Here is a 57,671-nt window from a genome sequence, read left to right as displayed (position 1 = left end):
AATAAGTATTATTATTTGCTTATTAAACTTATCACACCATATTCCTATAAATATTGAGAATATTACTCCCATAGCTGTAAATCCAACAAGTGCATAACTTATATCTGTACTTGAGAATCCATTTACCTGTGTATAATAAGGAATCCAAAATGGCATTATAAATCCATATCCTATATAGAAGAAAAATGCACACATAAATAATTTCATAGCACTTTTATTTTTTAAGAAATCAAAACTTATTTTTGTAGGTTTTAATTTTTCTGTAGTATCTTCTTTCACGAAAAAAGTTACTATAAGTATTGGTACCATTACAGCAATTATAACTGCTAAAAATGGAAGAGATTTTGATATATCAAATAAATCAACTCCTAAGAAGAATACTAAAACTCCTCCTAATCCAAAGAATAATTTTCCAATCCCATTAACCATACCAATTTTATCTGGTGTAACTGCCTCTGGCATCCATGAATAATATGCACCTTGTGCAAAATTCAAAGCTCCATAGAAAATAAATGCAAATATAAACATTAATATATATTCTGTTGAGAAGCCTAGTAAAAACAATGCAATTGATCCAATTATGCCTCCAAGTAAAACCCAAGGTTTTCTCTTACCAAACTTACAATTAGTCCTATCACTTATTGCTCCTCCCAAATATGGAAATAACATTCCTGTTACAGGAGCCATAGCTACTAAAATTGCTAGTTTAAAAGCTGATGGTGTTGCTGTCTTTACTAATAATGGCACTACTGTACTATTCATATTCCAAGCAATTCCTAATCCTATACTAGGTAATGCTATTAAAAATGGTGTTAATATCCCCTTATTTTTCACAATTTTTCTCTCCTTTATTGTGTTAATGTTTAATTTTAATTAACTAAAATACAACTCCTGATTTTAGAATAATATTAGCATATGGTGTTTGCTCTCCTGTTCTTATAACTGCTCTACAATCTTTTAAGCTTGTCTTTAATTCTTCATGAGATATAAAAGTTATTTTTGTATCCCCTATTTCTTTTTTTATTTCCTCAAAAAGACTTGGACTAACTTCTTTTGTTTCAGTTGCAATTAAAACTTCTTCTATTTGCAGTTCTAAAAGAACAGCCTTTAATGTATCTATGAATCTTGGTAAATTTTTTATTAATGCTAAATCAATTCTTTGAACTCCCATTGGTATAGGTAATCCGCAATCCCCTATTGCTAAAGAATCTGTGTGACCCATTTGTGATATTACTGTTCCAATTTCATTGTTTAATAATTGTGTTTTTCTCATTATAATTTACTCCTCTCCATATATCTTTATTACTTCTTCTAAAGTTGGTATTGAAGGTTGTGCTCCTTCTCTTTGAACTGCTATTGATGAAACTTTATTTCCAAAAGTAACAGCTTTAATTAAATTTTCAAAGTTTAAATCATTTATATTAAGTTTTGAACTTAATCCTCCTATAAAACTATCACCTGCAGCTGTAGTATCTACTGCATTAACTTTAAATGCTTTTACTAATTCAGCTCTTTCATTGCTTATTATTGCAGCACCTTTTTCTCCTAATGTTATAATTGCAAATTTAACTCCAGACTCTAATAATTTTTTTCCTGCTAATTTAGCTGTATCTAAATTATTTACTTTTATTCCAGTTAAAAGCTCTGCTTCTGTTTCATTTGGAATTATTATATCTGTAACTTTTAATAATTCTTTTTTTATTTCTTTTGCTGGTGCTGGATTTAATATTGTTATTTTTCCATTTTCCTTTGCTATATTAAATGCTTTAATTGTCATATCTTCTGGTGTTTCGAATTGAGAAATTAATATATCACTATTTTTTATCTTTTCTCTTGATTTTTCTATTTCACTTTCATTTATCTTCATATTTGAACCTGAAATAACTATTATTGAATTATCACTATTTTCATTAACAGTTATCATTGCCATTCCTGTTGGATTTTTTTCATCTTCAAATATTAAGCTTGTATCTATTTCATCATCTTCTAATAATCTTTTTAAGGCTTTTCCATTATCATCTAACCCTATCTTTCCAATCATTGAAACTTCATTACCACATCTTTTAGCTGCTACAGCTTGGTTCGCACCTTTACCACCAGCTATTTTTTCAAAAGATTTAGAAAGAATAGTTTCTCCAACTTTTGGCATATCTTTAACTTTTATAACTAAATCCATATTAATGCTTCCTAAAACACATACTTTATTCATAATATTCCTCCGATTTCTTTAATATAAATTTTAGTAAACCGTTTTACTTTGTTTATAAACTTATATTACATCTTATGAAAACGTTTTTCAAGTATTTTTTGTAAATATTTTGTAAATAACATTTTTTTAATTTTCATATAACTAAAATACAAAATGATTTATATATATTGATAAAATACTTTTTTTAATTTTTATATTAAACTTATTTCTATATGTAATTTTCATATAAATATCTATTAAGTATAGTCTATTTTTAATTAAAAAATATTATCTTTATTTATATTTTTTCTGATTATTTTTTATTCAATCCTATTTCAATCTTATGAATACGTTTTCTTAAAATTCATTATTTTAGCCTATTTTTTTACTTATATAATTCTTTTAATTTTTCTTTTTTTATTGTAATATTAAAATAAAAATATATACTAACATCTTCCATATTAAGTAAAAAGTAATCGATTAAATAAAATTTTTTAGATCTCATTTATTCTATTTTCAAATCTATTTTTTCACTTACAAAATCAAGAATTTATAAGTATTTAATCCTTTTATGTAATTATATTTATTATATTAAATTTATTACCTGTAAATATTTACTTTTAGAATTTTTCAATCTAGACAACTCTTAATCTACCTCATTTCCATAGTATTCTTTTATAGGAATTTTAAAATTTTTCTTCTATTTTTTACGCTTACTTTTATTGAAATTTTATTAATTTTATAAATAAAATTTAAATATTGTCATTTTAGTGATTGCAAGTTTTAATTCTTAGTATATACTTTATTTCAGAAAGATTATTACGTTTACAAAAATGAATGTATAGATTTACAGAAATATATTTATATTATTATTAGAGGAGGAATTATATATGGGAACTAAAAAGAAAAGTGCTCTTATTCCATTTCTTATTGCTTTACCAAGTATAGGTCTTGGATTAGCATGGAATATGAATAGTACAGTTGTACCTTTATTAGTAAAAACTGTAACACCTTCAGCATTTAAACTTGCTGTACTTGTTACAATGGCTCCTGTTACAGGAATTATATTCCCTTACATAGCTGGAGCATTAAGTGATAGAACAAACATGAAGCTTGGAAAGAGAAAACCTTGGGTTTTAATAGGTGGTATTATAGGTGCCGTTGCCTTGTTCTTATTAGGTTTCTCTACAACTTATATAGAAATGTTTATTTTTGCATTTATCGTATATGCATCTTTAAACTTCTATCAAGGAGCTTATTATTCATGGATGCCTGAAGCAGTTGAAGCAAACCAAATTGGTCTTGTTACAGGTCTTGGAAAATTATTCTTCTCTTTAGGTGGAGTTATAGTTTTCTTTACAGGAGTTAGTCTTTTTGATAAGTCTAAATCACTTCCATTCATAGTTGTTCTAATTGTTGTATTAATACCAATTATACTTGCAACATTATTTGTTAAAGAAGATACTAGCAAATTTAATAAGCCATCAAAACTTAGCTTAGAAGTATTAAAAAATGCTAGTGCTATGAAAGTATTTATGTGTGCTTTCTTCTTCTATATTGGTTATGGATTAATAATGCCATTCTGGCTTCCATACTACTCAAACTTAGGAATTTCAGATGCTAACATCAGTTATGCATTAGTTGGATTTACTGCAATAGGACTTATCTTATCATTATTCGTTGGAATGTGGTGTGATAGATTCAATAAGCAAATAATATTCCTTATATCTTGTATAATATTTGGAGCATCATTTATTATTGGATGGTGGGCTCACACAGTTACTGGTCTTTGGATATTTACAATAGTATATGGTATTGGATTCGGTATCATGAATGTTGTATTCTATGCATTAATACCAGTTGTTTCACCAAAAGAAAAGCTTGGAGAATATATGGGAATAAATAATGTATTCTTATGTATACCTCAAATAGTTGGTAACTTAATAGGTGGAGCATTAATTTCAAATGGACATGGTTGGATGTTATTCCCAATTTCAATTATAGCTTTAGTTATAGCATGTATAATAATTGGAGCTGGAAAAATCAAACCTTTAAATCCAGATATAAAACTTTAAAAAATAAGCTATTTCAAGTATTACTTGAAATAGCTTTTCTTTTTTATTTTAATAAACTTTTTTAATTAACAAATATATTTTATTTATGGTTTCTTTAATCAATTATAATGACTATATACTGTCTAATACTTTCATTAACTTCTTAATATATATTATGAAAACTTCCCTATATTGTGATAACTAATTCATACTTTATGTGAATTTTATTTAATAAAAAAACTCTTTTTTTACTAAATCTAAAAGTACTACTATAGCTAATATATCTGCACTTCCTCCTGGACTAATATTTTTCTTTATAAATTCATTATTTAATTCATTTAAAACTTCTATACTATCTGCTCTATACATTCCACCAAATTTTAAGACTTCTTTAGCTTTGTTTTTAACATAATTTAAAGTTTTAAAATTATGTCTGTGTAATATAGTTGAATCATCACACTTACTCATTATCACTAATAATGTATTTATTAACCTTTTTTGATTATCTAGATCTTTAAATTTTTCATAATGTGATAACCCTAAATCAAATGCAAGTGGAATTCCATTTTCTGCTTCTCCTCTAACTCCTGTTATACCGTATTCTAAATATAATTTTTCTCCATGAGATAAATTTCTAGAATTTTTTTCTACTTTCAGAAGTTCATCTGTTAAGCCTTTACACATACTTTTTATAGCATTCTTTATATATTTAAATTCGTTATTATTAGATATTGTATATGAAATAGCTGCTAAAGTTATTCCCATAAGAAATATCATTCCTTTATGAGTATTTATTCCTTTAGTTTTATTAAACATTTCAGTCTCTGCTTTTATTCCTATTTCTCTTAACTTAGAAAATAATATTTTTAAATCCTTTTCTCTAAAACCTTCTAAAGCAAATTCAAACATATATTTATTTAAAGCTGATGTACTATCAATAAAAGTATAGAAATTCATATCTTTATGAGAGCCATTAGATATTGGTGAAACTAATCCAGGTGATGGAAAACATGAAACTTCATATAGCATAGCTTGTATAGCAAATTCTGATAATTTAAATGAAATATCAAACATTAGTGTTCTCCTCAACAAATTTATCTATTAATATATCTATAGCTCTTATAACTTCTTCTATACTATGAGCTCTCTCTCTTGAACAAACCACTGCATCTTTTTCACAAACTAAACATTTTCTTTTTCCTATATTAAAATTTGCTCTACTTAAAAGTTCTCCGTTTTTATCAAATACATCTATATCAAATAATCTACCTAGTAAAGAAACATATTCTATATTAATCATATGTTTCTTTATTTCTTTAGCTGGTGAATCTACTAAGCAAAAAAATTCATATCCTGATTCTCTTTCTATTTTCTCAGAATATATAACTTTTATATTTTCATTTTTTAAAGTTTTTTCTATAAGATTAATACCTTCATTAAAAACTAATTTATATTTATCACTTAACTTATAAATTCCAGGTATATTCAAAGTAAAAGAAATTAACGTATTTTTATATGTTTCTAAAAGCTCTCTTTGTCTTAACGCTCTTTTTTCTTTTCCTTCTAAAATTTTAAATATTAATTCATCAGCATTCATAGTATTCACCACTTTCTATTATGTAAAATTAGGAGATACCTTTATAAACTAAAATTTAATCTAATAGCTTTATTTAAGATACCTCCTTATATAATTATTATTTAACTTTTCTTATAACATCTATAATAGAACCATCTCTATATTCTACAACAGCTACAACTTTATCTTCAAATTCAATAGCTTTTGGTTTTCCAGTTAATTTATAAGCTTTTTCTTTTAATTCTTCTATTGTAAACATAGGTATACTTGTCTTTGATAATCTTTCTATTAAATCAGTTCTCTTTGGATTTACTGCAATTCCTCTATCTGTAACCACTACATCTATACTCTCTCCTGGAGTAATTGTAGTAATAACATTATCAACAATTGTTGGGATTCTTCCTCTAACTAATGGGCAAACTATCATAGAAAGCTTTGCTCCTGCTGCTGTATCACAATGTCCACCTGATGCTCCTCTTAAAACTCCATCAGAACCTGTAATAACATTTACGTTAAAATTAGTATCAACTTCTAATGCACTTAATATTACAAAATCTAAAAGATTTACTGCACATCCTTTATTATGTGGATTTGCATAGAATGATGCATCAATTTCATAGTGATTTGGATTTTTTCCAATTGATTTAGCTGCTCTTAAATCAAAACTTTGTGTATCAAAAAGCTTTCCCACTAATCCTTCCTCATGCATTTCTACAAATTGTCCAGTTATCCCACCTAAAGCAAAACTAGCTTTTATATCTTCTTCAATCATTTTATCTTTTAAAAATCTAGCAACAGCTAATGAAGCTCCACCAGTTCCACATTGCATTGAAAATCCATCTTTAAAATATCCTGATGCAAACATAACTTGAGAAGCATATTTTGCAATTAATAATTCTCTTGGATCTTTTGTATATCTAGTTGCTCCTGAAACTATTCCAGATGGATTACCAATTTGATCTATTTTAACTACATAATCAACATCAACTTGCTCAATACTTGCTGGTACATTTGGATATGGAACTAAATTATCAGTTATTAATACAACTTTATCAGCAAATTTAGCATCTACTTTTGCATATCCTAATGAACCACAAAAAGATTCTCCTTCATATCCATTAGCATTACCATAATTATCACAACAAGGCACTCCTAAAAAGGCAACATCAATTTTTATTTCTCCACTTTCAATTGCTCTTGCTCTTCCACCATGTGATCTAATAATTATTGGATTTTCCATTAATCCATTAGATATTTCATTTGCTAATTCTCCTCTAATTCCACTTGTAGAAATATTATTTACTACTCCATTTTTAATATGTTCTATTAAAGGTGAATGCACTCCATTTAATGAACTTGGAGCTATAGTGATATTTTTAATCCCCATTTTAGCAATTATATCCATAACTCTATTTAGAATATAATCTCCTTCTCTAAAATGATGGTGAAATGATATTGTCATTCCATCTTTTAATCCAACTTTTTTAATAGCTTCTTCTATACTATCTAATAATTTTCCTTCTCCTGGCTCTATTTTACTTATAGTTCTTCCCCTTAATCTTCCTGTTGGTTCTAAAGCAAATTCACCATTAAATACTTTTTTATCATTTAATTCTTTTAAATTATCTGGTATTTCTCTTCCGATTTTATTTATCATTATTTTCACCTCCAAAATCTATAACAACTCCAGCAGCTTGTGCAAGCATTATAGCTCTTTGTGCTCTAGCTATAATTGGTTTATCAACCATTTTACCATTTAATGATACAACTCCTGAACCACGTTTCTTAGCCTCTTCACTTGCTTTTATTATTTTAATAGATTTATCTATTTCTTTTTGTGATGGAGTGTAAATCTTATGAACTGGATCTATTTGTCTTGGATTTATAACTGATTTTCCATCAAAACCTAATTGTTTTATTAATGTTGTTTCTTTTATGAATCCTTCTTCATCATTAACATCTGAGAATACAGTATCAAATGCATATATTCCAGCAGCTCTTGCAGCTAAAAGAACTTGGCTTCTTGCAGTTAATAATTCTATTCCTTCTAGAGAACGAGTAGTTTTCATATCAGTAACAAAGTCTTCTGCCCCAATTGCTATTCCCATTAATCTCTTACTTGAAGTTGCAATTTCATAAGCATTTATAACACCTAATGCACTTTCAACAGCTGCCATCATTCCAGTTGTTCCAACAGGAATTCCTGCTTCTTTTTCTATTCTTTCAATTTCTCTTTCAACATCTATAACATCTTGAGCAGTTTCTGTCTTTGGAAGTCTTATAATATCTGGCTGTGCTCTAACTATAGCCTCTAAATCTTCCATTCCATATGGAGTGTCAAGTCCATTTATTCTTACAACAGTTTCTACTCCTTCATAATCTAAACTTTTTAAGGCATTAAATACTAACAGTCTTGAAGTATCTTTTTCATTTATTGAAACAGAATCTTCTAAATCAAACATTATTGAATCTGCACCATAAATATGAGCATCTTTAATCATTCCTGGATTACTTCCTGGAACATACATCATTGTTCTTCTTAATTTATACATTATTTAACACCTCCGAAATCAAATTTTCCACTTTCTGTACCACGAGCAACTGCTGCTTGAACTCTTGCTTTTATTACGCAATCTAAAGCTCCTTTATCAGTTGCTCTAACAATTACATTAGAAACATTAAGTTCTTTTAAAGTTTCTAATATAACTTTTCTTATTTGATCTCCAAATTGTTTTTCTACTGTACTATTTAACTCTAATTCAATACCTGAGTTTCCAGGTTGAATTGTTATAAGAATATCACTTGATTCAATTGTTCCTGCTGATGCAGCTTTTACTATATTCATATTATTTCCTCCTTTGTATACTGACAATTATATTTTCTTTATTTTATCCACAATTTCTATTCCATCTTCAGAATTTAAGAAATCATATGTACTTTGAGGAATAAAATTCCTCAATTCATCAAATTTATCTTCTTTTATAAATTCTCTAACTTTTGAAGCACTAATTACCTCATTATTAAAAGTTTTTCTTTCTACTTCTATTAATTCTATATCATTCTCTGGTAAAATTTCTTTTAAAACTTTATTATATTCTGATGTCACTTTACAAATTGGCTCAGTTCCTACATATCTTTTATTTATGTTAAGACTTTTTGCTATATATTTTGCAAAAATTTTAGCATCAAGTTCTGCTTGAGACTTTAAAATATCATTTTCATTCTTTAAAAAATATGTTGGAAAAGTTGCACTTGAAATAATGTAATCCTTAGCTTTATGTAATATTACATTATTTAATCTACCTATTCCTTTTTCCACTAAATCATATCTAACCTTTGATGGAAATATAGATTTATCTTCATCTAATATAAATAAATGTACCAAATCATTTTCATTTGAAGCTTTTTCTATTAAATATTTATGCCCTAATGTAAATGGATTACAATTCATAACTATTGAAGCTATATTTTTATAATTTTTTGAATTTATATCTTTATATAAACTTTCATTTATAAGTTTATTACAATATCTTTCGATTCCGTGTTTATCATTTTCTAATATAATGGCTTTTTCAGCTCTCTCTAACGTGTAAAAACCTAATTGATTAAATAAATTTTCATTATTAGGTTTAGTAAAAACAAATAATCTTGAGTTTCCTATCCTATACTCTTCATTTATAAGTTCAGAGGCAATAATATTTGAAACTCCATAACCTCTAAACTCTTTATCAATAGCCATACATTTTATAACATTTCCTCCAAAAGAACCTGTTCCAATTATTTGTCCATTATTTTCTAAAGTTACTGTATAATCAATATTATTATCTAATTCTAAACCTTGAATTTTCAAAAAATCTTCTACTTTTTTAAGTTTAGATTTATTTGGCTGGTAAAATATATTTTTTTCAAAATCATAAAATCCCATATTTTATTGCCTCCTTTCTAAAATTTATTTTAAGTTATTTATAATGAGCAAACTATTTAAGTAGTGAATTAGCTACTACATCTACCACTTCTTTATTAAATACACTAGGTATTATATTATCTTCATTTAAATCTTTGCTACTTATTAAACTAGCAATTCCTTTTGCTGCATTTATCTTCATTTCATCAGTTATATTAGTAACTCTTCCTTTTAATGCTCCTTTAAATATTCCTGGAAATACTAAAAGATTATTTACTTGATTTTTAAAATCTCCTCTACCTGTTGATACTATTCTAGCACCACCTTTCTTGGCTTCACTAGGTAAAATTTCAGGTATTGGATTTGCTAAAGCAAATATTATGCTATCTTTATTCATAGTTTGTATCATTTCTTTAGTAACTATATTTCCTACTGATACTCCTATAAATACATCTTTATTTTTAATTATTTCTTCAAGTTTTCCGACTTCTCTTTCTTTATTAGTCATAGCTGCAATTTCTTTTTGTGGTTCATTTAAAGAATTATCTCCTGCAACTAAGGCTCCATTTATATCAGCTAACACTATATTTTTTGCCCCTGCTGCTATTAAAAGTTTTGCAATTGCTATTCCTGAAGCTCCTGCTCCATTTATTAATATTTTAATATCCTCTATTTTCTTATCCACAATTTTTAGTGAATTAAGAAGTCCTGCTAAAACTGCTATTGAAGTTCCATGTTGATCATCATGATATACAGGTATATCTAATTCTTTTATTAGTCTTTCTTCTATTTTAAAACATTCTGGAGCTTTTATATCTTCCAAATGTATTCCTCCAAATCCTGGTGCAATAGATTTACATATTTCAACTATTTTATCTGGATCGTTTTCATTTAATGCTATTGGAAAAGCATCAACTCCAGCAAATTCTTTATGAAGCAAAGCTTTTGCTTCTACAACAGGTAGTCCCCCTTCTGGTCCTATATCCCCTAAACCAAGTACAGCTGTTCCATTAGTTATTACCGCAATTGTTCTACCTTTAAGTGTATAATCATATACTTTTTCTTTATCAGCTGCAATTTCTAAACAAGGAGCAGCAACTCCTGGAGTATAAACTATAGATAAATCTTCTTTATTTTCAACATTAAATTTACCTGTAATTTCAATTTCACCCATCTTTTCTTTATGTAATCTTAAAGACTCTTGTTTAACATCCATAATTACACTTCCTCTTCTTAAGTTTTCACTTGATTTTATACTTAGATGATATCACCATAAAAATCTTCTGTCAAAACATTTGTGTTATTATTAAACAAATGTTAAAAATATTTCTGTAAAAATATTTTATTTTTATAAATGTTATTTAAGCAACAAAAAAAAGGGTTTACCTATATTAAATAAATAGTACAAACCCTTTTTAATTAGTTTTTTAAACCTGATTTTAAACTTAGTACTTTAGTTGCAGTTTCAGCATCTGTTATTAATACATTTATGAAATTTCCGTTTAAAGCTCCTAGTATAGCTTCGGCTTTTAATTTACCTGAAGACACTCCAATTCTATACTCTATATTTTTTATTATATTTATATCTACTCCTATAACTTTTTGATTTATAGAAGATTCAGTTATATTACCATAAATATCATATACATGCCCATACATGCACCCTACAGCATTTCTTCTATTTATATCATCATCTAAATAATCTTTCCAAAGAGATGAAGCAAACACTGCGTTTACAGTTCCAACTCCAGTTAATGCAATTTTAGATTTACTAGCAGAAAATATTAAATCATTTATTACAGGTTCTTGCAAAAATGATTTTCTAGCATAGTCATTATCCATATATAAAGGAGCATATAAATATTTATATTTTCCACTATATACATTAGCTAGTCTTCTAATAAGCTCGGGTGAATCTATTAATAAATTATCTTTTGCAGCTGATCCCACTAATTGAACTACAGTAATTGGCATCTTATTAGTTGGTTTCATATGTTTAATAACATTTGATATTGTTTTTCCCCATAAAACACCTACAGTATCATTTTCAACTATTATCTTTTGAAGATATTCTGCTCCAAATTTTCCAAGCGCATATATTATTTCATCATAAGGTAAAGTCTGATTATCTATTATAATGGCATCTTTAAGTTCAAATTTTTGTACTAATTCTTTTTCTAAAGTCTTTAGCCTTTGTCTAGGATAATTTATATTTATTTCTACAACTCCTTTATCTCTCGCTTCCTGAAGATACTTAGAAACTTTAAATCTAGTAGTTTCTAATTCATTTGCAATTTCAGATTGAGTCATAGATTTATCATAATACATACTAGATAATTTAGCTAAAAAATCCTGTTTTTCGGTTTGATTCATTTTTTCATAATCTTTCATAATCACTACCTCAAATCATATATTATTTTTTAAAATCTTTTTTTATTATATTCTAACTTATGTTAACTTTCAATCATACATATTTTCTAAATAAAATACTTAAATTAACTTTTTAATAATAAATAAAAAAAAATAAAATAAATCTATTTTTAAACATTTGATTAAAAACTAAACAAATGTTTTGACTTTGGAATTTTTATTTGTTATTCTTAACTTAAGAATTAAAAACTTCCAAATTATATTTATCAAATTTTATTTAGTAAATTTTATTTTTAAAATTTCAACTAATAAACTAATGTAAAAATATTCAGTAGTAATTCACACGCCTTATGATAAGGTTTACAGATATATGAATATACTTTATTATTTTTACTAATAAATTTTAAATTAAATAAAAAGGGGGCTTTTATATATGGGGCTATATAAAAAACTAAAAACTTAAGCTTGTAAATTGAAGTGGAATTTTCAGAAAATTTCATATAATCACTTTATTCTGTAACTTTAAAACAAAAGAGGAAGGAAGAGATCTACTATGTCAAAATACAAAGGTTATATATTTATATTTTTAACTGCATTATGCTTTAGTACTCAAGAAATAAGCGGTAAATATTTAGCAATGGACAAGCTTAATGCTTATCAAATCAATTCAATTGCATTTTTAATTGGAGCTACAATTTTATTACCATTTGCAATAAAAGATATGAGAAAACTTCATATAAAACTTGGAACTAAAGATTGGTTGTACTTTTTACTATTAGGTGTTATACAAGTTTCTATAGGAATGTCTTTATTACAAGAAGCTTTAGTATTTACTACTCCTGCCATAGTTGCAATTCTTGTTTGTTCAAATGCAATAATGACAGTTCCATTAGCAAGAGTAGTATGTAAAGAAAAATTTGACTCTCGTTGTTGGATTGCTATAATACTAGCTGCTATAGGAATTGTTGTTATATTCAATCCATTTACAGGTGCTTCAGGAAAAGATGCTGAACAACATTTAATTGGTGTTACTTTAGCCTTATTAGGTGCTGTTTCAATCGCTTTATTTAATGTTCTTGCAACAAAAACAATCAGAAAATACGGAAAAGCTGTAACTAATAGTTTTTCATTCTATCTTGGTGTTTTAGTTATGTTTATATTTATGCTAATATTGCATATTCCTATAATTAAAGGTATTAATGCTCATAGCTTTAGTTTATTACTATATGTTGGTATTGTTGTAAAAGGTTTAGGTTTCTTCTTCTTCTTAGGAGCTATGAAAGAAACTTCTGCTATAACTGCAACAAGTGTATTCTATATAAAACCAATTTTAGTTCCAATTTTAATGCTTTTAATTATGGGAGAAATGATAACTACAAATGTATTAATAGGAACAATAATAATAATAATTGCTTCATTAATAATTTTCCAAATAAAGAGAATAAATGCACGACAAAACTCTCTAGCCGCCCATTAAGGATTTAATAATTTAATTACTAATAAAGGCATACTTTTAATTTTTATAAAAATAAAACCTTTAGAAAACTATTATTTAAAATTAGCTTTCTAAAGGTTTACTTTTTTATCATTTATTTCCATAATATTTAACTGACCATTCTTCTATCAATTTCATTGCTTCCCCAAGTTCTCTTCCCTTTTCAGATAACTTATATTCTACTCTTGGAGGAACTTCTGCATATACTATTCTCTCTATTATCCCCTCTTCTTCAAGCTCCTTAAGCTTTTCAGTTAAAACTTTCTGACTTACTCCTGATGTTTCTCTTTGTAACTCTAAAAATCTTTTTTGCCCTCTATATAAATGACATATTATTATACTTTTCCATTTTCCTCTAATAGTTTCAAATCCTAAATCTAACAAACAAACATATTTTTTATTTTTATATTCTATCACTTTATTCACCTCATTGGTTAATTAATATATTTATATAACTATATCTATTTATCTCTACTCATATTTTATTATATAGTTTTATTGAAGACATTATAAGAGAAAGTTTTAATAGAAGTATTACTATTCTTATAATATTATATATTTTAAGTTTATAAAATTTGAAAATTTATTCCATTAGTGGTATACTCCTCAAAAAGTAATATATTAAATTTTAAAATTAAACTTTTAATTAAGAGGTATACAAATGAAAAAATTAATAGTAAATAATACAATTCTGTTTGCATGTATTATGGCATATATATTTCTTTTTAAATTTATATTTGGAAATGATAATATTTTAGTTGCTGTAATGTCTATAACCGGTATTCTAATGTTTATGGGAAAAGATTTGACTGGAGAACCAATAAAAAATACTTTTGGACTAGTTTTCTTCTATTTATTAATAGGAATAGGAACTTTTTTTGCTGCAAGTAATATGTGGGTAGCCATTCCTATAAATTTTATAATAGTATTTTTCATAAGTTATTCTTTTGGCCACATTTTAAAAACTCCAATGTATATTCCATTTACTTTTCTATATTTATTTTTATTAGCATATCCAGTACCATTATCAGCCCTTCCTTTAAGATTAATTTCTTTAGTAGTGGGAGCATTAAGTATAATGGCCCCACAATTTTTAATTAATAAAAATAAAATTGAAAAAGCAAGTGAAAAAATATTTATAGGACTATTAGAAATCCTTAATCGCAAAATACAATTTATTAATTCAAATAAGTCTACTGAAGAATTAGATATTAAAATAAATTCTATGATTCAAAATTTAAAAGATATAATTCATGATAAAAAAGAAAAAAATTTTTATATTGTAAAAGAAGGTAGAGATAGTTTAGATATTTTAGTTTCTATAGAAAAAATAAACCTTTTAATATCAAATATAAATCCAAAAGAAAATATTCTAAATGATGTATCTAAGTTTTTCTCTATTTTCAAAGAATTTTTAATAAATAAAAATCCAGAAGAACTTGATAAATACATACTAAATTTAAATAATAAATATAGTAATTCTGTAAGTAATTTAGAAATACAAATTCTAGGCTCTATTATATTTTTAAGAAATTCAACTAATAGAGTTTCTATTATAAATAAAGAAAGTAATAAAACTAAAATAACAAACAATATTCAAGATGATATTTATGGATTAAAAAATATTAAATTTAACTCAATAAAATTTACTTATGCTTTTCATGTAGCTATTGAAGTTTCAATAGCATGTTTTATAATGGATTATTTTAATTTACATCAAGGTAGATGGATTATGTATACTGTTTTATCTCTTACAAACCCAATTTTCGAAGCTACAAAGTCAAAAGCTAAAGATAGAATTATAGCTACTACTATAGGTGCAATTTTTATAGGTATCACTTTTACTATATTTAAAGATAATGCAATTAGAAGCTTTATAATCATTGGAGCTGGATATGGAAACATATATTGCAAAACTTATAGACAAAAAATTATTTTTGTTACAATGTCTGCAATAGGAGCTGCTGTAATGGTTAATGCAACTGAAGCTTTAAATAGTACAAGCCATATTGTATCTAATCCAATTTTATTAAGCTTACAAAGAATTATATTTATTTTAATTGGTGCTTTAATTGCATTATTAATAAATAAATTTATATTTAAATATGATTCTGAAAAATCTAATAATAATTTAAATAATATCTCTAATGAATTAATAAAAGATTTATTAAATAACTTAGATAAATTATTTGAAAAAGATAAATTAGATCATTATATAAATAATGTATATATTTTAATTTCTCAAATAAATGATACTATTAAAAACAATATTAATATATCTAAGAAGAAAGATATTTATGATAACTATAAAATTTTAAATAATCATAAGTTGCTATTTGTATCAACTATTTATGAACTAAATAAATTTGTGCATAATTTATCTTTAACTAATGAATCAAAAGATAATCTTAAAATACTTACCTCTAAACTTAATAATGTTAATTCAATTTTAAATGAAAAAGATGAATCTTTTGAACTATCAAATTTTAAAGATTTAAACGAAAAAATAATAGCTAGTTCTTTAATAGAAATAAAAAATAATTATATTATTTTAAATAACTTAATAGATATAAATGATAATATTGAAATTTTATCTCCTGCTTAAAGCTTAATAAAAAAATAGTATCTCAAATAATTGAGATACTATTTTCTATTATAAAAGAAGCTCCATTAAATCATATTGCTCTTTTTTAATATCTTTTTCTTTATTAACATCTTTAATATCTACGCTTATCATTTCATTATTGCGTACACCAACAGCTTTACCTGATACTCCTTTTTTAAGAAGTTCTACAGCATGTGCTCCCATTCTTGAAGCTAGAATTCTATCTGCTGCAGATGGATTACCACCTCTTTGAATAAATCCAAGTACAGTACTTCTTACACCAATACCAAGATTATCTTCTAAATATTTTTGAACTTCTTCAATATCATACATTCTTTCAGTTATTATTATGATGCTATCTTTCTTTCCTTTTTCTATATTCTTCTTAAGGGCAGTTTTTATCTGTTCAAGACTTAACTTTCTCTCTGGAGTTGAAATTATTTCTCCTCCACCAGCTATTGCTGAGTAAAGAGCTAAATCTCCACAATATCTTCCCATAACTTCTACAATTGTAGCTTTTTCATGAGAAGCATCAGTATCTTTTATTTTTCTTATACAATCTAAAACTGTATTTAGAGTTGTATCAAATCCTATACAATAATCTGTATATTTTAAATCGTTATCAATAGTTCCAGGAACACCTATAACCTTTACATTTAAATCATGAAGCTTTTGTGCTCCTTGAAAAGAACCATCTCCTCCAATTACAACTACAGCATCTATTCCATATTTTTTTAAATTATCTAAACCTTTTAATCTTCCTTCTTCTGTAGTAAATTCTGGACATCTAGAAGTTTTTAATATAGTTCCACCTGATTCTGAAATATAATCTACATCAGATTCAGTTAATTTGTATATTTCTTCATTAAGAAGTCCTGTATATCCCCTTTTTATTCCAAAAGTTTCTATACCGTATTTAGTTGAAACTTTTACTATAGCCCTTATAACTGCATTCATTCCTGGTGCATCTCCACCACTTGTTAAAATTCCTATTTTCATGGTTTTCTCCTTCGCAATTCAAATTATAATTTATTCTATGTTGTAAGCTTAAAATTATAATCTTATTACTTCAATTTGATATCCATCTGGATCAGTTACAAAATAGTATTTTGGTGGTTCTCCTGGTAATCCTTTTAAATCAGTTACTTTATATCCTAATTCTATATGCTTTTCTCTAAACTCTTCTAAATTTTCTACTCCAATTGCTGTATGACTAAATCCATTTCCTAATTCATAAGGCTTTTCTACATCATAGTTATAAGTAAGTTCTATTTCATATCCACCTTTTTCATTTGATAAATAAACAAGTGTAAATTTATATTCAGGAAAATCCTTTCTGCTTGTTTCGATTAATCCTAAAGCTTCTTTATAGAACTTTAAAGATTCCTCTAAATTTTTTACTCTAATGCATGTATGTAGCATTTTAACTGCCATAGTTATCACTCCTTAAATAATTTTTTTAATCACAATATTTTTTATATTCCCCTTTTTATCATATCATTTTTTTAACTTTTAAATAAACTGATTCATCTAAAAATAAAATAATATTAATAATAATTTTTTTTAAGAATATGGTTAATACTAAATAAAGTATTATATAATTCATTATTTTTATAATTGTATATATTATTTTATTTATACTCTTTATTAGTTGATGCTAATACAAAAGTATATTATAGAGGTGAAATTTATGGATATAAGTCATAAGAACCATTATGAGGAAATTGGTACATTTATAATGTGCTATCCTTCTAATTTTAAATTAGTTCATTTTTCCCTATTTAAAAAATTAAATAGAAATAAAATGTTTAAGCAATATAATGATTTTATAAATCTTCTTATAAATCAAGGTTCTAAAGTTCAGTTTTTAGAACCTATTTATGGAGCTAATCAAGTTTTTACTAGAGATGTTGGCTTTGTAATTGATGATATTCTCTTTATTTCTAAAATGGCAAATAAAAATAGAGCTAAAGAAATACTTGCTCTTGAAGAATATATTAAAGACAAACATAAAAAAATATATAAAATGAAAAATTCTATTGAAGGTGGAGATGTTCTTATATACAATGATTATATTTTTGTTGGGATGAGTAATAGAACAAGTATGTCTGGCGCACTTGAACTTGGAAATTATCTAAAATCATTAAATAAAAATTATACTATAATTCCTATTAATTTTAATAAAGATAAATTGTTGCATCTTGATTGTGTTTTTAATATTTTAGATGATAACCATGCTGTAATTTCAAATTATGTTTATGATAAAGCTATAATTCAAAAAATAATAAAAAACTTATATTACTTAGATAATAAAACTACTTGCGAACTAGGAACAAACTTTATTAATTTAGGAAAAAAAAGAATTGTGACATCTCATAAAAAAGTAAAAACACTCCTAGAAAAATTAGGATATAAAGTTTTCTATCTAGATTATTCAGAAATACTAAAAGCTGGTGGAGGATTTGCTTGTAGCACACTTCCTGTTTTTAGAAAATAAAAAAAGATTCAATATAAAATATTGAATCTCTTTTTTTAAGCATCACATTCTAAATTTTCATCTTTTCTTAACTCTACATCTAACTTTTTCTCATTTCTAAGAAGTATTGTTAGTGAGGCTATAAATCCTCCCCACAATACAGTTGCTCCAATTATGAAAAATAATATTGATGTTCCTGTCATTTTTATTATCTCCCTTTTATTATTTATTGATTTCTTCTAATATTAATCTATCTTCTTCATCATTTTCGTCCTCTTCATAGTCTTCAATCTTTTTATCTTTCCATGGTTTCTTAGATAAAATTAATGAAACTATTATTCCAAAGCCAATAACACTCCATCCATAAGCAATAAGATTAGATAAATCATATCCACCATAATGTGCACTTATTTCATTAATAACATTTTGTAATATCATATAAATTAAAATTGCTGGAGTAATAAACTTTATTGATATATCCCACCATTTTCCGACTTTAATATATGATATTTTATTTGAATGCTCTCTTAAACTTTTTGGCGTAACTATCCATCCAATTAATATAACTTCTAAAAGTCCTACAACTACTATTCCATAATTATTTATAAAAGCATCCATAATATCTAAAAGATATAATCCTGCATTAGTTGCAAAAGCTGTACTCATACAAGCTCCAATTATACACATACAAGTAACAACCTTTTTTCTACTCCAACCAAATTTCTCCTTAAAAGGTGCTGAAACTGTTTCTGTTAGTGAAACTGAAGATGTTATACCAGCAAATATTAAACATAGGAAAAATAAAGGTCCTAAAAAACTTCCTATTGGTCCCATAGCAGAAAATATTTGTGGAAAAGCTACAAATGCTAGTCCTACACCACTTGAAACTACTTCAGATATAGGAACACCTTGAGCTGTTGCCATATAGCCTAATATTGAAAAAACAGCTATAGCTGATAAAAATTCAAAACCACAGTTTGCAAATGCAGTTACAAACGCACTATTATTAATATCTGATTTTTTAGGAAGATAACTTGAATAAGTCATCATTATTCCAATTGCTATACTTAATGAGTAAAAAACTTGTCCATAAGCTGAAATCCAAACAGATGGTTTTAAAACCATTGACCAATCTGGAGTAAGAAGTGTATTAAGTCCTTCAGATGCTCCATTTAAAGTTACAGCTCTAATTGCAATTATTATCATTATTATTACTAACATTGGTAATAAAATTTTATTTATTTTTTCAATTCCTTTTTTCACACCTTTATAGCAAACAATCCAATTAATAATTCAAATTGCTATTACTCCTAAAAATATATACCATACAACTCCTCCTAATTCAAAAGGTGAATTGCTTAAATTTAAAAAATCATTATGGAAGAAAATATTTGAATCACTTCCCCAACCTTGCTTAAAACTAAGAACGAAATAATTCATAGCCCAACTTATAATAACTGAATAATATGCCACTATAAATGCTGAGGTTATAGTTGGCCACCATCCAATCCATTCCCATTTTTTTGAAGCTCTAGCTATAGCAAGAGGAGTTGATCCTCTATATTTATGTCCCATAGAGTACTCTAAAATAAGTAATGGAATTCCTGCAGTAAATATTGCAAAGAAATACGGTATTAAAAATGCTCCTCCTCCATTTTCATATGCTATATATGGAAATCTCCATATGTTTCCTAGCCCTACTGCTGAACCTATTGCTGCAAGAATAAAACCTATTTTTGACCCCCATTCTTCTCTATTTTCCATAAAGCCCCTCCTTCTCTCAATATTATAATTTATTAATAAAATGCATTATTTTTTAAAAATGAATTTATATTATCGTTTAATTATTATTAATATATTTATTATAATACATCTATTTTGAATTTTTGTCATTATTTAACTCAAACTTGTACATTTATCAAAACTTGTTTCAATGTAAACATTTAACTTTTTTTATGTTAAATTATTATGTTAAAATAAATTTATATTTTTTATGAAAAGAGGTTTAAAAATGGATTGGTATTGCTTAGTATTTAATAGTGGTGAAATAAATGGTGCTGGTTCTGCTCAATATTTATACGAAAAAATTTGTGAAGGTGATTTTTCACTAGTAGGTGATATTGATATAATTGATAATCTTTATAATGAATTAATGGAAAAAAACTTTAATATAACTGCTGATAAAGGTCCAGGTTTTATTGTAATTGGTTGTTCTTTAGAGGATGCAGATTTTATAGATAATTTTGTAAGTGAGCTTTGTAAAAAGCATAAACTTTCATACTATGAACCTCAAAATATGAGATATCAATTTTAAAAAGAGATGAATTAATTTCATCTCTTAATTTATTTAAATTTATAATATTTTTAATAAAAAGATCATAGTAAATTTAATAAAAAAATTATTTAAAATATAAAATTAATAACAAATTAAAAGGCTCTCATAAATGAGAGCCTAATATATAGGGGTATAAATTATAACTATTAAGACGAAATTTATTTTTGAACTAAAACTAAAGCAGTTCTTCCTAGAAGCTCTATTTTAGCTTCATTTATATTTTTAATTCCAAGTTCGTTTACTTCTTTCCCATTAACAACTAATGTCCAAGTTCCACTTGGAAGTTCTAACTCTACATCTTCTTTATTTCCATTAAATAAAACTAATACTTTTTTAAATTCATCTAAGCCTTCACTATTTATTGTGTAGCCTACTAAATTCTTTTCTTCAAATTCCATAAATTCTATTCTTTCATTTATATCCTTTGAACTATTCATCCTAAATGCTTTATGATTTTTTCTAAGTTTTATTAATCCTTTATAGTAATTAAATATATCTATATATTTTTCTTTTCTTGTCCAATCTAATTTATTTACTAAGTCGCTTGATTTAAAGCTATTTTCTATTAGCTTTCCATTTTCATCGCATTTTGTTCTAAGAAGTTCTTCTCCTGCATGAATAAATGAAATTCCTTGTGAAGTTAAAACAATTGCCGCTACTAATTTATTCATTTTTATTTTTTCTTCTTCACTTTCATCAGTAGCACTTATTTGAAGCTTATCCCATAAAGTGTAGTTATCATGAGCTGAAGCATATGTTACAGTTTGGTATGGCTCATTTGCCCAAAATTTATCTGAATAAATTACATCTTTATAATTAACTTCACTATGGTTTGTTGAAGCAACTATTCCGCATTTTATTGATTCTTCAAATCCTTGTCCGCCATTTACAAATCCAGGTTTCTCATCTATAAATACATCACCTTTTATTGCATCTCTTATATCATCACTAAAAGCTGCTATTTGAAGTTCTCCATATTGAACTGTATTTTTCTTTAAAGCCCTATCTTCCTCTTTTAATGGGCTATCTCCTCCAGTCCATCCTTCTCCATAAATTATTATTGAATCATCTACTTCATCAAGAGCTTTTCTTATAAGCTTCATTGTTTCTATATCATGAATCCCCATAAGATCAAATCTAAATCCATCTATATGATATTCTTTAGCCCAATAAACAAGAGAATCTATCATAAATTTTCTAAACATACTTCTATCTGAAGCAGTCTCATTTCCACAAGCTGAAGCATCTGAAAAATCTCCATTTTCATCTTCTCTATAATAATAGTACGGCACTACTTTATTAAATAATGAATTTTCTGCTTCATAAGTATGATTGTAAACTACATCCATAACAACTCTTAAGCCTTCTTTATGAAGATTATAAACCATTTCCTTAAATTCTTTTATTCTCACATCTCCATCAAAAGGATTTGTTGAATATGAACCTTCAGGACAATTATAATTTTCTGGATCATAGCCCCAATTATATTGTGGAACATTTAAATTCTTTTCATCTACTGATTTATAATCAAAAGTTGGAAGTAAATGAAGATGAGTTACACCAAGATCTTTTACATGATCTAAGCATGTCTTAAATCCATTTTTAGTTCTTGTGCCCTTTTCTGTAACTCCTTTATATTTTCCTTTAAATTCTGCTCCTGAATTTTCATCTATAGTAAAATCTCTTATATGCATTTCATATATTATTGCATCAGTATAATCTTTAAATTCTGGTTTAACATCATTTCCCCAATTTTCTGGATTTGTTTTCTCTAAATTTACTACCATGCTATATTCACCATTAGCACTAACAGCTTTGGAATTAGGGTCTATTACCTCATTTTGTTTATCATCAATTTTCACTTTAAATCTATAATAACTTTTATCTAAATCACCTTTCTTTTCAGCAACCCAAACTCCATTATTATCTTCACTCATATTTATTTCTTCAATTTTTGTGAAATTATCCTTTTCTTTTGAAAATAATACTAGCTTAACTTCACTAGCAACTGGTGTCCATAATCTAAATATTGTGCTTTCTTTTGAATATATTGCTCCTAATTCTAAATCAGAAGTATATCTTTCTTCAAACTCACTTGAATTAAATATCTCTCTTATTTTTTTCTTATCTTTATAAATATCTTTTATATTCATTTTAAAGCTTCCTCTCCTAAACAAATTTTAATTTTAAAAATTTCTATAGGTTAGAAAGTAAATTTTCTAACCTATAAAACTATTAAATTTATTAGTCAAATATGTGATTATGTGCTTTTTCTAAATTCTTAATATTCCCTCTTACGCATTCATAATAAACTCTTAAAATTTCACCTACACCCCAAGCTTGGTTATAACATCCTCTTCCGTGATGTGGTGCATCTCCATCAAATATTTCTGCTATTCCACCTAAGCATCCATCTTCAATATGTGATTCCATTTCCTTTAAAGCATCATCAATAAATTCTCTTGCTTCTTCTGAATATTCATTAACTTTAAAATATCCACTTAAAAATGCTCCAAGTGGGAAAGACCATACAGTTCCTTGATGATATGCCATATCTCTATCTGTAAGTTCTCCAACGTAAACTTTTTTATAATCTTCATTTCCTCTATCTAAGCTTCTTAACCCAAATGGAGTATATAATTCATCATAAATTTTTTCTATTACTTTTTCTTCTTTTTCCCTAGGAAGCATTGTAAATGGTAATGAAATTGCGTAAGCCTGATTTGGTCTTATAGCATTATCACTTTCTTCATCATTTACAACATCATAAAGACATTGGTCTTTTTCATTCCAAAACTTCTCATTAAAAGATATTTTAACTTTTTCAGCTAATTCTTCATATTCTTCGTAATCTTTATCTCCAAATTTCTTTGCTAATAAAGCAGAAATTTTTAAGGCATTATACCATAAAGCATTAATTTCAACTGGCTTCCCATGTCTTGGTGTAACAACTATTCCATTTGCTCTTACATCCATCCAAGTAACTTGGTCTAATCCATTTCCTGCACTTATCAAATAGTCTTTATCCATTTTTATAGAAAAATCAGTTCCTTCTTTATAAGCCTTTATTATATTTTTAATTGTTTTATACAATTCTTTTTTTACAAAATTTAATTCTTCTATATCATCCTTATATAAAAGATACATATATATAGCATGAATATACCAAAGTGAAGCATCCACAGTATTATAAAATGGATCTTGTCCAAAGTCTGGGAACATATTTGGAATAAGACCATTCTTTTCATATAAACTAAAGCTTCTTAAAATATCTTTTGTATCATCTAACCTATCAGTTGACATAGAAACTCCAGTTAAAGCTATCATAGTATCTCTTCCCCAATCTAAAAACCAAGGATATCCTGCAAGAACTGTTTTGCTATTTATAGAATCTCTATCAACTATAAACTGGTCAGTTGCTATTGGAAGCAATTTTGCTATTGTTCTATTATCATCTTTAAATATATTTCTTAATTCTTTTATTCTCTTTTCTTCTTTAAAAACTATTTCTTCTGGATTTATTTCTCCATCTTCAATAGTACAAACGAAGTATACTTTCTTTTCTTCATAAGGATTTATATCTATTGTTAATTTACCTGGTATATAATATCTTTCTAAATAATCATCTCCAGTGCTTTTATCAACATCATAATATACTTCTTTAGTTATACTTTCATTTTTTGATGATACTCTTCCACCTACAGTAAAAATTTTAATATTTATTTCTTCTTTAAGAGTTGGATTTAATTTAAATCCATTTATAATATTTTTTTTCTTAAAATTTAAATTTTCAGCTTCTGAAACATCTCCAGGATTTCTAAATGCCATATATGGAATAAGTTTAATTTCTCCTCCATTTTTATTTCCTTTTATTAAATATTCTATAACTGCTGTATTTTTTCCCTTTTCTAAAAAAACTCTCTTTCTAATAGTTGTACCATTTATAAAATATTTATATTCTGGAATACCATCATAGCTGAAGCTTTGAAGGTTTTTAAAACCTTCAATAACTTCATCATTAAATTTAGTAGTTGTTAGAGGATATTCTATTTTGTTTGATATAAATTTTTCCTCTACTTTTGGAAGAATCATATATCTTTCATCAGGTGATTTTAATGCTGCTATTAATAATGCATGATATTTTCTACTATTTGATCCTATCATAGTGCTTCCTGAAAATGCACTTCTTCCATTTGCTAGCATCCATTCTTTTTCTATACCTTTTTCATAGCTTGTAAAATTATTTTTTCCAAACCTCATAACACTATCTCCTAACTTTAAAATTATAAAGTATTTTTAGTTTGCTTAATGTTCCATATTTCTTTACTATATTCTAATATTGTTCTATCTGAAGAGAACATTCCTGCATTACACATATTTTTAAATGCCATCTTAGCCCATCTTTTTTCATCTTTATAAGCTTCAAAAACTCTATCTTCAGCCTTTTTAAAGCTTTCAAAGTCAGCTAATAATAAATATCCATCTCCCTCTTCTATTAATGAGTTATATAAATCTTCAAATAAACCTGTATTTCCATCATCAAAAGTTCCATCTATTAAAGAATCCACTACTCTCTTTATTGAAGAATTATTTTCATAATATTCTTTACTATTGTAGTTTCCTCTCATTTCTTCTATTTCTTCAACAGTTAATCCAAAGATAAAGTTATTTTCCTCACCACTTTCTCTTACTATTTCAACATTAGCTCCATCCATAGTTCCAAAAGTAGGTGCTCCATTTAACATAAACTTCATATTACCTGTTCCTGATGCTTCTTTTCCTGATGTTGATATTTGTTTTGAAAGGTCAGCAGCTGGGAATAATTTTTCAGCATATGAAACTCTATAGTTTTCCACAAATACAACCTTTATTTTCCCATCTATTTCTTTATCATTGTTGATAAGTTTTGCAACTTCATTAGTAAACTTAACTATTGCTTTTGCTCTTCTATAACCAGGGAACGCTTTTGCCCCATATATAAATGTTGTTTTAGGAATATCTAAATTTTTATCTTCTTTTAATCTAAAATAAAGGTCTAAAACATATAAAGTATTTAATAATTGTCTCTTATACTCATGTAATCTCTTTATTTGGATATCAAAAATTGAACTTGGATCTAATTCCACTCCTTCAGTTTCTTTTATATATTTTGCAAGTTGTTCTTTTTTAGTATGCTTTATCATCATAAATTTCTTTAGAATCTCTTCTTCATTAATAAACTTTTCTAATTCTTTAAGCTTACTTAAATCCTTAACCCAACTTTCATCTCCTAAAAGTTCTGTTATAAAATCTGATAATTCTCTATTACATAATCTAAGCCATCTTCTTGGAGTTATTCCATTAGTTTTATTTTGGAATTTTTCTGGATATAGTTTATACCAATTATTAAGTTCAATATCCTTTAAAATATCTGTATGAAGTTTAGCTACTCCATTAACTGCAAAGCCTACTGCTATTGCAAGGTTTGCCATTCTTGATACTCCATTCTTAACTATTCTAAATTCTTCAATTTCTTCTTTAGAATATCCTTTTCTCTTTAATTCATTTATAAATCTTGTATCAATCATTTTAATTATTTGCATTATTCTTGGGAATAAAGCTACAATTAATTTGTTATCCCATTTTTCAAGAGCCTCTGCAAGAATAGTGTGGTTTGTATAAGCAAATACCCCTTTAGCAATCTTTAATGCATTATCAAATTTTAATTTATAATCATCTACTAAAATTCTTATAAGCTCTGGTATAGCTAAAACTGGATGAGTATCATTTAATTGAATTGCATGATATTCAGATAAATTTTCAAAGTTTTCTCCATGTAATTTTACATGGCTTCTTATTATATCTTGAACAGATGCACTTACTAAGAAGTATTGTTGTTTAAGTCTTAATAATTTTCCTTGTCTCATATCATCATTTGGATATAAAACTCTTGATATATCATCAGCTTTATTTTTTAATTCTACTGCTTTTGCATATTTACCCGAATTAAAGGCATGGAAGTCAAAGCTTTCTAAGGCTTCACATTTCCAAAGTCTTAATGTATTTATATTTTTACTATCATATCCTATTATTGGTGTATCATATGGAACTGCTTTTACTTCCATATCTTTAAATTTAACTTTAACTGTTTCTCTTTCACGTCTTATACTCCATGGATCTCCATAAGTTAACCAATTATCAGCACATTCTTCTTGGAATCCATCTTTGAAGTATTGTTTAAATAATCCATTTGAATATCTTATTCCGTATCCTCTTAATGGCACTTCCATAGCTGCTGCTGAATCCATAAAACAAGCTGCAAGTCTTCCTAATCCACCATTACCTAATGCTGCATCTTCTTCTGCCTCTTCTATTTCATTTATATCAATATTTAATTCTTTTAATAAATCTGAAACTTCTTCATAAAGACCTAAATTTATCAAATTATTTCCAAGAGCTCTTCCCATTAAATATTCAGCTGATAAATAATAAGCTTGTTTTCCTTTTGAATAAATCTTATTTGTGTTATTCCAATTATCTATTATAGTTTCCATTAAAGCTGATGAAAGACTACTAAAAATTTCTCCTTTTGAAGCTTCTTCTATAGAAACTCCATATTTTATTTTTAATTGTCTTTCCATAGATACCTTTAATTCATTTTTCATAATTTAAATCCTCCAATACTTCCTTATCCTAAATCATTAGATTCCCTATCTACTTAAATTTAAGATTAAATTCTTCCATATAATTTAGTTAAATCTTTTAATTTTTTTGCTAATTCATCTGTTAATTGATCTTTTTTTATTCTCCATTGCCAATTTCCACCTAAAACTGATGGAATATTCATTCTTGCTTCACTACCTAGATTCAATAAATCTTGCATAGTCGCAATTGCTAAAAAACTAACAGAACCCCAAATTGCTCTTATAAAATCATAACTATCATCTAAATTTTTAACATTTAAATAAGCTAATGCTTTTTCTTTTTCTTCTTTAGTTGCCATAGTATTTACCCATCCCATAATAGTTTCATTATCATGAGTTCCTGTATAAGCAATTGAATTTTTTATATAGTTATGTGGTAAATCTGTACTATCTTCTCCTCCAAAACCAAATTGAAGAACTTTCATTCCTGGAAAACCTGTTTCATCTCTAAATTCTATAACTTCATCTGTCATAAATCCTAAATCTTCAGCAATAATATTTAAGTCTCCAAGTTCTTTTTTTATAGCATTAAAAAGTTTTATTCCTGGTCCTTTTACCCACTTTCCATTTACAGCTGTTTCATCTCCATATGGAATTTCCCAATATGATTCAAAACCTCTAAAATGATCTATTCTTATCATGTCATATAGTTTAAAACTTTCTCTTATTCTTGAAATCCACCATTTATAATTATCTTTGTCCATAGCTTCCCAATCATATATTGGATTCCCCCAAAGCTGACCTGTTATTGCAAATGCATCTGGTGGACATCCTGCTACAACTTTTGGTTTATTGTTTTCATCAACTTTAAACATTTTAGGATTGCTCCACATATCTGCACTATCCTCTGCAACATATATAGGTAAATCACCTATTATTTCTATCCCATTATAATTTGCATAATCTTTTAATTCTTTCCATTGTTTAAAGAATAGGAATTGAATAAATTTATAATATTCAATTTCATCTTTAAGCTCTTTTCTGTATTTTCTTAAAGCCTTTTCTTCCCTATTTCTTATATCCTCATCCCATTCTTTCCAAGAAACTAAATCAAAAGTTTCTTTTATAGCCATATAATCACTATAATCATCTAACCAAAAACTATTTTCATTTTTAAATTTTTCATATTCAAATGCTTCATGTCTATTTAGTTTTTTATTTTTAAAATTTTTATAAGCAGTTTTTAAAATCTTATTTCTTTTCTCAAATATTAATCCATAATCTACTTTTTCTTCTGATGCTCCAAAATCTTCATTTATATAATCTTTAATGCTCAACAATTCATCATCAACAAGGATATCTAAGTCTATAAAATGTGGATTTCCTGCAAATGCAGAAAAACATTGATATGGTGAATCTCCATAACTTGTATGTCCCAAAGGTAGTATTTGCCAATACTTTTGTCCTGCTTTAACTAAGAAATCTACAAACTTGTATGCTTCTTCACCAATGGAACCGATACCAAACTTTCCTTCCAAAGATGATATATGCATTAATACCCCACTACTTCTTTTTTTCATAAAACCAATCCCCTTTTAACCTTTTATATATAATATACTTTTTTTACCTCTTTTGAACCTTTAGAAATTATAGTTATATTTAATTTTTTATCTTTTATATTTCCATCTATGTTTATATTAAATTCTTCTTTATCTTTTATTATTTCTATGCGAAGTTTATCAAAAATTCCATTTAAATAATCTTTTGATATTCCATCATCATCATATAATTCATATATTGCTTTATCTTCTACAAATGCTATAATGTTTAACTCTTTATTTTTTATACTTTGAACATTTTTAGCACTTTCTCCTAAAAGTATCATCTTATCTTTTCTTACAAAGAAAATAAATTCTTCAAGTTCTACATTTATATAATGATGTCCTTTAGAAAAGACTTCATAACTAATATCATTTAATCCTTTTGCTCTTACCATTAACATATCTTCTGGTAAATAAACATATCTTCCTCTAGCATTCTGCTTTATTATTGGAGTTAACATTAATGAATCTCCCATTAATATTTGATCTTCTATTTCCCCTGAAGTTACATCATTATATTCAAAGCTTAATGGTTTAAACATAATATCATTATTTATTGCTGCTTTCATATATTCACTATAAATATATGGTACTAATCCATATCTAAACTCTATAAGATTTTTTAATATTTTTTCTGATTTTTCTCCAAAAGAGAAAGGTTCTTGGTTTCTTGTTCCCATTGCTGAGTGATTTCTAAATAAAGGTGTAAAAATACTAAATTGGAACCATCTTATCATTAAATCTGGAGTACAATTTCCTCCAAATCCGCCTGTATCAGCACCTGTATAAAGGTATCCACACATATTTAAATTTGGCATCATTTTAACATTCATTTCTAAATGTTCCCATAAAGATGTATTATCTCCTGTCCATATACCACCATATCTATGCATTCCTATTGATGAAGCTCTTGAAAATAATAAAAATCTTTTATCTTTATCAATTGAATCTAATCCTTCAGCAGCTGCTCTCGTCATATTATGACCAAAAAGATTATGAACATCATTATGTTTTATAATATTTCCATCCATATTATGATAAAAACTATTATAATCGGAAGAACTATTACTTAACCCCATAAAGGCATCTTTTAAAGCAAAAAAGCTATAAATATCTAAATTTTTATTTTTACTTTCCTCTACTATTTCATAAGCTTTATTTAATCCCTCTTCAGAATAGAAAATAGCTGGCTCATTCATATCATTCCAAAATCCATCTATTCCTTTATCAACTAAAAATTTATATTTCTTTCCAAACCAAAGTCTAGCTTCACTATTTAAGAAATCTGGAAAATGAACTTTTCCTGGCCATACTGCTGCCACAAAAGGTTTTCCTTCTTTATCTAAACAGTAATATCCTTTTTTAATTCCTTCTTCATAAACATCATATCCATTTTCTATTTTGCATCCAGCATCTATTATAGGAATTAATCTTATTCCATCCTCTTTCATCTCTTTAACCATCTGGTCAAAGTTTGGAAACGATTCATAATTAATTGTGAAATTTTTAAACTTTTCCATATAATCTATATCTAAATAAATACAATCTATAGGAATATTTTTTTCTCTAAATTTCCTTCCTATTTCTCTTACTTCTTTTTCTGTTGCATAACTCCATCTGCTTTGTTGATATCCAAATGCCCACTTAGGTGGTACATAACTTTTTCCAATAAGTTCTCTGAATTCTTTTGAAATTTCATTTAAATTAGTTCCTTCAATAATATATAAATCATAATTATTTTCTTCTACTTCTATTGATAATGTATCTATTTCTGAATATCCTATATCAAATTTAACCTTTGATGGTGTATCTATAAAAACACCAAAACTTCTATTTTCTCCATGTATTATTATAAAATTATGTGCTCCATAAAGTGATTTTTTATCTTGAGCATGATTTGGATCATCTGAACAATAACTTTCAAATATCCATCCCCTTTTATTTATTCCTCTTACATTTTCTCCAAGTCCATAAACTAAATCTTCTTTTTCTAATTTAAAACTTAAAACAGAATCTTTTTCTAAAAAATAAGGAACTTGTCCATTTTCCTTTTCTATTTCTTTTACTACTGAATTACAATCAATTATTTTTCCAAATGAAAATCTTTTAATACTCACAATTATCACATCCTTATATTTTAATTATGTATATATAGGAATATGCTTTATTTTTTTACAGAATCTCTTTCTATAAGCTTAGTATCTAATACTATATGCCTATTTTCCCCTTTATTTTTTATAATATCTAAAAGTACAGCTATACTATGTTCAGCCATTTCTTCTCTTGGCTGAGCTATAGTTGTTATAGAAGGATTATAAAATTCTGAAATTTCCATACCATCAAATCCAATTATTGATATATCTTTCCCTACTTTAATCCCCATGTCTTCTAGAGCTTTTGTAGCTCCAACAGCCATAATATCAGATATACAAAATATAGAATCTAGATTTTTATTTTTGGCTATAAGTCTTTTTGCAGCATCATATGCTCCTCTTGTACTATAACCTCCATACTCAATAAATTCTTCTTTTATATCAATATTACTTTTTATTAAAGCCTCCTTATACCCTTGAAGTCTTTCAGATGCAAGTCCAATATCTTCTTTAATTCCAAGAATTATTCCAATATTTTTATGATTTCTTTCTATAAGATATTTAGTTGCAATAAAGGCAGATTCTATTTGCTTTATTCCTACATACGAGAAATTATTAACCTCAGTATTATATGTGCTATTAGTTGATGCTAAAACTAGTGGAATTTCAATATTTTCAAAAGTTGTATTATCTATTTCTTTTAAATCACAACCTAAATATATTATGCCTTGAAGTTTTACTTCCTTTTGAAATTCTATTAAATTTCTTATTTCATCTGCTCCTCTAGCAGAATAATCTGTATGTCTTAAAAGCATAGTATAATCATTTTGACTTATTCTTTTCCCTATTATATCTACCATCTCAGATAAAAATGGGTTGAATACACCTCTAATTAATACTCCTATAGTATTAGAGCTTAATTTCTTTAGATTTCTTGCACTATTATTAGGAATATAGTTGTTTTCTTTTATTATTTTTTGTACTTTTTCTCTTGTTTCATCCTTTACATCCGGATGATTATTAATAACTCTCGAAACGGTTCCAAGACCTACTCCTGCAAGACGTGCAATATCTTTTATATTCATAACCCATAAACTCCCTTTGATTATATTTCATTGTATATATTTTTTGTCTTAAATAAAAATACTAATTCTATATAATTATATTAGACATTTTTCAATGAAATCCTTTAAATTTTTATAATTTAAAAAATTATTTTTATTTTATATATTTATTCTCTTAAATATTTTATTTCTTTATTTAATATAAAGGGCATATTTACAATTAATGTAACTTCAATTTATTCTTTAACTGCTCCTGCAACTAATCCTTTTGATACAAATTTTTGTATTGATACAAAAAGTATTGCAAGTGGAATAGTAGCCATTACAGATGCAGCTGCATAAGCTGTCCAATTTGTAGAAACTCCACTATCCATAAATGATTTTAATCCTATAACTAATGTTTTTAGACTTGGATCTTTAAGTAATGCTGCTGAAAGTACGAATTCTCCAAAAGTCCCAATAAATGAGAAGAAAAATATTACAACAAGCATTGGCTTACATAATGGGAATATTATTTTCCTAAATATTTGATTATGATTTGCTCCATCAACTAAAGCTGACTCATCTAATTCTTTTGGAAGTCCATCTATAAATCCTTTCATTAACCAAATATTATATGCACTTGCTCCACACATTACTAAAATTAAGAAGAAATGATTGTCCATACCATTTAATCTATATGAAATTGATAGTATTGCTGGTAATGCCATTGAAGCTGGGAACATTTGAAGTATTAAAAGTGACATAAGCCCATATTTTTTTCCAGTAAATCTTAATCTACTAAATGTATATGCTGCAGGTAAAGTCATTAAAACTTGTGCTGCTGCAACAAAGAAACAAACTTTAAATGAGTTCCATACCCATAGTAAGAAATCAGTTTCTTTTAGCACATAAATATAGTTATCAAAAGTAATTTCTGAAGGAATAAGTTCTTTTTGAATAAAGCTTGAACCTGTTGAAAGTGAAGCTGTTACTATTGCAAGAACTGGAAATAATATTATAAGTATGCTTGCCCATATAAAAATTCTGCTTAACCAAAGTGTTACTTTTTCCGGTTTAGTCATTTTTCTTTTATACTTATATTTTTTCTTTTTTCCTTTTTTATTACTTACATTAATGCTCTTTGGTTCTATAGAATTTATTTTATTAGTCTTTAATTCCATTTATCTATTCCCCCTTAAACTGCCCTGATGCTCTCATTTGGAAGAATGCAATTGTTCCAACTATGAAGAATAATATAATTGAAAGTGCTGCTCCTAAATCAAATCTACCAAATTGAGTTGTCATTTTATAAGCTGCTGAACCAAGTACATCAGTATATCCAGCAAATGGTGAATCTGGTCTTACAGGTCCTCCTCCTAATAAAAGAAAAGCTGCTGTAAAACTACCGAAATTAAATGACCATGAACCTATTAATAATGGAAATGCTGTATTTGCAAGTGATGGAAGAGTTATTTTAAAGAATTTTTGAAAAGCTGATGCTCCATCAATACTTGCTGCTTCATAATAAGTTTCTGGAATTGCTGATAATGCTCCAATACAAACATTCATCATATATGGGAAACCAAGCCAAATACTAATTGCTAATACTGCTAATCTAGCTGGTCCTGGTTCTGTAAGCCACATTATTGGTTCAGATATTAAATTTAAATTCATTAATATTCCATTTATAGCACCATATTGACTATTTAAAAGTCCTGTAAAAGATATAGTAATAATAGCTGCTGGAAGAGCCCATGGTATTACTAAAAATCCTTTATAAATTGAAGATTCTTTCATATTTTTATTTGATAAAACTAAAGCATATATTAATCCTACAATAAATCCACCTAAAGTAATTATTGTAGCTGAAATTATCGTCCAAGTGAAAACTGGTAAAAATACTTCTTTTAAAGGCCCAAATAAAACATCTTTAAAATTCTTTAGTCCAACAAATCCCCAGCCTTTATTTAAAGTTTTTATATTATAATTAGTAAAAGCTATTATTACTGTAAATATTATAGGAAATACAGTTAATATAAGCATACTTATCAAAGCTGGTGATAGAAATTTAATAGCTCTTAAGTTGTCTTTTACTGTTACTTTTTTCTTGCTCATAATACCCCTCTCTCATTTTAACTTAAAAGAATGGAGGAAAATTTCCCTCCATCCTCCTTAGTTTTATTTATATTATTGTTGTGTTTCTATCCCCTTTTTAACTGCACTAACAATGTCTTCTGCAACTTTTTTAGCATCTTCACCTTTGTAAACTCTAGTTATTTGAGAAGTTGCATTCCATACAGCTTGCATTTCTAAAATATTTGGCATTGGAACAGCTACTTTTGATTGATCAACAAATCCTTGTAAGTATTTATTTTCTTTTATTGCATCACTTGCTAAAACATCATTTAATACTGGAATTCTATTTCCTACTTTAAATAATTCTTCACTCTTGTTATCAATTAACTCTGATAAGAAATCAAATGCTAGATCTTTATTTTCTGATTTTGCACTTACGAAAGCTGTTTGTACACCTAAGAATGACTTGTAGTCTTTACCATCTATTGTTGGAACTGGAGCTACTCCGAAATTTAATTTAGCTTGCTCAAATTGTTCAACATCCCATGGTCCTGAAATATAGAAAGTTGATTTTCCTTCTTTAAAGTTTGTTGAAGCTATATCTCCTGTTATATCTTCTGGCATAAGCTTATGCTTTTTAACTAAATCTGCTAAGAATTGATATCCTTTAATTGAACCATCATTTGCAAGACCTATATCATCTGCTTTTAACGCGCCTTGCTCACCACCAAAGATATATCCTCCTAAAGTTTGTACTATTCCTCCTGTAATATAGAAGTTTCCTAAATCAATTTGGAATCCATCCCCATCTTTTTTTGCGATTTCTATTAATTCTTCCATAGTTTTAGGAGCCTCTTTAACTTTATCTTTATTATAGAAAAGTGCTACTGTTTCTTGTGCTAATGGAATTGCATAATTTTTTCCTTCAAAAGATGTTGCATTCCATACACTTTCACTACTATATTTACTCTTGTCAAATTTACCATCTGGAATTTCTTCTAATAATCCAGCTTCGTAGAATGAAGCTAAGTTATCATGTGGCATACCAATATATATATCTGGCCCTTTACTTGAATTAGCTGCTTGTAAATAATCTTGGAATCCTCCTTCATCATTAACAACTTTTACAGTATTTCCAGTTTTCTCTCCCCAAGCCTTTGCTTGTTCTTCTATTGTTTTCATTTCACCATCTTTAACTTTAGTCCAGATAGTTATTTCTTTTCCTCCTTTAGAATCTGATCCTGATGCTCCCCCACATCCTACAAATAATGATCCTGCTACTAGTGTTGCCATAAGACAAGCTAGTATTCTCTTTTTAGCCATATAAATTCCCCTCCATAAATTCAAAGTTTTATTTTAATTAAATTTTAAACACCCTTATAATTATAAAATTGTAACTTGAGTTTCCTCATCGAAAACATGAATATCGTTTACATCAATAGCAAAATCTATTTTTTCTCCTATTTCTTTATTACCACTACCCTTTGTTTTTATTATTATTGCTTTTGTTCCTAGTTTTGTATGAACATAAATTTCTGACCCTAAATTTTCTGTAAGTTCTACTTCACTACTAAACTTAAATTTTGATTTTCCTTCTAATTCATCAATATTATAAAGTATTTTTTCTGGTCTAATTCCTAATATAACATCTTCATTTAATGAATTAAATTTGTTTATCTTATCAACTTTCTCTTTATCTAACTCTACTTTATTACCTTCAATTTCAATAAACATTTTTTTATCTTCTTTTATCAATTTTCCATATAAGAAATTCATTTGAGGACTTCCTATAAATCCTGCCACAAACATATTTACTGGATTATTATATATTTCATTTGGAGTTGCAACTTGTTGTATTACTCCATCCTTCATAACAACTATTCTTGTTCCTAAAGTCATTGCCTCTGTTTGATCATGAGTTACATAAATAAATGTAGTATCTAATTCTTTATATAATTTAGATATCTCTATTCTCATTTGAACTCTTAATTTAGCATCTAGATTTGATAAAGGCTCGTCCATTAAGAAAACTTTTGGATTTCTTACAATTGCTCTTCCCATTGCAACCCTTTGTCTTTGTCCTCCAGATAAAGCTTTTGGCTTTCTATCTAAAAGATGTTCAATATCTAAAATTTTTGCTGCATTTTTTACTTTACTTTCAATTTCATCTTTAGGAACTTTTCTTAATTTAAGTCCAAATGCCATATTCTCAAATACAGTCATATGCGGATATAAAGCATAATTTTGGAACACCATTGCTATATCTCTATCTTTAGGTGCTTTATCATTTACTAATTGATCTCCTATATAAAGCTCTCCTTCACTTATTTCCTCAAGCCCTGCAACCATTCTTAATGTTGTTGACTTTCCACATCCTGATGGCCCAACAAAAACTATAAACTCTCTGTCTTTTATTTCTAGATTAAAATCTTTTACAGCTTCAAACCCATTTTCATAAATTTTGTATAGATTTTTAAAAACTAATCCTGCCATATTAACCCTCCCATTTAATTCTGTAGCATATTACGGAAACCTTTCCAAAAAATTCAAAATAAATCTATTGTTTTACTTTATAATTATTTTTCATTTAAAGTAACAATATAAATTAAATATATCCTTATTTTTCTATTTAATTTATATTTAAAAACATTACCAAAGATTCCTAAATATTTTATTCAATTATATTTTTCGGAAACCTTTCCAAGTATAGAACTCTTCTCCCATATATTTTATCAGGAAACGTTTTCTGTAAATTTATTTTATCACCATTTTTTAACAACTTCAATAGTTTTTGTTAAATTTGTTACTATTTTTTTAATACAATATTTTTGATATTTTTATTAAATAAATCATTAATCACCATCAATATAGTTATATTTTTTTAAATATAACTTATATATAACTTTTAAAATATTAATTTAAACATATTTTATTAATATTTTATATTTTAATTTTTGAAAATTTATATCTACTTTATCTTTTTTATATTAATATTTATAAAAAATAAAAGAGGTTGAAAAACAACCTCTTTATTTATGCGATTCTTTTTTATTATGTATCCTAGTTAAAGCTTATTATTAAATAAGACTATCCTACAAATTTTATAGTATAGTCTTATCAAAGAATTTAAATTATTCTTCTATTGATACAACATCAAATCCAAAATCTTCAATAGCTTCTTTTAAATCTGCATTATTTGCTGTACCTTCAACAATTGCTTTTCCAACAGTAACTTCCATTGAGTCAACTCCATCAACAGTATTTAATGCTTTTTTAACTCCTTCAACACATTTTTGACATGACATTCCTTCGATTATTATTGTTTTCATTTTTCATTTCTCCTTTTATTTTATATTCTCAACAAGATACAATGCCTCTTGTTATGGCAATATTTATATTTTAAAATTATTGTATAATTTTTGGTTTAAATGTTTTTAATCTTAAGGCATTAGTTAACACTGTTACTGAACTAAAGCTCATAGCTAGTGCTCCTATCATTGGATTTAATAATGGGCCACCAAACAAGTATAATACTCCCATAGCTATTGGAATTCCTATGATATTAAATACTAATCCAAATCCAAGATTTTGCTTAATATTTCTCATAGTAGCTCTACTTAATTGAATAGCTGTAATAACATCCATAATATCACTTCTCATAAGAACTATATCTGCTGATTCCATTGCTATATCAGTTCCTGAACCAATTGCCATTCCTATATCAGCTAAAGCAAGTGCTGGTGCATCATTAACTCCATCTCCTACCATAGCAACTTTTTTGCCTTCTTCTTGTATCTTTTTGACATTATCTGCTTTTTCATTTGGTAATACTTCTGCTATAACTCTTGTTATACCTAATTCTTTTGCAATAGCTTCTGCTGTTTTCTTATTATCTCCAGTAAGCATAACAACTTCTATTCCCATGTTAGTAAGAGTTTTAACTGCTTTAGCACTTGATGGTTTTACTACGTCTGCAACTGCTATAATTGCTTCTAATTTACCATCTATAACCATATACATAGGAGTTTTTCCTTGTTCCGCAAGTCTTTCTGATTCTTTTCCAAATTTTTCATTTATATTAATATTATTTTCTAATATTAATTTTTTATTTCCTAAAAGAATATCTTTTGAATCTATTGAAACTTCTATTCCTTTACCAGGTATAGCTTTAAATTCATCAATTTTCTTAAGTTCTAAACCTTTTTCTTCTGCTGATTTTACAATTGCTTCTCCTAATGGATGCTCAGATCCTTTTTCTGCTGCTCCTGCAATTGCAAGAATTTCATCCTTATCATAGCCTTCAGTTACAATATCAGTAACTACTGGTTTTCCTTCTGTAAGAGTACCTGTTTTATCAAATACAATTGTTTGAATTCCTTGTGCTATTTGTAATGCTTCTCCACCTTTAATTAAAACTCCATGTTGAGCACCTTTTCCAGTACCAACCATAATTGCAGTAGGAGTTGCTAAACCTAATGAACAAGGACAGGCAATAACTAAAACTGAAATAAATATTGTAAGTACAAATTCTAAATCTTTTCCACTTACTCCCCAACATATAGCTGCAATAACTGCTAAACTTATAACAACTGGAACAAAATATCCTGCAATAACATCTGCTAAATGAGCTATTGGAGCTTTTGATCCTTGAGCATCTTTAACTAATTTAACAATTTGAGCAATAGCAGTATCTTTACCTACTTTTGTTGCTTTGTATACAATTCTTCCATTTTTGTTTATACTAGCACCAAAAACAGAATCTCCAACTTTCTTTTCTATAGGAACACTTTCTCCTGTTAACATACTTTCTTCAATTGCAGTAGTTCCTTCTACAACTTCACCATCAACTGGAAGCTTTTCTCCTGGTTTTACTACTATTAAATCTCCAGTTCTAACTTCATCAACTGGAATAACTTGTTCTTTTCCATCAACTATAATAGTAGCAGTTTTTGGAGCTAAGTCCATTAGAGCTTTTATTGCATCTGATGTCTTTCCTTTTGCAATACTTTCTAAGTATTTTCCTAAACTGATAAGAGCTAATATTGTAATTGATGAATCAAAATATAATTGATGAACATAACTAGTATTTCCTATAATTATTTCATAAAGACCAAATAATCCATAAATATAAGCTGCTCCAGATCCTATACTAATTAAAGAATCCATTCCTGGTGTTAAAGCTATTAATCCTTTAATACCAACTCTAAAGAAACTTCTACCAGCATATATACCACATGAAGCTAATATAAATAAAATAATTGCATATGTAAGAGGTGATTTATCTGGTGCCATAAAGTTTGGAAGTGGTATTCCCAAATCTCCACTCATTCCAATTATAAAAGCTGGAATTGCAAATAAAGATGTAAATATTAATCTATTTCTAGTAAACTTAACTTCATCTTTTTTATTATCTACTTTAGTTTCTTCTTCATCTTCTATTAAAGTAAAATCTAATTTTGCAAGTTTTGCTTTAATTTCTGATAGTCTAACTAATTGAGAATCATAAGAAAAAGTTACTGTTTCTGCTGCAAAATTAACTGTTGCTCCTTCAACACCATTCATCTTGTTTAAGACTTTTTCTATTGAAGCTGCACAAGCTGCACAACTCATTCCTTCTACTTTATATGTAACATGTGTATCTTTTTTATTTTCAATTAAATTAAAATCTAATTTTGCAAGTTTTGCTTTTATGTCTTCAAATTTAACTTTATTAGAGTCATAAGCAAAAGTTACTGTTTCTGCTGCAAAGTTAACTGTTGCACCATCAACTCCATCCATCTTATTTAAAACTTTTTCTATTGAGGCTGCACAAGCTGCACAGCTCATTCCTTCTACTCTATAAGAATCTAAAGCTCCTAATGATTTTTCTTCTTTTTTATCATCAATAACTCCATATCCTATTTTTTCTATTTTCTTTTGTATATCTTCAAACTTAATTTTTTCTTTATCATAAGATAACTTCATTTCTTCTGAAACTAAATTTATAGCTACAGATTCGACTCCTTGCATTCTACCTACTGCTCTTTCTATAGAAGCAGAACAAGCTGCACAAGTCATTCCAGTTACCTTAACGACTTTGTTCTCCATAATTGCTTTCTCCTTCTGTATTTTTTTATAATAGCCAAATTAATTTCCCATTAATTTAGCTATTACTTTATTTAATTCTTCTAATTTCTTTTCTTTATCTGCCTCATTTTCAAAAGCTGCTTTAACACATCCATGTAAATGTTGTTCTAATATATGCTTATTTGATTTTTTTATAAGTGCAGTAACTGCCATTAATTGATTTGAGATATCTATACAATATCTTTCATCCTCTATCATTTTTATTATTCCTTCAATTTGACCTCTTGCAGTTTTTAATAATTGAACTGCTTTCTTCTTTTCATCATTCATTTCTATTCTCCTCTCCTACCCCTCGTAGGGGGGGCTATGTGTTTAATATACTACTAAAAAATTTTTTTGTCAAATTTTTTTAAATTAGTATTTTTCACAGCAAAATAGCTAATTAAATATATTATCTAATTTAAAATAAAATTATAAATTTTATCACTATTAACCCCACCCTACTAGGGGGATAATATTTTTTTGTTTTTCTCACTTTTGTATTTTTTGTATTTTTTTAATATAATATCCTCATATAATTTATTCGGAGGCTTATTATGATAGACAAATTTATAAATAATTCTTCAGAAGATTTTTTATCTTTTTTAGATATAGATTTTCATATGCTTTTAGAAAATAATAATTATAATTCTATTATGAATACAATTCGTAACAGACATAAAAAAGAAATAGCTTCAATGCTAGATGTTACCTATAAAAAGCATCATTTAATAATTTGGAATGCTTTCCTAGCTAAAAATATATTAAAAAATTCAATTAATAATACTTCAATAAAATCAATATATAATAATGTTTATAAATCTATTTTAAATTGTTCAACTTTAGCAGAGCTTCAATCACTTGAATTAGTTATATTTGATTCATATATACACAAATCCCTTAATGGACTTGAAAATAAAAGTAACTTTATAGTAAATAACATGATAAAATATATTCATTTACATATAGAAGGTTATTTTTCACTAAATATTATGGCAAAAGAATTTAACAATTCTCCTTCCTATTTAGGCTCACTTTTCAAAAATGTAATGAATATATCAATAATAAATTATGTTCACCAAGTTAAAGTCGAAAGAGCAAAATTATTATTAAAAACTACTTCTAAATCTATTTTAGAAATATCTAATTTACTTTGCTATTGTGATACAAGCCATTTTTCAAAAACATTTAAAAAAATTACTGGATTTTCTCCTATACAATATAGAAATAGTTTATAAAAAGAGAGTTAAAATACTTCTCTTTTTTTATTTAATTTTATTTTTTTAAATTTATTTCTCTCCTTATACAATTCTTCTATGTTATAGTTTCTCTTTCAAAATATTTCATAAAATTTCCAAGGTAATTATTGACATTTAAAGTTAATAATTGTATAGTTTTGTTAGATAATCACCTAACAAAAGGGAGGGATTTTTATTATATGATAAATATAAAATTTCATAAAAAACCTATAAATGAATTTGCTCAATGGGTTCTTTATAAATATTTTGATTCTAAATCTGAATATTTTTCTAGCTTTCGTATAACCTTAGATGAAAAATTAATTAAATACACAAATTTATTAGAAGAAGATACAAGTAGCTTTTTAAAAAATGAACTAGACTTCTTTTATAAAACTAATATTTTACCAGTTATATTTTATGGGTATATAGATGACTATGAAATATCAACATTAGATGACTACTTTGAAGTTTTCGAAAAAAGTAGTTTAGAAACTCTTTTTAATTATCTTGGTGGTTGCTTTTTAGGAGAAACTTTAATAGGAGATAATTCTGGCTGGAATTTAGTTAAACATGATTTAAATCTTATGGAAAACTATATAAAAGATTTGCCTGAACTATCAGAAGAAGATAAAAAAATTATTTTAGACCTTTATAATTCTCCTGAAGAAACAAAAATGAGGATAAGATATCTTTTAAATCAACTTGCTAAAATATACTCTACTTTTGAAAATGAAATCTCTGATATAATCGACAAAGAAGAAAAACGATATATAGAATTATATAAAAAAGATAAAGCTAAATTTTTGGATACTAATTGGTTTAATAGATTAGATATTAATTTAAAATCAAATATAACTATTAATTTATGTATATCTTATTTTTCAGTAATAGGAATTAGAATAAATGACTTATCTACCAATAATGTATGGGGTTATATAGGTTATAAAAATATAGATGCTTATAAATACAGGCATATAGAAAATCATTTTGAAAAATTTCTAAAGCTTATTAGTGATAAAACAAGGCAAAAAATATTATTTCTTCTTGCAGAAAGACCTTGGTATACTCATGAATTAGCTAAAGAATTAAAACTTGCACCTTCAACTATAAATTATCATCTTCAAAATTTTGTTGTTATTGATATTGTTTCTTTTAAAGAAATTGATAATAAATGCTACTACGTTTTAAACAAAGAAAATGTAAAACTTTTTATTGACTTATTAAATTCAAAATTAAAATTAAATTAATTGGGGGTTTTTAGTAGAGCACTATTTTCCTAAGTGTTCTCTTAGTATATTATTATGAATAAATACATTTTTAAATTTAAATTTTCATTATTTACAACAGTATTAATCAGGTCTATTGGTGCTTTAATGCAAGTATTTATTGCTTTATTACTAAGAAATATTATAGACATTGCTGTTGGAGGAAATTTATCAGATTTTTATAAAATTTCTATTTTTGCACTTATATATTTCTTGTTAATGGGAATAAATCATTACTTTACAGGCGCTAGCGAGGCTCTTTATTTAAAGAAAACTATAAATTATTTACGTGAGGATATTTTCAAAGGAATAATGAATAAAAATCATTCTAACTTTTCTTCTGATAACACTGCCTCATATATTTCAAATCTTACTAATGATATAAATCTTGTAGAAACTAACTATATAGTTCCTTATCTTATGATGATAGGTGATATTGTTATATTTATTGCAACTGTAATAGTTCTCCTATACATTAATCCTTGGGTAACTTTAGTTTTATTCTTAACTGGTGCTCTTATGCTTTTAGTTCCATTACTTTTTAGCAAACCATTAAGTTATAGCCAAAATACACTTTCCGAAAATCTTAAATTATTTACAACAAACATTAAAGACATTTTTTCTGGATATGAAGTTATAAAATCTTATAATATGGAATCCGATATAAAAAAAGAATTTAAAAATAATAATTTAAATTTATCTAAATCTAAATTTAAATCTCAACATTTACAAGCTATAGCTGATGCTGCATCTCTTATTCTTGCTATAGGTTGCCAAACATCTGGAATAATTGTTGGTGGATATTTTTTAATTAAAGGTAATCTAACTGTTGGTTCTCTAATTGCAATTTTAAATCTTGGTAATGGTGTATCTGGTCCTATTATGTGGATTATTCAAAAAGCTACAATGATAAAAGGAATGTCTGAAGTTAATAAAAAGCTTATAAAAATAATTGATGAAGGAAAAATTCCTGATGATAGAGAACCTTTAAAAGCATTTAATAAAGATATAGTAATTAAAAATTTAAATTTCTCTTATAATGATGAAAAACTTATATTAAATAACCTTAACTTCAAATTCGAAAAAAATAAAAAATATGCTTTAGTTGGAGAAAGTGGTTGTGGTAAATCAACTCTCATAAAAATACTACTTGGATATTACACAAATTATGAAGGTAGCGTAAAAATAGATGATTCGGAAGTAAAAGATATAAACTCTAATAGCATTGGGAAATTTCTTTCTGTAATTCATCAAAATGTTTATATGTTCCATAAAAGCATAAAAGACAATATAACTCTTTCAAAAGATTTTAAAACTGAAGAATTAGAAAATTCATTATCTCTAAGTGGAGTTAAAAAATTCTTGCCACTTTTAGATAAAGGATTAGATACTTCTGTTGGAGAAAATGGTTCTAATATTTCTGGTGGTCAAAAACAAAGAATTGCTATTGCAAGAGCTATGATTCGTGAAACTCCTATCCTTATATTAGATGAAGGTACATCTGCATTAGATTTAAAAACTGCAAGTGATATAGAGCAAGTCCTTTTATCTCAAGAAAATCTAACTGTTATAACAATTACTCACAAGTTAGATGAAGCAATGTTAAATAAATATGATAAAATCTTATTTATGAAAGATGGTAAAATAACTGAATCTGGAGATTTCTCAACTATAAATAATTTAAACGGTGATTTTACTAAGCTTCTAAATAGTATTGGATAATTAAAAGTTCCTAGAGAAAAATAAATAATTTCTCTAGGAATTTTTTATTTTATAAAAATAGCAATTCCAATTCTTGACATAAGTTTATTTGAAAGATATATTTAAATTAGTAATAAAATGGAGGTTTCTTATGGCTATTTCAAAAGAGAATTTAGGAAAATTAATTAAAGAAGCTCGACAAAATAAAGGAAAGCTTTTAAATAAAAAATATACACAAGCTATGCTTGCTAATGATATAAATAAATCTAAAAGTTACATATGTGATATAGAACTTGGAAGATCATACCCTTCCATAAATACATTAAAAGATATTGCTAATGCTTGTTCTCTACCAATAAGCTATTTTTATGATGAGCTTCAAGAACCTATTAGCTCAAATTCTTCTAATTCAAATGATATAAAAGAATTAATGTCATCAATTTTAGAGCAACAAGGATTAATGCTTAATGGTGAAATGCTTTCTGAAGAAAGTAAAATTGCTTTAAGCTCTGCTATAAAACTTGGACTAGATTATGCTGAAAAAATGCAAGCTAAAGTCTCTAAAAAAAATTAATTTAAGGAATACTTTATGATTAAAAATTCAGTAAATTCTTTAATAAAAAAATATAAAACTTCTGATCCTTTAGAATCATGTGAGGCACTAAATATCCATATAATAAAAAGTTATCTTGGACAAGAGATAAAAGGATTATTTCAAAGAACTCCTAATGGATTTAATATAATTCATTTAAATACTAATCTATCTTATGAAGAATCAAAATATATTTTGGCTCATGAACTTGGCCATGCTATATTGCATACAAATCTTTCTATTACTCTTTTTATTGAAAATAAACATTTAATAAAAAATAAATTTGAGCGTGAAGCTGATAAATTTGCTGCTGAATTATTAATTCCGGATAAACTTATTCAAAATGCTGAATACTCAGAATTAAATTTAGAACAAATATGTAAGTCTTTATGTATCCCTTTAAAATTAATGAAATTAAAATATAATATAGATTAAAGCACTAAAATTTTTAGTGCTTTATTTAATTATATAGTAATTTATATTTACTTATATTATATTTAAAATATAATATACAACAGATGAGGAGGATTTTTTATGAAATATTTTAGAGTTAACAAAAGAGTACTACTTTTCATAGGAGGATTAGTTTGGATTTTTGCTGCTATAAGAGTATTTTTAATTGGTAAAGAAAGCTTAATATCTGCTGTAAATTCAAATTACATTTTAAATTTTGTTATTGGTATAATAACTTTAGCAATATTTTATTTTTTTATTTTTAGTAAGCTTACAACTAAACATGCTAAAAGAATAATCAATAGTCCTTTAATTAAACATTGTCCATTTGCTTTCTTTGATGTTAAAAGCTATATAATAATGATTTTTATGATTTCTTTAAGTATAGGATTAAGATATTTAAACATTATAAATTTAAATTATTTAGGAAGCTTTTATATAGGTATAGCAATTGCTCTTTTCTTAGGCGGAATATTATTTATTAGAAATTCAATTATTTTTAATAAGCTATGCTTAATATATAAAAAGTAGAGAAATTCTTAATTTCTCTACTCTTCTTTATTTTTTATTTAAATATATTATTCTTTTCTTCTTCTGTTAAATTTCTATATTTTCCCAATTCTAAGCTATCATCTAATTTTAAATTTCCTATAGAAATTCTTTTTAAATAAATTACTTTACACCCTACAGACTTTAGCATTTTCTTTATTTGATGCTTTTTTCCTTCCGAAATAGTTATATTCCCTTTTACTAATTTTTGATTGAAAAAATTATATTCTAAGTGATTAAGATATTTATTTTTAAAATCCTCTTCCACATCTAAATATGTAAAATTATATATATCTTCTAATTTTGATGATTTAGTTAAATACTCACCATTATTAATATAAACTCCCTCTTCTAACTTATCTTTTTCATTCTCAACTAAGTTTCCTAAAGCTATAAAAAAATATGTCTTTTTCACATGTTTATCAGGATACATTATTTTATGTTCAAATTCACCATCATTCGTAAATAAAAGTAACCCCTCTGTATCTTTATCTAATCTTCCGACATGGAAAATACCAGCTGTTTCATCTCCCAAGTAGTCAAAAACAGTTTTATGTTCTAAATCACTTTTAGCTGTTACACATCCTTTTGGTTTATTAAACATGTAATAAAGTTTTTCTTTATATTCTACTTTTTCTCCATTATATTCTATATAATCATTTTGTTCATCTATTTCTATAGCTGGAATAGTTATAGTTTTTTTATTCACCTTTACTAATCCCTCTTTAATATAAATCCTAACATCTTTTCTTTTTCCTATTGAACTTTGTGCTAAAAATTTATCTAATCTCATTCTCTATTCCTTTCCTAAGTTAAAATATTTTTATATTATAACATAAAAAAAATCACTAACTTTTTAGTTAGTGATTCTAATTAAATTTATATCTACTTACAAATTTTTAAATTTATTTTTTAAATTAATTCATATTATCAAAAATTTTTATGCTCTGAATTTATTACATCTTCACTTTGACATCTTGGGCAGGTAGGAACTTGGAATACATAATCTTCATGCCCACATTTAGAACAAAATTCCTTACCACATGAATTACATACTTTAGTCCAAACATCATTAGATTTACAACTGCTACAACAATCCATTAACCTTCTAACCATATAACACCTCATAACAATATTTTCTTAATATAAATACGTTATATAATTATAGTTTATGCTTACTATTTCCACTCATTATAATAAGGATTATATTTTTTTTCATCTCCAATTGTTGTACTTTCCATATGGCCTGGATGAACTCTAACTTCATCAGATAGATTTTCTATTAAAAATACAACACTCTTTTTAAGTGATTCTAAATTTCCAGTTTTAAAGTCCCATCTTCCAACTTTTCTTTTAAATAAAGTATCTCCTGTAAATAAATCATCTTCAAATTTATAGCAAACTCCTCCTTCAGTATGTCCAGGAGTTTCTATTACAGTTATTTTTTTATCTAAAAATTCTATTTCAGTATCTTTATTTACTTTTATAATATTTATATCCTTTAAATCAAAAGGTCTTTCTAAACCACGTTCTTTATATGAATTTTCGTAATTATCTAAAAATAAATTATATTCATTTTCTCCTATATATACTGGAACATTAAAAGAATTTATTGCACTTATGTGGTCTAAATGTGAATGAGTTAATAATATTCCTAAGACCTCTAAATTATTTTCTTTAACAACTTCTATTATTTTTTCTTTTTCATAACCGGGATCAACTATAAAACATTTTCCTTTATAATCTATAATGTAACAATTTATATCTATATAGCTATCTCTATCTATTTTTCCTCTTACAACTATTTTTTTCATATTTCTATATCCTCCTATTATTTAATATCTTTTGCATTTTAGTTTAATAAACTATATTCTATTAAATTTATGGATCGTTTCGCTTCTTTTTTAATTATATCATTTTTATGTTTATTTAATATTTCATTTAAAATAGCTTTACTTATACATTTAAAAAAAGAATACCTCAAAAATTCATTTAAATGAACTTTGAGATATTCTTATTAATTAATTAAATTGGCTATTATAAAGCTCTGAATAGAAGCCTTCTCTTTCTAATAATTCATCATGACTACCTTGTTCTACTATATCTCCATCTTTCATTACAAGAATAATATCTGCATTCTTTATAGTTGAAAGTCTATGAGCAATTATGAAGCTTGTTCTTCCTATCATAAGATTATCCATTGCTTTTTGAATTAATACTTCTGTACGAGTATCAACTGAACTTGTTGCTTCATCTAAAATTAAAATTTTAGGATCTGAAAGAATTGCTCTAGCTATAGTTATAAGTTGTTTTTGCCCTTGGGAAATGTTATTTCCTTCTTCATTTATATCCATATTATACCCTTCTTCAAGAGTTTTAATAAAATGATGTGCATGTGCAAGTTTTGCAGCTTCTTTAACCTCTTCATCAGTTGCAGTTAAGTTTCCATATCTAATATTCTCCATTATAGTTCCATTAAATAACCAAGTATCTTGAAGAACCATTCCGAATATTTCTCTTAAATTATTTCTATTAAAGCTTTTAGAGTCTTTATTATCTATTAATATATTTCCACCATTAAGCTCATAAAATCTCATTAATAACTTAACTATAGTTGTTTTTCCTGCACCTGTTGGGCCTACAATAGCTATTCTTTGTCCAGCTTTTATTTTAGCTGAAAAATCATTTATTATTATTTTATCTTCATTGTATCCAAACTTAACATTTTTAAATTCTACATCACCTTTTATATCTTTTATATCAACAATATCTGAGATTTTTTCAATAACTTCTTCTTCTTCTAAAAATTCAAAAACTCTTTCAGCAGCTGCTGCAGTTGATTGCATTACATTTGCTATTTGTGCAGTTTGTGTTATTGGCTGCATAAAAGATCTAGTATATTGGATAAATGATAATATATCTCCAACTTGAATAGAATTTTTAATAGTTAAATATCCACCTAAAATTGCAACTACTACATATCCTATATTGCCAATAAACATTATTACTGGCATCATAAGTCCTGATAAAAACTCTGATTTCCAACCTGAATCATATAGAGTTTTATTTAATTTATCAAATTCATCAATAGTTTTTTCTTCTCCATTAAATGCTTTCATTATATTATGACCACTATAAATTTCTTCAATGTGTCCATTTACATGTCCTAAATATTCTTGTTGTTGTTTAAAATGCTTTTGAGATTTTTTAACTATTGTTGTTATCATTATTCCTGACATAGGAACAACTATAAGACTTGCAATAGTCATTGTTACACTTATAGATAACATCATAACAAGTACACCAATAATAGTTGTTACTGAAATTATCATTTGTGACAATACTTGATTTAAATTTCTACTTATTATATCTACATCATTTGTAACTCTTGATAAAACTTCACCATGAGTTGTTTTATCAAAATATTTAAGAGGTAATCTGTTGATTTTTTTAGATATATCTCTTCTTAATTTATAAGAGACTTTTTGTGCTATCTCTGATGTTATAACTCCTTGTATAAAAGAAAATAAAGCACTAAGCAAATAAATGAAAATTAATAAGCCTAATATCTTTCCTATAGAATCAAAATCTATCCCTGAGCCAGTTCCACTTATTTTAGAACTTATTCCTTCTACTATTTTATTTGTAGCCTTACCTAATATCTTTGGTCCTACTATATTAAAGGTTGCACTTCCAATTGCAAATATAATTACAAAAAATATACCTATCTTAAATGGACTTAAATGAGCAAATAATTTTTTCATAGTCCCTTTAAAATCTTTTGCCTTTTCTGTTCCAATCATTCCTGGTCCACCCATTGGGCCTTTAGGAGCCTTTTTAAATTTACTCATGGCACACCTCCTCTTCTGAAAGTTGTGATAAAGCTATTTGTTTATAAACTTCACAATTTTTTATAAGATCCTTATGAGTTCCTATTCCTTTTATTTCTCCTTCATCAAGCACAATTATTTGATCAGCATTAATAATAGTACTAATTCTTTGAGCAACTATAAGAATAGTTGAATCTTTAACATTTAAGCTTAACTCTTTTCTAAGCTTTGCATCTGTTTTTAAATCTAAAGCACTAAAACTATCATCAAAAATATATATTTTAGGTTTTTTCGCAAGAGCACGAGCAATTGATAGTCTCTGTTTTTGTCCGCCAGAAACATTTGAACCACTTTGTGCTATTTCAGAATCAAACCCTTTTTCCTTAGCTTCAATAAACTCTAAGGCTTGAGATATTCTAGCTGCTTCTCTTATCTCACTTTCAGTAGCATTTTCTCTTCCATAAGTAATATTACTTTTTATAGTTCCAGAGAATAAAACTCCTTTTTGAGGAATATACCCTATTTGTTCTCTTAAATCATGGGCTTTTACATCTCTTATATCTACTCCATTTACATATATTTCACCTTCAGTAACATCAAAAAATCTAGGAATTAAATTAACTACAGTAGATTTTCCACTTCCAGTACTTCCTATGAAAGCAGTAGTTTGTCCAGGTTTTGCAACAAAATCTATATTACTTAATATATTTTCCTCTGCATTTGGATATTTAAACGAAACATTTCTAAACTCTACTACCCCATTCTTTTCTATATCAAAATCTTTACTTTCTTTAGGATCTTTTATAGCTGGTTCTGTTTCTAACACTTCAGCTACACGAGTTGCTGAAACAGCTGCTCTTGGAAGCATTACTGTAAGCATTGATAACATTAAGAATGCCATCATTATTTGCATTGCATATTGAATAAATGCCATCATATCTCCTACTTGTATACTTCCTGTATCTATATTATGAGCTCCAATCCAAACAATTAATACAGTCATACCATTCATAATAAACATCATAACTGGCATCATCATAGCCATAATTCTATTTAAATAAATATTTGTTTTTGTTAAATCTAAATTAGTTTTATCAAATTTTTCTTCTTCTATCTTTTGAGTTCCAAAAGCTCTTATAACTAGCATACCTGTAAGTCCTTCTCTAGTTACTAAGTTTAATTTATCAACAAGCTTTTGAATTATTTTAGATTTAGGAACTGCAAATTTAAATAAAATTGAAACTAAAATTAAAATTCCTAATACTCCAACTCCAATTATCCATGCCATAGAAGTATCAGTTTTTAGAACTTTTATTATACCTCCTATAGCTAAAATTGGAGCATAAAACATCATTTTAAGCATTATCATAGTAAACATCTGAACTTGTTGAATATCATTTGTACTTCTAGTTATAAGAGAAGCAGTTGATATTTTATCAAATTCAGTATTAGAAAAAGAAATAACCTTTTTAAAAACATCATGTCTTAAATTTTTACCGAATCCTGCAGCTACTTTAGATCCTAAATATCCTACTCCAATTGCAGCTAACATACCAATTAAAGCTATGCCTAACATCTTAGCTCCAGCTATAAATATGTAGCTTGTTTGCATTTTTTCAGTATCTATTCCTATTTCTTTATATTCTGCCGAAATTGCACTTATAGAACCTTGTTTTAAAATTTCTTTATCTAACTCTTTAAACTTTTCTTCAATTTGTGTTTGTAATATTTTAAAATTTTCTTTTGGCATTTTGTTTAGCATTTCCCAAATATTAATGTTATTTGGTATGTTAGGAATAGCTCCCTTTTCATAAGCCATTTCTAATCCCTTAACACTCATTAAAGCTTCACTCATAATATTACTTAGTTCATCAAGTTTATCTTTATCATCAGTAATAAGCTCATAAATATTTTCATTTTCTAAAGCCTTATATTCATTAACTTTATTATCAAATTCTTCTTCTGATAAATCTTTCTTGCTAAGTAATTTATAATTCTCTTTTATCTCATCTTTCTGTTTATCATTTAAAAATAACATAACTTTATCCATTTCTTTTTCTCTTATTGCTATAGGAACAGCTTCTTCTATTCCCCCTTGTTGAATTCCAACATTAACTATCTTTGCAGTATAATCTGGCAAAGATAAATCAGTACTTGCTTGAATTACTAAAAGGAAAATAACTGCTGCTATTAACACTAAAAATGGCTTCAAGTACTTAAATAATTTAAACATTCTCATACCACCCTTAAAATTTTACTATTTTTACTTTATATGGATATTATACTCTTAAATTTTTTCTTGTACATAGTTAATGAAAAAAACTAAAAATATTTTCAAAAAAATACTCTATTCTTAATTACATATGTCCATAAATATCGAATATTCTTAAATTTAGATTTTTTTTATATTTTACGACAACATTTTCATATTTTATTTGATATATCCAAATTAAGTTATCTAATTAATATCCTCACCTCCAATTTTTTCTCAATGTGTAAATTATACTTCATTTTTCAATTATTTTGCAATAAAAAAGCTACATATAATTTACATGTAGCTTTAAACTATTAAAATATGCCTCTTCATAATAATTAATATCTTAACTAATAGTGTTCTATTTCACTATAAATATCTATTATTTCTCCATCTAAATTTTCTTCTATAAAACTTATAATTTTCTCTGATGTATTTTCTAATACATTTTTATCAGATGAAACAGAACATAGCCCTAAAACTATAGATTTATGATTATCATTATCTCCAGTTTCAGCTATTGATATATTAAATTTATTTTTTAATTTATCTCTTATACTTCTAAGAATCATTCTTTTTTCTTTTAGCGAATTTACAAAAGAGACTCTCATAGTAATTTCCATAACTAAAATTTTCATATTTAAATCACCTCAAATTATAAGTTATATATATTTAAATTATTTTTATTAATAAACCTTTTTTATATAGTTTTTTTATTTTTTCTATATCTAACTTTTCTCTTCTATTAGTTTTTTATTAATTTAATTTTTTATCTTTAACTTTAGATATATTTTAAAATATTATATAATTCAAATATTTTTAACTATATTTTAATCACATTCTTAAATATAAAATCTGATAAAACTGCTGTAACAATTATAAATATCCAAAGCTTAATCTTAAAAAATAATATTAGTAATACAATAGTTAATTTATAATTCTTCATTACTCCTGCCAATAAAGTACTCATTACTATACAAGCTGAAAATGCTAAATTAATTCCTACTAAGTAAGAAATAGCCATTCCAATTGCTGCTCCTGAAAACATTAATGGAAATATAGGTCCACCAATCCATCCTGTATTTGCACAAACTTTATTTGAGAATAATTTAATTAAAGCTATTGCAATTAAAATTTTAGGTCCTAAAGAGCTACTTTGAACTATTAAACTTTTTAATGTATGCTCTCCTGAAAATAAAATATATGGTAATAGTATAGCTAATCCACCTAATACTATACCTCCTATAATCCCCTTAATTAAATTATACTTTTGCAAAGGTTTGAATACTCTTTCAACGAAACCATCTAAAAACTTTGTATACATAACCATTAATATTCCTACAACAAACAAAGGTACTATAAATATTAATTCTCTTCGTCCTACTACTATATTAGTAAACTTAGTTATAAATGATACTTTATCATCTATTCTTTCAAAAATAAAAAAAATAATTATCCCTGAGAAAATAGTTATTCCATATACTATTTTTTTTATTATTTTTATTTTCTCTAAATCATCTTTATTTACAAAACTATAAAAGCCATATAATGGACCTGAAAATATTAATTTAGTTGTAGATAGACTACTTATAGCAACATTATTTTCTACTCTCTTAACCCCATACTTTAGAAACTCCCCTGATAAAGTAGCTAGTCCACCAATCATTCCACTTAATGCTGCTTCTGGTCCAACTGTACCTCCAAACCATAGTATTATAAATGTTTTTATCAAAGATTTTGGTAAACTCTTATATTCTACAGCTTTATTTTCTTTATACTCTTTTAAAACGAGATTCATAGACTTAGGATATTTTCCTATATATTTTTCACATATACCAACTAATATACCACCTATTATACACGCTATTAATATAAAGGATTTATTTAACTTAAGTATAAATTCATCCCAAAATAAATGTATTCCTAAATATACTAATAATAAAAATAGCCAAGTAAAAAATCCTATTATCCCTCCTATCACTAAAGCATACATTATAGTTATTATGTTTCTACATACTTTTTTCATAAACAACTCCTTCTTATATTTTTTCTTATGTTACAATATTTATTTTATCACTTTATGCCTAATATTTAATTTACATTTAAATAAAATATTTTTAATGTATAAAAATATTTTTTTCTCACATACTATTATTGTAAAATCCAATTGAATGAGGAGGGAATAGAGATGAATAATCAATGGAACCAAAACATTCATACTAAAGAAGCTGCCTATGCATGTTCGGACGAGGATAGTCCAGGAGAGTATTTAGGCTTATAAAGTTAGATTTCACTCTACTTTATAAGCGAAAATAAGATTTTATATTAGATTGTAAAATCATATTTGAATGAGGAGGGAATAGAGATGAATAATCAATGGAACCAAAACATTCACACTAAAGAAGCTGCCTATGCAAATTCAGATGAGGATAATCCAACAGTGTAATTACGCTTATAAAGTTAGATTTTATTCTACTTTATAAGCGAAAATAAGATTTTATGTTAGATTGTAAAATCATATTTGAATGAGGAGGGAATAGAGATGAATAATCAATGGAACCAAAACATTCACACTAAAGAAGCTGAAAGTGCAACTTCAGCTGAGGATAGTCCAGGAGAGTATTTAGGCTTATAAAGTTAGATTTTACTCTTCTTTATAAGCCAAGATTGGATTTTCTAAATAAAGAACCTATTATAATTCTGCTTAAAGCATTATTGTGATAGGTTCTTTTAAATTTAAATTATTATATTAAAATAATTCTATATAAAAAGAACTTCAAATTATTGAAGTTCTTCTTTATTAAAATATTTATAATAATCTAGTATATATATTTTTTTAAATTAACTTATTTTTTTGCTAACCATGCAACATTTTCTATATGACTTGTTTGAGGAAACATATCAACTGGCTGAACTTCAATAGTTTCATATCCCTGCCCTTCTAATATTTTTAAATCTCTTCCTAAAGTTGAAGGATCACATGATACATAAACTACTCTATTTGGCTTTACTCTTCCTATAGCTTCTAATAGTTTAATATCACATCCCTTTCTTGGTGGATCAACTACTATTGTATCTGCTTTTATTCCTCTATCTATTAAATCAGGTATTACTTCTTCTGATTTACCCACAAAAAATTCTGCATTATTTATTCCATTTAATTTAGCATTTTCTCTTGCATTTATTATTGCTGGTTCAATTATTTCTACTCCATAAACTTTCTTAGCTTTTTTAGATAAAAATAATGTTATTGTTCCTGTTCCACAATAAGCATCAAACACTGTTTCTTCTCCATTTAATTTTGCATATTCTAATGCTTTATTATATAAAACCTCAGTTTGTATAGGATTTACTTGGAAGAATGACAATGGACTTATATTAAATTTAAATTCACCAATATAATCTTGTATAGTATCTTCGCCCCAAAGAGTTATACAGTCTAATCCTAAGATTACATTTGTATCTTCTTTATTTATATTTAAAACTATACTTTTAATTCCATCTATACTATTCTTTATTTCTTCTATAAACTTATCTAAATGTGGTATATCTTTCTTAGTACTTACTAAAACAACCATTACTTCACCAGTTTTAAAGCCAGTTCTTATCATTATATGTCTTATTAAACCTTTTTTATCAAACTTAGCATCTTTAAAAGCAGGTCTTATATTATTTTCAAGCATCCACTTTTTACTTATTTCTCTTACTTTATCAGCTTTTTCATCTTGAATAATACATTTATCTATATCAATTATGTCATGACTTCTTTGGGCATAAAATCCTATTTTAAGTTCTCCATTAATAGTACCAACAGGAAGTTGTACTTTATTTCTATATCTATATGGATTCTCTTCCATTCCTATAGGATACTTTACTAAATCTTCTGAAAGTCCCCCTATTTTTTTAACACAATCTTTAACTCTTTCCCATTTAAAATCTAATTGTCTTTTATAATCCATATGTTGTGTTTTACATCCACCACATCTCTTATAAAATTCACATTTAGGCTCTTCTCTCCCTAATGATTCTTTTTCTATATTTACAAGCTTTCCATAAGCAAAATTTTTCTTTACTTTAACTATTTTAGCATTAACCTTCTCTCCCTTTAATGCTCCTTCTATAAAAATTGGATATCCTTCAATTTTAGCAATTCCTTCGCCTTCATATCCTTGTGAAATTATATCTAAAGTATATTCTTTATTCTTTTCTACCACGTTATTTCACCTTTTCCTCGTTATTTTCGTTTAATTATATCATAACTCTAAGCTTACTTTCCATCATAGAATTATCTTCTATTATCAACAGCTTGTCCTTTTTAAATAATTTAAAGCATAACCTAAAATAATAAGTTATGCTTTAAATTTTATTTCATAGATTTTGCTATTATAACTGCACCTAAACTCACTAATCCATATCCAATAGCTTTAATCATTCTTGCTTTTCTTAATGTATTTGTATATCTACCTCTTCTAATTTCTATGATCATATCTATTCCTCCTTTGGCTTTAATGATTATCTAAAAAAGTTTCACATTGATTTTTCATTTCATTTTCTCTATTTTCTACAATCATTATATTTCTCGCTTCACATCTATTATTTGCATTATAGAAACAATTCTTAGCTGTACACTCTACCTCCGGAGTAATAAGAATTTCTTCCCTACTAGAAAATATTTGTGCTATTTCTCCTGGAAAATTTGTATTTGTCATAGCTTTAAAAGCATTAGTTAGAGTTTCAGGTCTATAAGTTTCACATTGAGTTTGTGAACTTGTGTAAGCTTCTTCTCCATCTACTATTATAGTATTTGCCCCACAAAATCCACCTTCATTATTAACACAATTTTGTACGCTACATCCTAAAGTTGGCATTAATATCACTCCTTTAAATAAATCTAAGTTTAAATATATTTTGTCCTAGTATTTAATTTATATTCTTTTTAAGATATAGCTTTTTAAACAAAAATAAAAAGAGCTATATAAAATAGCTCTTTTCTAAGGGATTTAGTAGTAAATTGTTTTGTTCTATCTATAAAATTATGCGAAATATCTGTCTAATAAACCTTTGAATGCTCTTCCATGTCTAGCTTCGTCTTTACACATTTCGTGAACTGTATCATGGATTGCATCTAAGTTTAATTGTTTAGCTAATGTAGCTAATTCTTTCTTACCTTGGCAAGCTCCGAATTCTGCATCTACTCTTGCTTGTAAGTTTGCTTTTGTATCAGCAACTACTACTTCAC

General features: G+C 26.4%; 50 protein-coding genes and 1 pseudogene (1 of these 51 running past the window's edge). 11 read left to right on the top strand and 40 right to left on the bottom strand.

Annotated features, from left to right (window positions below):
• The 3 genes in view from CLTHE_RS09425 to rbsK are tightly spaced (at most 43 nt apart) and all read right to left on the bottom strand, a layout consistent with a single transcriptional unit that may run on beyond the window.
• On the bottom strand, positions 1–834 hold the 5' portion of the coding sequence (locus CLTHE_RS09425) for an MFS transporter (protein WP_080023098.1). 348 nt of this gene lie to the left of the window's left edge; 834 of the gene's 1,182 nt are visible here — the first part of the coding sequence; it begins with the start codon at positions 832–834; its stop codon lies beyond the left edge, outside the window.
• 43 nt (positions 835–877) lie between these two features.
• Entirely contained in the window at positions 878–1,273 is a 396-nt protein-coding gene (rbsD, locus tag CLTHE_RS09420) for a D-ribose pyranase (protein ID WP_002596738.1), read from the bottom strand.
• 6 nt (positions 1,274–1,279) lie between these two features.
• Positions 1,280–2,209, bottom strand: a complete 930-nt coding sequence (gene rbsK, locus CLTHE_RS09415) for a ribokinase (protein WP_080023097.1) — start codon at positions 2,207–2,209, stop codon at positions 1,280–1,282.
• Between the two features lie 869 nt (positions 2,210–3,078).
• Here rbsK and CLTHE_RS09410 point away from each other — a divergent pair.
• The gene (locus CLTHE_RS09410; protein ID WP_080023096.1) at positions 3,079–4,263 is read left to right on the top strand and encodes an MFS transporter; all 1,185 of its coding nucleotides are present in this window, start codon (positions 3,079–3,081) and stop codon (positions 4,261–4,263) included.
• Positions 4,264–4,470: 207 nt separating this feature from the next.
• On the opposite strand, the gene citG is transcribed toward CLTHE_RS09410, so the two are convergent.
• The 8 genes from citG to CLTHE_RS09370 form a co-directional block, all read right to left on the bottom strand.
• Positions 4,471–5,316, bottom strand: a complete 846-nt coding sequence (citG, locus tag CLTHE_RS09405; protein ID WP_207651200.1) for a triphosphoribosyl-dephospho-CoA synthase CitG — start codon at positions 5,314–5,316, stop codon at positions 4,471–4,473.
• A complete protein-coding gene (gene citX, locus CLTHE_RS09400; protein ID WP_080023094.1) occupies positions 5,309–5,839 on the bottom strand; it encodes a citrate lyase holo-[acyl-carrier protein] synthase in 531 nt (176 codons plus the stop codon). The genes citG and citX overlap by 8 nt, the downstream gene beginning before the upstream one ends.
• Positions 5,840–5,936: 97 nt before the next feature.
• On the bottom strand, positions 5,937–7,475 hold the full coding sequence (gene citF / locus CLTHE_RS09395; RefSeq protein ID WP_207651199.1) for a citrate lyase subunit alpha: 1,539 nt from the start codon (positions 7,473–7,475) through the stop codon (positions 5,937–5,939).
• Positions 7,465–8,370 (bottom strand): citrate (pro-3S)-lyase subunit beta, encoded by a 906-nt coding sequence (gene citE, locus CLTHE_RS09390; protein ID WP_080023093.1) that lies wholly within the window; start codon positions 8,368–8,370, stop codon positions 7,465–7,467. Before citE ends, citF begins: the two co-directional genes overlap by 11 nt.
• Positions 8,370–8,663 carry a citrate lyase acyl carrier protein gene (gene citD / locus CLTHE_RS09385; RefSeq protein ID WP_002596731.1) on the bottom strand — a complete coding sequence of 98 codons (294 nt, stop codon included), beginning with the start codon at positions 8,661–8,663 and terminating at the stop codon, positions 8,370–8,372. The genes citE and citD overlap by 1 nt, the downstream gene beginning before the upstream one ends.
• Positions 8,664–8,690: 27 nt before the next feature.
• A complete protein-coding gene (citC, locus tag CLTHE_RS09380; RefSeq protein WP_080023092.1) occupies positions 8,691–9,743 on the bottom strand; it encodes a [citrate (pro-3S)-lyase] ligase in 1,053 nt (350 codons plus the stop codon).
• 52 nt (positions 9,744–9,795) lie between these two features.
• On the bottom strand, positions 9,796–10,938 hold the full coding sequence (locus CLTHE_RS09375; RefSeq protein ID WP_080023091.1) for an NAD(P)-dependent malic enzyme: 1,143 nt from the start codon (positions 10,936–10,938) through the stop codon (positions 9,796–9,798).
• Positions 10,939–11,141: 203 nt separating this feature from the next.
• On the bottom strand, positions 11,142–12,113 hold the full coding sequence (locus CLTHE_RS09370; protein ID WP_080023090.1) for a sugar-binding transcriptional regulator: 972 nt from the start codon (positions 12,111–12,113) through the stop codon (positions 11,142–11,144).
• Positions 12,114–12,645: 532 nt separating this feature from the next.
• Here CLTHE_RS09370 and CLTHE_RS09365 point away from each other — a divergent pair.
• Complete coding sequence (locus CLTHE_RS09365; RefSeq protein WP_080023089.1) at positions 12,646–13,569, top strand: DMT family transporter; 924 nt, start codon at positions 12,646–12,648, stop codon at positions 13,567–13,569.
• Between the two features lie 108 nt (positions 13,570–13,677).
• On the opposite strand, the gene CLTHE_RS09360 is transcribed toward CLTHE_RS09365, so the two are convergent.
• On the bottom strand, positions 13,678–14,004 hold the full coding sequence (locus CLTHE_RS09360) for a winged helix-turn-helix transcriptional regulator (protein ID WP_080023088.1): 327 nt from the start codon (positions 14,002–14,004) through the stop codon (positions 13,678–13,680).
• Between the two features lie 244 nt (positions 14,005–14,248).
• Between CLTHE_RS09360 and CLTHE_RS09355 the strand changes: the two genes are divergently transcribed.
• Positions 14,249–16,192: an FUSC family protein gene (locus CLTHE_RS09355; RefSeq protein ID WP_080023087.1), complete on the top strand. Its 1,944-nt coding sequence runs from the start codon at positions 14,249–14,251 to the stop codon at positions 16,190–16,192.
• Between the two features lie 48 nt (positions 16,193–16,240).
• On the opposite strand, the gene pfkA is transcribed toward CLTHE_RS09355, so the two are convergent.
• Positions 16,241–17,191: a 6-phosphofructokinase gene (gene pfkA / locus CLTHE_RS09350; protein WP_080023086.1), complete on the bottom strand. Its 951-nt coding sequence runs from the start codon at positions 17,189–17,191 to the stop codon at positions 16,241–16,243.
• Positions 17,192–17,245: 54 nt separating this feature from the next.
• Positions 17,246–17,626, bottom strand: coding sequence for a lactoylglutathione lyase (gene gloA / locus CLTHE_RS09345; RefSeq protein ID WP_080023085.1), 381 nt, complete (start codon positions 17,624–17,626; stop codon positions 17,246–17,248).
• Positions 17,627–17,882: 256 nt separating this feature from the next.
• Between gloA and CLTHE_RS09340 the strand changes: the two genes are divergently transcribed.
• Positions 17,883–18,689 (top strand): dimethylarginine dimethylaminohydrolase family protein, encoded by an 807-nt coding sequence (locus CLTHE_RS09340; RefSeq protein WP_080023084.1) that lies wholly within the window; start codon positions 17,883–17,885, stop codon positions 18,687–18,689.
• 35 nt (positions 18,690–18,724) lie between these two features.
• On the opposite strand, the gene CLTHE_RS16535 is transcribed toward CLTHE_RS09340, so the two are convergent.
• The gene (locus CLTHE_RS16535) at positions 18,725–18,871 is read right to left on the bottom strand and encodes a MetS family NSS transporter small subunit (protein ID WP_143324058.1); all 147 of its coding nucleotides are present in this window, start codon (positions 18,869–18,871) and stop codon (positions 18,725–18,727) included.
• A gap of 19 nt (positions 18,872–18,890) precedes the next feature.
• Positions 18,891–20,432, bottom strand: a pseudogene (locus CLTHE_RS09335) (sodium-dependent transporter).
• 247 nt (positions 20,433–20,679) lie between these two features.
• Between CLTHE_RS09335 and CLTHE_RS09330 the strand changes: the two are divergent.
• Positions 20,680–20,982: a hypothetical protein gene (locus CLTHE_RS09330; protein ID WP_080023083.1), complete on the top strand. Its 303-nt coding sequence runs from the start codon at positions 20,680–20,682 to the stop codon at positions 20,980–20,982.
• A 179-nt stretch (positions 20,983–21,161) separates the two neighbouring features.
• Here CLTHE_RS09330 and pulA read toward each other — a convergent pair whose 3' ends face one another.
• The 13 genes from pulA to CLTHE_RS09265 form a co-directional block, all read right to left on the bottom strand.
• Positions 21,162–23,156 carry a type I pullulanase gene (gene pulA / locus CLTHE_RS09325; RefSeq protein WP_143324057.1) on the bottom strand — a complete coding sequence of 665 codons (1,995 nt, stop codon included), beginning with the start codon at positions 23,154–23,156 and terminating at the stop codon, positions 21,162–21,164.
• Between the two features lie 91 nt (positions 23,157–23,247).
• Positions 23,248–25,263: an amylo-alpha-1,6-glucosidase gene (locus tag CLTHE_RS09320; protein ID WP_080023082.1), complete on the bottom strand. Its 2,016-nt coding sequence runs from the start codon at positions 25,261–25,263 to the stop codon at positions 23,248–23,250.
• A 23-nt stretch (positions 25,264–25,286) separates the two neighbouring features.
• Positions 25,287–27,647: a glycogen/starch/alpha-glucan phosphorylase gene (locus CLTHE_RS09315; RefSeq protein ID WP_423237263.1), complete on the bottom strand. Its 2,361-nt coding sequence runs from the start codon at positions 27,645–27,647 to the stop codon at positions 25,287–25,289.
• Positions 27,648–27,712: 65 nt separating this feature from the next.
• Positions 27,713–29,206 carry a 4-alpha-glucanotransferase gene (gene malQ, locus CLTHE_RS09310; RefSeq protein WP_080023080.1) on the bottom strand — a complete coding sequence of 498 codons (1,494 nt, stop codon included), beginning with the start codon at positions 29,204–29,206 and terminating at the stop codon, positions 27,713–27,715.
• Between the two features lie 23 nt (positions 29,207–29,229).
• The gene (locus CLTHE_RS09305; RefSeq protein ID WP_080023079.1) at positions 29,230–31,344 is read right to left on the bottom strand and encodes a TIM-barrel domain-containing protein; all 2,115 of its coding nucleotides are present in this window, start codon (positions 31,342–31,344) and stop codon (positions 29,230–29,232) included.
• A 47-nt stretch (positions 31,345–31,391) separates the two neighbouring features.
• A complete protein-coding gene (locus tag CLTHE_RS09300; protein ID WP_080023078.1) occupies positions 31,392–32,405 on the bottom strand; it encodes a LacI family DNA-binding transcriptional regulator in 1,014 nt (337 codons plus the stop codon).
• A 215-nt stretch (positions 32,406–32,620) separates the two neighbouring features.
• Entirely contained in the window at positions 32,621–33,547 is a 927-nt protein-coding gene (locus CLTHE_RS09295; RefSeq protein ID WP_143324056.1) for a sugar ABC transporter permease, read from the bottom strand.
• A gap of 4 nt (positions 33,548–33,551) precedes the next feature.
• The gene (locus CLTHE_RS09290) at positions 33,552–34,481 is read right to left on the bottom strand and encodes a carbohydrate ABC transporter permease (RefSeq protein ID WP_080023077.1); all 930 of its coding nucleotides are present in this window, start codon (positions 34,479–34,481) and stop codon (positions 33,552–33,554) included.
• 72 nt (positions 34,482–34,553) lie between these two features.
• Positions 34,554–35,765, bottom strand: a complete 1,212-nt coding sequence (locus CLTHE_RS09285; RefSeq protein WP_080023076.1) for a sugar ABC transporter substrate-binding protein — start codon at positions 35,763–35,765, stop codon at positions 34,554–34,556.
• Positions 35,766–35,825: 60 nt separating this feature from the next.
• Complete coding sequence (locus CLTHE_RS09280; RefSeq protein ID WP_080023075.1) at positions 35,826–36,935, bottom strand: ABC transporter ATP-binding protein; 1,110 nt, start codon at positions 36,933–36,935, stop codon at positions 35,826–35,828.
• Positions 36,936–37,573: 638 nt separating this feature from the next.
• Entirely contained in the window at positions 37,574–37,771 is a 198-nt protein-coding gene (locus CLTHE_RS09275; RefSeq protein ID WP_002596708.1) for a heavy-metal-associated domain-containing protein, read from the bottom strand.
• Positions 37,772–37,847: 76 nt separating this feature from the next.
• Entirely contained in the window at positions 37,848–40,529 is a 2,682-nt protein-coding gene (locus CLTHE_RS09270; protein ID WP_080023074.1) for a heavy metal translocating P-type ATPase, read from the bottom strand.
• A 39-nt stretch (positions 40,530–40,568) separates the two neighbouring features.
• Positions 40,569–40,838 carry a metal-sensing transcriptional repressor gene (locus tag CLTHE_RS09265; protein WP_002596706.1) on the bottom strand — a complete coding sequence of 90 codons (270 nt, stop codon included), beginning with the start codon at positions 40,836–40,838 and terminating at the stop codon, positions 40,569–40,571.
• Between the two features lie 266 nt (positions 40,839–41,104).
• Between CLTHE_RS09265 and CLTHE_RS09260 the strand changes: the two genes are divergently transcribed.
• The 6 genes from CLTHE_RS09260 (at position 41,105) to CLTHE_RS09235 (ending at position 46,330) form a co-directional block, all read left to right on the top strand.
• A complete protein-coding gene (locus CLTHE_RS09260; protein ID WP_080023073.1) occupies positions 41,105–41,785 on the top strand; it encodes a helix-turn-helix transcriptional regulator in 681 nt (226 codons plus the stop codon).
• 200 nt (positions 41,786–41,985) lie between these two features.
• Positions 41,986–43,035: an ArsR/SmtB family transcription factor gene (locus CLTHE_RS09255; protein ID WP_080023072.1), complete on the top strand. Its 1,050-nt coding sequence runs from the start codon at positions 41,986–41,988 to the stop codon at positions 43,033–43,035.
• A gap of 54 nt (positions 43,036–43,089) precedes the next feature.
• A complete protein-coding gene (locus CLTHE_RS09250; RefSeq protein ID WP_080023071.1) occupies positions 43,090–44,775 on the top strand; it encodes an ABC transporter ATP-binding protein in 1,686 nt (561 codons plus the stop codon).
• 130 nt (positions 44,776–44,905) lie between these two features.
• The gene (locus tag CLTHE_RS09245; RefSeq protein WP_080023070.1) at positions 44,906–45,328 is read left to right on the top strand and encodes a helix-turn-helix domain-containing protein; all 423 of its coding nucleotides are present in this window, start codon (positions 44,906–44,908) and stop codon (positions 45,326–45,328) included.
• A gap of 15 nt (positions 45,329–45,343) precedes the next feature.
• Positions 45,344–45,781, top strand: coding sequence for an ImmA/IrrE family metallo-endopeptidase (locus CLTHE_RS09240; protein ID WP_080023069.1), 438 nt, complete (start codon positions 45,344–45,346; stop codon positions 45,779–45,781).
• A gap of 99 nt (positions 45,782–45,880) precedes the next feature.
• A complete protein-coding gene (locus tag CLTHE_RS09235) occupies positions 45,881–46,330 on the top strand; it encodes a hypothetical protein (protein ID WP_080023068.1) in 450 nt (149 codons plus the stop codon).
• A gap of 34 nt (positions 46,331–46,364) precedes the next feature.
• Here the strand turns inward: CLTHE_RS09235 and CLTHE_RS09230 are convergent, their stop codons facing one another.
• The 11 genes from CLTHE_RS09230 to CLTHE_RS09185 form a co-directional block, all read right to left on the bottom strand.
• On the bottom strand, positions 46,365–47,141 hold the full coding sequence (locus CLTHE_RS09230) for a pseudouridine synthase (RefSeq protein ID WP_080023067.1): 777 nt from the start codon (positions 47,139–47,141) through the stop codon (positions 46,365–46,367).
• A 137-nt stretch (positions 47,142–47,278) separates the two neighbouring features.
• A complete protein-coding gene (locus tag CLTHE_RS09225) occupies positions 47,279–47,464 on the bottom strand; it encodes a hypothetical protein (protein ID WP_002596698.1) in 186 nt (61 codons plus the stop codon).
• A gap of 62 nt (positions 47,465–47,526) precedes the next feature.
• Entirely contained in the window at positions 47,527–48,162 is a 636-nt protein-coding gene (locus CLTHE_RS09220; protein ID WP_080023066.1) for an MBL fold metallo-hydrolase, read from the bottom strand.
• Between the two features lie 207 nt (positions 48,163–48,369).
• The gene (locus tag CLTHE_RS09215) at positions 48,370–50,199 is read right to left on the bottom strand and encodes an ABC transporter ATP-binding protein (protein WP_080023065.1); all 1,830 of its coding nucleotides are present in this window, start codon (positions 50,197–50,199) and stop codon (positions 48,370–48,372) included.
• Positions 50,192–52,411, bottom strand: coding sequence for an ABC transporter ATP-binding protein (locus CLTHE_RS09210; RefSeq protein WP_080023064.1), 2,220 nt, complete (start codon positions 52,409–52,411; stop codon positions 50,192–50,194). Before CLTHE_RS09210 ends, CLTHE_RS09215 begins: the two co-directional genes overlap by 8 nt.
• 371 nt (positions 52,412–52,782) lie before the next feature.
• Positions 52,783–53,070: a DUF503 domain-containing protein gene (locus CLTHE_RS09205; protein ID WP_002596694.1), complete on the bottom strand. Its 288-nt coding sequence runs from the start codon at positions 53,068–53,070 to the stop codon at positions 52,783–52,785.
• A gap of 185 nt (positions 53,071–53,255) precedes the next feature.
• Positions 53,256–54,458, bottom strand: coding sequence for a chloride channel protein (locus tag CLTHE_RS09200; protein ID WP_080023063.1), 1,203 nt, complete (start codon positions 54,456–54,458; stop codon positions 53,256–53,258).
• Between the two features lie 820 nt (positions 54,459–55,278).
• The gene (gene rlmD, locus CLTHE_RS09195; RefSeq protein WP_080023062.1) at positions 55,279–56,646 is read right to left on the bottom strand and encodes a 23S rRNA (uracil(1939)-C(5))-methyltransferase RlmD; all 1,368 of its coding nucleotides are present in this window, start codon (positions 56,644–56,646) and stop codon (positions 55,279–55,281) included.
• A 149-nt stretch (positions 56,647–56,795) separates the two neighbouring features.
• Positions 56,796–56,918 carry a hypothetical protein gene (locus CLTHE_RS17140; protein ID WP_002596691.1) on the bottom strand — a complete coding sequence of 41 codons (123 nt, stop codon included), beginning with the start codon at positions 56,916–56,918 and terminating at the stop codon, positions 56,796–56,798.
• Positions 56,919–56,937: 19 nt separating this feature from the next.
• A complete protein-coding gene (locus tag CLTHE_RS09190) occupies positions 56,938–57,300 on the bottom strand; it encodes a DUF1540 domain-containing protein (protein WP_080023061.1) in 363 nt (120 codons plus the stop codon).
• A gap of 165 nt (positions 57,301–57,465) precedes the next feature.
• The coding region (locus CLTHE_RS09185; protein ID WP_479723343.1) for a ferritin family protein at positions 57,466–57,671 on the bottom strand (206 nt) is incomplete at its 5' end.

The sequence above is a fragment of the Clostridium thermobutyricum DSM 4928 genome (assembly GCF_002050515.1).
In the GTDB taxonomy this organism is placed as follows: Bacteria; Bacillota; Clostridia; order Clostridiales; family Clostridiaceae; genus Clostridium; species Clostridium thermobutyricum.
Note: the sequence above shows the minus strand (reverse complement) of the source record. Positions and strands in the feature narration are given on the sequence as shown.

Excerpts from the sequence above, each read along its gene's own strand:
- rbsD (WP_002596738.1), bottom strand. The coding sequence starts at position 1,273 with ATGAGAAAAACACAATTATTAAACAATGAAATTGGAACAGTAATATCA.
- rbsK (WP_080023097.1), bottom strand. The coding sequence starts at position 2,209 with ATGAATAAAGTATGTGTTTTAGGAAGCATTAATATGGATTTAGTTATA.
- CLTHE_RS09410 (WP_080023096.1), top strand. The coding sequence starts at position 3,079 with ATGGGAACTAAAAAGAAAAGTGCTCTTATTCCATTTCTTATTGCTTTA.
- citG (WP_207651200.1), bottom strand. The coding sequence starts at position 5,316 with ATGTTTGATATTTCATTTAAATTATCAGAATTTGCTATACAAGCTATG.
- citX (WP_080023094.1), bottom strand. The coding sequence starts at position 5,839 with ATGAATGCTGATGAATTAATATTTAAAATTTTAGAAGGAAAAGAAAAA.
- citF (WP_207651199.1), bottom strand. The coding sequence starts at position 7,475 with ATGATAAATAAAATCGGAAGAGAAATACCAGATAATTTAAAAGAATTA.
- citE (WP_080023093.1), bottom strand. The coding sequence starts at position 8,370 with ATGTATAAATTAAGAAGAACAATGATGTATGTTCCAGGAAGTAATCCA.
- citD (WP_002596731.1), bottom strand. The coding sequence starts at position 8,663 with ATGAATATAGTAAAAGCTGCATCAGCAGGAACAATTGAATCAAGTGAT.
- citC (WP_080023092.1), bottom strand. The coding sequence starts at position 9,743 with ATGGGATTTTATGATTTTGAAAAAAATATATTTTACCAGCCAAATAAA.
- CLTHE_RS09375 (WP_080023091.1), bottom strand. The coding sequence starts at position 10,938 with ATGGATGTTAAACAAGAGTCTTTAAGATTACATAAAGAAAAGATGGGT.
- CLTHE_RS09370 (WP_080023090.1), bottom strand. The coding sequence starts at position 12,113 with ATGAAAGATTATGAAAAAATGAATCAAACCGAAAAACAGGATTTTTTA.
- CLTHE_RS09365 (WP_080023089.1), top strand. The coding sequence starts at position 12,646 with ATGTCAAAATACAAAGGTTATATATTTATATTTTTAACTGCATTATGC.
- CLTHE_RS09355 (WP_080023087.1), top strand. The coding sequence starts at position 14,249 with ATGAAAAAATTAATAGTAAATAATACAATTCTGTTTGCATGTATTATG.
- pfkA (WP_080023086.1), bottom strand. The coding sequence starts at position 17,191 with ATGAAAATAGGAATTTTAACAAGTGGTGGAGATGCACCAGGAATGAAT.
- gloA (WP_080023085.1), bottom strand. The coding sequence starts at position 17,626 with ATGGCAGTTAAAATGCTACATACATGCATTAGAGTAAAAAATTTAGAG.
- CLTHE_RS09340 (WP_080023084.1), top strand. The coding sequence starts at position 17,883 with ATGGATATAAGTCATAAGAACCATTATGAGGAAATTGGTACATTTATA.
- CLTHE_RS16535 (WP_143324058.1), bottom strand. The coding sequence starts at position 18,871 with ATGACAGGAACATCAATATTATTTTTCATAATTGGAGCAACTGTATTG.
- CLTHE_RS09330 (WP_080023083.1), top strand. The coding sequence starts at position 20,680 with ATGGATTGGTATTGCTTAGTATTTAATAGTGGTGAAATAAATGGTGCT.
- pulA (WP_143324057.1), bottom strand. The coding sequence starts at position 23,156 with ATGAATATAAAAGATATTTATAAAGATAAGAAAAAAATAAGAGAGATA.
- CLTHE_RS09320 (WP_080023082.1), bottom strand. The coding sequence starts at position 25,263 with ATGAGGTTTGGAAAAAATAATTTTACAAGCTATGAAAAAGGTATAGAA.
- CLTHE_RS09315 (WP_423237263.1), bottom strand. The coding sequence starts at position 27,647 with ATGAAAAATGAATTAAAGGTATCTATGGAAAGACAATTAAAAATAAAA.
- malQ (WP_080023080.1), bottom strand. The coding sequence starts at position 29,206 with ATGAAAAAAAGAAGTAGTGGGGTATTAATGCATATATCATCTTTGGAA.
- CLTHE_RS09300 (WP_080023078.1), bottom strand. The coding sequence starts at position 32,405 with ATGAATATAAAAGATATTGCACGTCTTGCAGGAGTAGGTCTTGGAACC.
- CLTHE_RS09295 (WP_143324056.1), bottom strand. The coding sequence starts at position 33,547 with ATGGAATTAAAGACTAATAAAATAAATTCTATAGAACCAAAGAGCATT.
- CLTHE_RS09290 (WP_080023077.1), bottom strand. The coding sequence starts at position 34,481 with ATGAGCAAGAAAAAAGTAACAGTAAAAGACAACTTAAGAGCTATTAAA.
- CLTHE_RS09285 (WP_080023076.1), bottom strand. The coding sequence starts at position 35,765 with ATGGCTAAAAAGAGAATACTAGCTTGTCTTATGGCAACACTAGTAGCA.
- CLTHE_RS09280 (WP_080023075.1), bottom strand. The coding sequence starts at position 36,935 with ATGGCAGGATTAGTTTTTAAAAATCTATACAAAATTTATGAAAATGGG.
- CLTHE_RS09275 (WP_002596708.1), bottom strand. The coding sequence starts at position 37,771 with ATGAAAACAATAATAATCGAAGGAATGTCATGTCAAAAATGTGTTGAA.
- CLTHE_RS09270 (WP_080023074.1), bottom strand. The coding sequence starts at position 40,529 with ATGGAGAACAAAGTCGTTAAGGTAACTGGAATGACTTGTGCAGCTTGT.
- CLTHE_RS09265 (WP_002596706.1), bottom strand. The coding sequence starts at position 40,838 with ATGAATGATGAAAAGAAGAAAGCAGTTCAATTATTAAAAACTGCAAGA.
- CLTHE_RS09260 (WP_080023073.1), top strand. The coding sequence starts at position 41,105 with ATGATAGACAAATTTATAAATAATTCTTCAGAAGATTTTTTATCTTTT.
- CLTHE_RS09255 (WP_080023072.1), top strand. The coding sequence starts at position 41,986 with ATGATAAATATAAAATTTCATAAAAAACCTATAAATGAATTTGCTCAA.
- CLTHE_RS09250 (WP_080023071.1), top strand. The coding sequence starts at position 43,090 with ATGAATAAATACATTTTTAAATTTAAATTTTCATTATTTACAACAGTA.
- CLTHE_RS09245 (WP_080023070.1), top strand. The coding sequence starts at position 44,906 with ATGGCTATTTCAAAAGAGAATTTAGGAAAATTAATTAAAGAAGCTCGA.
- CLTHE_RS09240 (WP_080023069.1), top strand. The coding sequence starts at position 45,344 with ATGATTAAAAATTCAGTAAATTCTTTAATAAAAAAATATAAAACTTCT.
- CLTHE_RS09235 (WP_080023068.1), top strand. The coding sequence starts at position 45,881 with ATGAAATATTTTAGAGTTAACAAAAGAGTACTACTTTTCATAGGAGGA.
- CLTHE_RS09230 (WP_080023067.1), bottom strand. The coding sequence starts at position 47,141 with ATGAGATTAGATAAATTTTTAGCACAAAGTTCAATAGGAAAAAGAAAA.
- CLTHE_RS09225 (WP_002596698.1), bottom strand. The coding sequence starts at position 47,464 with ATGGTTAGAAGGTTAATGGATTGTTGTAGCAGTTGTAAATCTAATGAT.
- CLTHE_RS09220 (WP_080023066.1), bottom strand. The coding sequence starts at position 48,162 with ATGAAAAAAATAGTTGTAAGAGGAAAAATAGATAGAGATAGCTATATA.
- CLTHE_RS09215 (WP_080023065.1), bottom strand. The coding sequence starts at position 50,199 with ATGAGTAAATTTAAAAAGGCTCCTAAAGGCCCAATGGGTGGACCAGGA.
- CLTHE_RS09210 (WP_080023064.1), bottom strand. The coding sequence starts at position 52,411 with ATGTTTAAATTATTTAAGTACTTGAAGCCATTTTTAGTGTTAATAGCA.
- CLTHE_RS09205 (WP_002596694.1), bottom strand. The coding sequence starts at position 53,070 with ATGAAAATTTTAGTTATGGAAATTACTATGAGAGTCTCTTTTGTAAAT.
- CLTHE_RS09200 (WP_080023063.1), bottom strand. The coding sequence starts at position 54,458 with ATGAAAAAAGTATGTAGAAACATAATAACTATAATGTATGCTTTAGTG.
- CLTHE_RS17140 (WP_002596691.1), bottom strand. The coding sequence starts at position 56,918 with ATGATCATAGAAATTAGAAGAGGTAGATATACAAATACATTAAGAAAA.
- CLTHE_RS09190 (WP_080023061.1), bottom strand. The coding sequence starts at position 57,300 with ATGCCAACTTTAGGATGTAGCGTACAAAATTGTGTTAATAATGAAGGT.